Genomic DNA, 57,671 nt, shown 5'->3' on the forward strand with positions numbered 1-57,671 from the left:
CTTTGCAGTAAATGAAAAAGTAGAGCTAAAAAAAGAGCAGGGACCAAATTTAAGTGAAATTATCTCCCCAAATCTTATTCAATTACATGTATTGGCAAAGAATTGGCAAGATGCCATTTCTTTATCTGCCTTACCATTATTACAAGAAAGAAGAATAACAGAAAATTATATTCAAAAAATGATCGAAAATGCTAGGAAAGATGGTCCTTATATGGTCATCATGCCAAATGTCGCGCTTCCCCATGCAAGACCAGCAGATGGCGTAAATCAATTATCCATAAGTATAGCTGTATTGAATGAGCCAGTATACTTTGATAAACATACTAATAAACCGGTTCAATTTGTCTTCTGTTTGGCAGCCATAAATCAGGAATTTCATTTGAATGCACTTTCACAGTTAGTACAATTGCTGGAAAAAGAGGAATTTTATCATATCTTAAAAACAAGTAATACTTCTGAAGAGGTTTTTGATTATATATGCTACCAGGAAGAAAATAATATAAAGCTAGTGCCATAATAAGGGATGAATGCTAGTAAAACAAGGAAGGCAAGGCACCGATGAAGAGAAGGTGCCCTGCCTTATTGAATTTCTGAATGGACCATAAGTACATAGTAGAACGGTATGCCGGATTCTGATTGGGTGATGTGCTCTTATGGCAACAACGATTTCGATGTTGTTTTCTTGGGCATATGAGATTTATCAAGACTTAACCAAAAGTTGATAGTGGAATAGTTAAATACAGTTGATATGAATAACTAATAATTGAGTGTTTTGGGAAATGTATTTGAAAAACTAAAAAATTATATTAATGGAGAATGTGTAGAAAGCAAAACGATTACATATAAAGATGTATATTACCCAGCTATTAAAGACATTATCAAACAAGCTCTACGAAGTCGCACTATCTGCGAACTCATGCACTCGTGGATTTGTTTGCCTATATCGATGTTATACTAATAATGTTTTATCGAGATAAATTCACCTACTATTTATCCATCTTTTTGAGAGTAGGAAGATTTTGAAAATTCTATTACTGCTCTTGAAAATAGTTATTTTGTAAGGAATAACCAATAAAATTAAATATAATTTTGTAATTTTAAAAGGTGACTATCATAAGAATAGAGAATAAATAAGAGTAAAATTTTCAGTAAAGATATTAGTTGGGGATGGTGGCAAGTTTATTTTTAAATGAATTGAAAACGCTTTAAATAGGAGGGTTAAGGATGACGGAAAAAATAATCGCACTCTATCGTTTAATGGATAAGGTGGAAACTTATGAAGATTTTAGTTACCACTCTCATGATAGATATGAAATATACTACTTTCATGGGGGAGAATGTAAATATTTAATTGGTGATCGTATTTATCGTTTGCAGGAGGATGACTTAATTATTATGAATGGCCTAACATTACATCGAGCCTATCCTGAGCCTGGGGCTTATTATGAGCGCAGTGTGATTGAATTTTCTTCCGAATGGCTGCGGCCACTTTTAAACAATTTAAATGTCCCGGAACTGCTATCGCCATTTAATCAATTGAGCAATACTTTATTTCATATAAAAGATAAAGAACAGTCTGCTGAAGTAAAAGCATTAATAAAGAAATTGGCAGAGAAAGTGAAAAGATCCAAGGAAGAAAACGCAGGCGACGTTCGCTTCCAAGTGGGAGAGTTAACAGCGATGCTGATGCAGCTTTTATTTAAGGTTTATGAGTTAAGTAAGCAGCAGCTTGAACATAATATTCATGCTGAATCTGATAAAAATCTTCATGTCAAAAAAATGATTGAATGGATTGATACGCATTTCTGTGAACCAATCACGTTAGATGATATTGCCCATCATTTAAATATTAGCAAGTATTATATGTCGAGAATTTTTAAAGATGTAACAGGATATACAATTATGCAATATATCATGAGCTGTCGAATAAACCGCGCCAAATATTTACTGGAGATCCATCCAGACAAATCGATTCTTGAAGTATCTCTTGAATCAGGATTTGAAGATTCCTCTCATTTCAGTCGTTTTTTTCGAAAACAAATGAAACTAACTCCTACAGAATACCGTAATAGCAAAGCAATTCGTATGAAAAACACGAATTAAGCTAAATTCTCCCACCATGTCTCTACAGCAACGATTTTTAAATATGATTATTTAAAAGAGCAATAAAAAACAATTTCTTCATCAGATTACACAATTCTATCCACGTTAAAAATAGATAACTTTCATACAATGGAATCAGAAGGGAACATAAACACGTAACCTCGATAAAAGTAATAGTATTGTTTATAGAAATGAGCATGCGAGATATAGTTAGTATCTCGTGTTTATTTCTACAAAATTGAAAGCGTTGTCATATTGTGGTAAAAGTAAAATCGATTCATTAAGGAAAGGAGATTTTATGGAAGACAATCATGTTACGGCTACGGAAACCAGTATGTACATGGAGGCTGCGAAGAAGAAAAAGAAAAGAAGAACGACACAATGGACATGGTATATTTTCTTAATTCCTAGTTTTTTAGGGATTTTGCTGTTTATGGTTTATCCAGTTATCGAATCATTTAGATTAAGTTTTTTTAAATCAAATGGGACAATAGAAAGCTTTACTGGTTTAGATAATTTCCGCACAGTCTTAACATCAGGACCATTTTGGAATGCTGTATGGAACACTTTTTTTATCGGAATATTTCAAGTCCTAATCACCATTCCCTTAGGCTTCATTTTTGCTACCTTAATTAACTCTGTTGGAAAGGGAAAGAATTTCTTTAAAGTCATCTACTTCTTGCCCAATGTTACTTCAATTGTTGCTGCGGCCATGATCTTTCAATTTGTTTTACATCCAGAAATGGGAATTGTTAATTTTGCGTTAGACTCTATGGGACTGCCGACTCCAGGGTGGTTTTCTGAACCTAGTACTTCTAAATGGGGCGTTATACTGCTAGCTGTTTGGCATTGGATTGGCTTTGTTATCATTATATGTCTTGCTAATCTTCAAGCAATTCCATCAGAAATGTATGAAGCTGCAAAAATTGATGGAGCAAGTGGGGTGCAGCAGTGGCTATTCATTACGATTCCTAATATGACGGGGACATTTGCATTCTTATTAATAACGGGCTGGATTGGAGCTCTGCAACGTTTTAATGAGGTGTATGTAATCGGTGGACCAAATGGAAGCCCTGCTCGTTCCATTCAAACAATGGGAGCCTTTATTTACGAGCGTGGGTTTACCGGTTTTGAATTCGGGATCGCCTCAGCTGCCACATATATTATGTTCATTATTATTTTAATTTTTACGTTTATCAACTTAAAAATATCGAAAATGAAAATCTAATTTAATGGGGAGGGAGACGATGAAAAATACAATCTCCATGAAAAAGCTGGAAAGAATGACATCCATTATAAAGTATATTGTTCTGTTCGTGTTTGGCATTGTTTTGATGGCGCCATTTGTTTGGATGATCAGCGTAGGGTTTGATCGAACAGCTAATATTGTTATGCCTTTTCCACCGAGGCTAATACCAGAAGCTATTTCATCCTTCAATTATGGGATCGTTTTTGAGAATGGAAGACTTATCCAGGCATATGTTAATTCCGCTATTGTAACTGTAAGTTCTGTCTTTTTAAGTGTATCTGCTTCTTTATTAGCGGGGTATGCATTCTCGAAAGGGAAATTCAAAGGAAAAAGAGTCTTGTTTATCATTGTCCTTTGTACATTAATGATCCCAATGGAACCACGGTTAATCCCTTTATATACTTTTTTTAATCAACTTGGCTTATTAAATACTTTTTGGCCCTTAATTCTTCCATCTGTTATTAGTGGAATGCTTATTTTTCTATGTAAACAGTTTTTCGATCAACTGCCAGATACATTAAGAGAAGCGGCACAAATTGACGGGGCGGGAGAATTTAAAATTTTCTTTCGTGTCTACTTGCCGCTGGCAGGTCCGATAGCAGCAACAATGGTCATTTTATCGTTCATTTGGAGCTGGAATGATTTTATGTGGCCATTAGTTGTTATTAATGATTTGAATTTGCAGACGATTCCGCTTTATTTAGCGAGTTTCTCGCTGGAAAATGGGTCTAGTCTCGGCGGGTTAACGATGGCTCTAGCAACAGTAAGTGTATTACCAATTGTCATTGTGTATTTATTTTTACAAAAATATATTATCCAGAGTATTGCCTTAAGTGGTGTCAAAGGGGAATAGAAGATTCAAAAAAATGGGGGTTGGAAAATGAAAAAGAGGTTATTTTCTAAGACGGCAGCATTTGCTTTGGCATGGATGATGGTAATAAGTGCTGTGCTTGCTGGGTGTAGTTCTAAATCAGGAGGTTCCTCAGGCTCCGATAAGGATGGAGAATGGGCGGGACAGCAAATAACTGTTATGATGATTGGTGATTTTGCGATGGAAGACAAGACAGATCCGATTACGGGTGATTCAGTCAAAGGGGTAAAAGTGCTGAAAGAAGAATTTGAAAAGCAACATCCTGGTGCTACTGTGAAATTTGTTCTGATGCCTTGGGAAGGATACACGGAGAAAACCCAAGCAATGATTACGTCGGGGGAAGCAGATGTGTATCAAATGCCAGGTGTTGCTGATTTTGCTCCACAAGGTGTGTTAGAACCATTGCAGCCATGGATTGATAAAGATCCAGAATTTGATTTAGATATTTTTATCGATAATCAAGTAGAAGGTTGGAAAGCTTTAGGTCCAGATAGTAAGGAGTTAGATATTTTCGGGCTTCCATTTTTAGGAGATGCACGTTTTATCAGCTATGATAAACAGTTATTTGATGAATGGGGAGTAGAATATTTGTCTGAGTATCCAACAATGGAGGAAGTCGCGGAAAAGGCGAAACAAATGACTGGGAAAAATCCGAAAACAGGGGAGCAAAACTATGGGATTTGGTTCCGGGGTGACTGGTCATCAGCCTTCACTTTAGTCGATCTGGCGGAAGGACAAAACGGACAGTGGGGAACTGGATTTGCCTGGGATGAGGTTGAATTTACTTTTAATTCAAAAGAAATGCTGAATGGCTTAAATTGGCTACTAGATATGCAAAATTATGCTCCTAAGGGCATTGTGAGTAACCAAGGCAATGAAAAATGGTTAACAAAAGAAAATAATATTGCGATTATGCTAAACCAGGGACCTGGCGATACGGTAAAATCAGCCTATGCCCAAGGACTTGGGGATCGAATTGCCATTTCGCAAGAGTTCAAGAATGATGATGGGCAAGGCGGATTATTTGCAGGAAGTCCAATCACTATTGCCAAAGACAGCAAGAACAAAGAATTAGCTTGGGAGTGGCTTAAATTTGCCACAAGTGATTTTGTTCAAAAATATGTCTATGAAGAACTTGGTTTAGTACCATCTGTGAAATCAGCAACAGAATGGGATAGTGTGAAAGATCAACCTTTGATGCTCCCTGTGTTTGAAGCAATGTCTACTCCAATGACACCAAGATATCCTTGGGGCTCTTCACAGCCACGCTATATTCTAACATCTGAAATTGAAGCCGCTTTAACAGGAAAAAGAAGTGCAGAAGATGCGCTGGAAAAAGCGCAAAAGGAAAGTACGGAGTGGGTCAAGAACCGCTAGAAGATAGACGCTAATTTGCAGGAATGAGGCAGATGGGATACTAGAAACTAAAAAAAAGAAAAAAAGTGTATCCAGTCTGCCTGTTTTTTATAAAAGGAGGAGCATGTCTAATGTTAAAAATAGCTGTGATTGGTCTCGGCGATATATCAAGTATTCACCTCTCTGCTATTCAAGCAAACCCAACAGCTGAGTTAGTAGCAGTAAGTGATATCGATGAAACACGAAGGGAGAGTGTGCAGGGGGTAAATTTTTATACAGATTACCAAGAAATGCTGGAGAAGGAAACGTTAGATTGTGTACACATTTGTTTACCACATTATCTTCATTATCCAGTGACAAAAGCTTGTGTGGATAAAGGTGTTCATGTCTTGCAAGAAAAGCCACTGGCTTTACACACAGAAGAAGGTCTTGAACTACTAAAACTAGAAGAGGACAACAAACAAGTGAAAATCGCTATTTGTTTTCAAAATCGCTTGAATGAAACGGTTGAAAGACTACGGCAGATTATCGCAGAAAATAAGTATGGAAAAATTGTAGGGATCAAAGGGATCGTCACTTGGGCAAGGTCAAAATCCTATTATGACAATAAGCCGTGGCGCGGGAAATTAGACTTAGCAGGTGGGGGAGTCATGATTAATCAAGCGATTCACACTTTAGATTTAATGCAGCTTTTGGGAGGGGAAATAGCGACAATAAGAGGAACTGTTGACCAACTTCTTGATTATGGCATTGAAACAGAAGATACGGCAGCAGCCAGAATAATTTTCAAAAATGGGATTAACGGGTTCTTTTTTGCTACAAACGCGAATGGAAATAACTCAAGTGTAGAGCTTCAAATCGTCTGCGAAAATCAAAAGTTGACCATTAAGGACAATATGTTAACGATTCTAGATGAAAATGGCAAAAAGATAGTGATAGAAGAAGATACTAAGCTTTATGGCTCTAAGTTCTATTATGGAGCAAGTCATAAAAAACTGATCGATGGCTTTTATGCTTCTATTTTAGAGAATAGACAGGACTATATACATGTCAAAGATGCCTTGCCTTCCTTACAAATGATTGATGCGATCATCCAATCATCCAAGCTGAGGAGGGAAATCAGAATCGATGAAGTCCTTGTTTCCAATCGATGTTTAGGAGATATGTAGTCTTTAGGAGATTATATTTACTTAAGAATGATACCTTCTTTATTTTTGTGCACGATTGAGCAAATCGTCTGCGTTAAGACATTGAAAAAGCAATAGGGGTAAAATAATTGCCAATAATGAACAAGATTAGCTGATGCGTTTCTCATTTTAGCGATTAAGATAGAGGTATCGACTTTTTATTTTACAAAAAAAGGAGCGAGTTCGATGCATAATCAGTTTGCTGCCCAATTGTTTACAGTAAGAGAAGAATTAAAGAGAGGAATTACCCCTGTATTTAAAGAGTTGAAAGAGATGGGGTGGGACGGGGTTCAGCTATCTGCATTACCTGCTGGCTATGATCCGCATGAAGTAGCAAAGTCCTTACAGGAAAATAATCTAGGCACAGCTGGAATACATATCCCGCTTGATCGGTTAGAAAACGATTTAGACCAAGTAGTGGAGGAAGTAAAGCTATATAACACAAAAGACATTGTCTGCCCATTTTTACCAGAGGATGTAAGAAATCAAGACGGGTATGAGCGGGTAAAGGCGGTTTTGAATGAAGTGGCGGAAAAGGCACCAGAATTTCGCATCAGCTATCATAATCATGCCTTTGAATTTGATACAGACATGGATGGGAAATCAGCGCTGGAATATTTATTGGAGCCTACTTCCGATAATAAGATCTTTGCAGAAATTGATGTTTTTTGGGTGAAAAAGGCTGGAAAAGATCCGCTGCAATTTCTTAAACCCTATGCAAATAGAATGCCAATCATTCATTTAAAAGATATGACAAATGATGAAAGACAAACTTTTGCAGAGGTTGGTACAGGGCTGATCGACTTTCCCCCTATTTTAAATTGGTGTAAAAAAGCTGGAGTCGAGTGGTATGCAGTCGAACAAGATATTTGTCCAGGAGATCCGCTGGATAGTCTCCGAATAAGTTTAGAAAATCTTAAACGTTTAACAAGACTTTTGCAGTAAAGCTTTAGAAATGAAAAAGCGAGGTTAGGAAGGAGACGGAGAAGATTGGCTAAAGTCAAAATAGGCATTATCGGTATTGGTAATATGGGAAGTTCGCACGCCATGTATTTAAATAATGGTGAAATTGCGGGAGCGGAATTAGTTGCTGTATGTGACAGCAATCCAGAAAGATTGAAATGGGCAAAGGAAACATTAGGAGAGCATATTCAGCAATTCGATCATGTTGACCGCTTTTTTGAATATGCGGATATGGATGGAGTTATTATTGCAACGCCTCATTATGATCATCCGCCATTGGCAATTCAATCACTAGAACAAGGGTTTCATGTTTTAGTTGAAAAGCCTGTAGGTGTATATACAAAAAAAGTAAGGGAATTAAACGAGGCTGCAAGCAAAAGCGATAAGGTATTTGGGATTATGTTTAATCAGCGAACCAATCCCTTATATCAAAAGCTGAGAGAGCTTGTGCAAAGTGGCGAAGTGGGAGAAATTAAACGAACAAACTGGATTATCACCGATTGGTATCGTTCACAAAGTTATTATGATTCAGGTGGCTGGAGAGCGACATGGGCGGGGGAAGGAGGCGGAGTTCTTCTAAATCAAGATCCGCATCAGCTGGATTTATGGCAATGGACAAGTGGATTAATGCCTAAACGAGTCCGCGCATTTTGTGGATTTGGGAAGTTTCATGATATTGAAGTAGAAGATGATGTGACCGCATATGTGGAATATGAGAATGGAGCAACAGGCGTCTTTGTAACATCTACAGGTGATTCTCCTGGCACGAATCGCTATGAAATATCGGGTGATCGCGGAAAAGTAGTGATAGAGGATGGAAAGTTAACCTTCTGGCGACTAAGACAATCGGAAAGGGAATTCAATAAAGAATATAAAGGGGGGTTCGGCGAACCGGAATGCTGGAAAATTGATATTCCTATTAAAGGAGAAGCTACACAGCATAAGGGGATCACAGCAAATTGGGTAAATGCTATCCGCAATGGGACAGAGCTGCTTGGACCTGGTGTAGAAGGCATAAAGGGATTGGAAATCTCGAATGCCATGCATTTATCGGCATGGATCGATGATTGGGTTGAACTCCCTATTAACGAAGATCTTTTTTATGCTAAATTACAAGAAAGAATAAAGACATCTACTTTTAAAAAGAACAAGCATGCATCGATTACATTAGATGTGAAAGGTTCTCATTAAAGACAGGGGCAGATTAGTCTGTCCTTTTTTTCAAGAATAAGAAAAATGTGGGAGGTACAGAAGATGAAATTAGCTTTTACTACTCTTGGATGTCCTCATTGGAATTTAGAAACAATTATCCAACATGCAGTGGAAAATGGCTATTCAGGCGTTGATTTTCGTGGGCTGCTAGGAGAACTTGATCTATATAAGCTTCGTGAATTTTCAGCAAATGTAAAAGAAACGGTACGTCTCTTTAAGGAAGCTTCTTTAGAAATTCCGTGTTTTTCCAGTTCAGTCAAATTGGTAACTCAATCGCAAGAAGAATATGAGAAGTATGTAGAGGAATTAAGAGAGTACACATTGCTCTGTAAGGAATTCAACACTCCATATATTCGTGTATTTGGTGGGGCAATCGGAAAGTGGAAGAGAGAAGAAGCAATGGAAATCGCTGAGAAAAATATCCATGATTATTTGGCGATTGTAGAGGATATCAATGTCAAACTTCTCCTAGAAACACATGATGATTGGACAGATAGCAGATATGTGAAAGAGCTGGTTCAGCGAGTTTCCTCTGATTATTTGCAAGTATTATGGGATATCCATCATCCCTTTCGAACAATTGGCGAAAAGCCTGATGTTACTTGGGAGAATCTTGGGGAATGGGTTGCCTACACCCATTGGAAGGATTCTTATCTAAAAAAGGAAGCAGAAAGAGGCTATCAGCTTTGTCTTTTAGGAGATGGGGATATACCATTACAAGACATATACACTTTATTAAAAAGGAACGGGTATGATGGCTACTATACATTTGAATGGGAAAAAAAGTGGTATCCTGAATTGGAGGAGCCGGAAATAGCCTTTAAGCAGTTTAGTAAGTATATGAAAAATATTCTTGTGTAGGGGGGAAATCCTATGAGGTTCGGATGCTGCGCTGCTATTGATCAGGCAGAGGCATTGGATAAAGCGGGGTATGATTTTATCGAATGTACGGTTATTTCCTTAATGCCAGAAGAAAAGGAAGAGGTATTTAAAACAATATTAGAAAAATATCAAGCTTCGCCTTTACCTATTGAAGCTTTTAATATTCTTTTGCCAAGTGACTTAAAAATAGTGGGCGATAAGGTAGATAATCAGCGAGTGAAAGATTATTTAAAATCTGCATTAGAGCGTGTTTGCCGAATAGGTGCGGATACAATTGTATTTGGTAGTGGTGGTGCAAGAAGTTTTCCGAAAGGACTGTCGAAAGAAAAGGGCAGAGAACAAATGGCAGCCTTTTTATCGACAGTATCGGATATGGCGGACCAATTAAGCTTAACGATTGTAATAGAACCGCTCAACAAAAAAGAATCGAATATTATTAATAGTATTTCAGAAGCTGTTGCATGGTCAAAGGAATTTAATCAAAAATCGTTAAAAACATTGGCTGATTTCTATCATATGGAAGAAGAAAAGGAACCACTTACGAATCTCTATGAATATAAAGATTTTATCCAACATATCCATGTTGCTGATACGAATAGGCTGGCTCCTGGTACAGGAATGTATCCCTATCCTGAGTTTGTGCGAAACATTCATAAAGCAAACTATGATGGCAGAATCTCCATTGAATGTAATTGGAGGAATTTTGCAGAAGAAATTGGACCAGCACTTGATTTCTTAAAAAAGCAGTTTTCTTGTCATTAAATGAGTCTTTAAATTTTTTTAGTACCTTTTTATTTTTGGTTACAGATAAAAATGGTTTGTAACAATCCTTCCTAAAATTTCCTGAAATTAGATGTTATTTGCTAACTAACTCGATTGGTTAATACTTCCACCATGTTGTAAATCCCTTTTTTAGTAAGCTATCAACCTAGCAATCTTTCGTTTACCACTTTTTGGACGATGAATCGAAATATTACATCTGCTAGCCTAATAGAAGACATCAGAAATAACGACTACTAGGAGGTAAGATTTTTGAAAAAATTAATAGTAGCCGCTGGATTAGTGCTATCTATTTCAGCATTTATGTTAATCGATAAAGCAGATGCAGCAACGAATCGAACGATTCAATCTGGGGATACTTATTGGAAAGTGGCCAAGGGCTTTGGGATTCCAATCGGTGATTTAATGAAGGCAAATAATAGCAAAGCCTTAATTACAGGTCAAAATATTATTCTACCAAATGCCACTGTTTCACCAGCCGATAAAGATTTAATGGCGAGATTAGTTCGCGCTGAGGCTGTTGGTGAACCATATGCAGGAAAAGTTGCAGTAGCAGTGGTTGTTTTGAATAGAGTAAAAAGTAATCAATTTCCGAATACTATTCGTGATGTCATCTATGAAAAATCGAATGGATATTATGCTTTTACCCCTGTTCAAAATGGGGAAATTAATAAGGCAGCTGATGCGGAGTCAAAAAGAGCCGTTAATGAAGCAATTGCATTAGATGGAAAAGGAAATGGTTCTCTGTATTTCTTTAATCCAAAAACAGCTACAAGTGACTGGGTTTTCTCACGAGAAGCAACGGTTACTATTGGAAACCATCGTTTTGCTAGATAAATAGTAAATATTTCCTTTTAAAAAACAAAATAACTAAAAGAGCTATCTAAAATCCATACTCTCGGTTTTTAGACTAGCTCTTTTTTAATTCTAAATTTCTTTATGGTTGATGTATATTAGCTCTTTTTAAGTATTAGTATTTAATTTATACTAAATTATTGTTTTATTGGTTAATGGTACCAGATCCTTTAACTCTACTACCATATCCTGTATTATCCGATTTGTTAATATTGATAGTATAGCTACCTTTACTAACTTTTCCAAATGATTTTGTATAACTGTACCCATCAGCTGGCATACTTACAGAATAGTCTGTTAGCAAACTTTTATATAAACTTACTCTATAATTTGATTTATTTGACTGCACATTACCAGCTGAATTATATGTATTAGCTTTGGCTGTTGTTTTTGTAGTTTTGTTAGATAATGAATATTTTTTAGTTCCTTCAAGACTATAACCGACATCAAAGGAATATGAACTACTGTATGCGCTTGCTACTGCTGGGAAAGATAAACCTAGTATTAAAGCTCCTGATAAAACTAATTTACTTTTTTTCTTTTCCATTGTAAATTCCTCCAATTAATAATAGTTTTCTATAAATATAGTAAAGGATAATATTGGAAATTTTAAGATGTGAATTGGGATTTTTTTGCCAATTTATTAGATTTATTTTAGTATATTTATAGAAAATATTGGAGGTGAACTTTATGGTGGGAATTTTAAAAGTAGTTAATATGACAAAGAAATATTCAGATGATAGGGAAATTATCAAAATAAAGAATTTTACTGTAGAAAAGGGAACCATTCATGTCATCGAAGGAAAAAGTGGTTCTGGGAAATCGACTTTTTTAAGTATTATAGGTGGATTGGAATTTCCCACAAATGGAAAGGTTTATTATAATAATGAATCATTTTATGATTTGCCCGAGCAAAGACAAGCTGAAATAAGGGGGCATAAATTTGGCTTTGTATTTCAATCCTTTCATTTAATACCAGAATTGACAGTTCGAGAGAATATTGAACTTCCATTGAAACTATTAAAAAAAAGGGAGAAACAATTGAAATATAGTATTGATGAGCTTTCGCAAGAATTAGGAATTCACTTTTATTTAAACAAGCTTCCAACTTTTCTATCAGGTGGGGAGCAGCAAAGAGTGGCTATTGCCAGGGCTTTAATAACTGAACCAGATATATTATTTGCGGATGAACCAACAGGTAATTTAGATCAAATTACAACTAAAAGTATTACTAGCTTATTAACTAAATTTAATAAGGAAAGAGAACTTTCTTTAATTATAGTCACACATGAGAAGAATTTAATTCAAGTTCCTCACTTTTTATATTCCATGAAAAACGGTGTATTAGAGGAGATGAGTTAAGTGTTTACGTTAGGATTTAAATTTCTATGTTCTAGAAGAAAGTGGACTATATTGATAGTCCTTGCATTGTGTCTCATTATTTCTTCTGTTCTCTCTATATTTACAGCATCTGAGGCTATTAGAGCTGCCCTAATGGAAAAATCTTATTTGCAATACGGGAAAAATAGTGGAGTTCTGGTTGGTATTGAAAAGTCTAAATCTGAAATAAATAAGGAAGTAAAAAATATAGGCGAATTCCAATTGATTGATTGGATTCCTTTAGAGAATTCCAATTCCGCTACAATTGGATGGATGGATAAGGGAGCTGTAGACTTATCGAAAATTAAAGTAATGGAGGGACGTTTGCCAATTGGAAAAAATGAAGTAGCCATTGAATCCGCATACTTAAAATTATTTAATAGTAGCTGGGCTATTGGAGACATGATAACACTAGATGGTGAAGAAAAGCAATGGAAAGTAAAAATTGTTGGGATTATTTCCAATTATTCCTCGAAAAGGTATATACCTTTTCAATTTCAAAAAGAATTAGCTTTCCCCAATATTTTTATTAGCGAGCAATATAAAGACAAGTCTAGTAAAAGGAATTATCTAATTAACTATGAAGACGGCAAAAACACTACTCTCAAAAAAACAGAAAATTTACTAGCTGAGTATGATGATAAGGGTTTTGTAAATGAAAAGCTATTTTTGGAAGGCCTAAGAGATTATGATACTATTCGTAATATTTCAATCTTTTATCAAACGGTTATTCTTTTCATTTCGATATTTTCTATAAGCAGTTTATTTGCTTATTTTAATAAATCGCAACGGAGAAAAATTGGGGTATTAAAGGCACTTGGAATAAAAAGAATGCAGCTGTATTTTTTTTACTTTTCTCAAACATTTATTCTTTTCTTTTCTGGTTTGATTTTAGCAGTCCCCCTAAATTATGTTTTTAAATTCCTAATAATAAATAAGAGTTTTAAAGAAGGTATAAGTACATATCAAAATCAGACTTATACTTTTAGTATATGTTGGATTCTCTTTCTTTTTTTCATGGTTTTATTTCTATCTTTTTGGGAGATATTTCGTTCTAGAAATCTATCTATAAAAATGTTAATTAATGGAGTAGAAAAAATACCGATTGTGAATATACTAATTAATAAAAATATAAAAAGATTTGAGATAAAACAGTTAACAAGACAATTATTTTTGTTTCCTAAACAATTTATTTTAACTGTAGCAATGATAAGTTTGTCTATACTTATTTTATTGTTTTCTGTCATTTTTCAAAAAGAGACGGAAGGTATATGGGATATAGATGAATATTATTATTTAAATTCCCAGGAGGTTTACGGATTTGACACGCAAGATAATCTGCCTATCCTTTTAAGGAAGGGGTTAACTTTTTCAGAACAACAAGTTACGAATCTAAAGATTCTGCCGGGTGTTCAATATGTTGAGAAGAATCCTTTTATGGTAGATGTAATTCCATTAATCACATCACAGCAAAAAACAAAAGATATTACTCAATGGTTGGATAATCAGGGAGAAATAATCACTTATAATCAAAAATGGATTGTGCCAAATGTTAAATATGAAATTATTGATAAAGAGGAATTTTCACAACTTTTCCCAGAGGATGATTATAAAGCATTTCGAGGCAAAATCATGATCTTTGTTCCTAATAAGGATGGTAGAAAAGATGCAAATTTAAATAATCTGAAAGGAGAAACAATCGAATTCATTAAACAGGAAAAGCATGAAGGGAAATTGCAGAAAATAAAAGAACAGTTCGAAGTATATAGTGTTAACAATGAAACATATGTAAAACAAATTAATAACAAAAACAAAATAAGTTATGATGGTTTTACTATTATTTTTGATAAAGATACAATGCAGAATTCTAAACTCTTCAACGGTTATATGGAACTCGGAATATTTCTTGATACTAATATTACAGAAAATGAATTAAAGAAGATTGATGATTATGTTAATCAGATGATTGCTACTGTACCTGGTAGTTTGTTACAGAACATACCAGAATTTATCCAAAATGATACAAAGATAACTTCGTTGTTAGGTTTCCTTGCAAAATTTTCTTTCATAATTACTTTTCTTCTTACAGTTACTAGTATGTTTATAATCGTATTTAGTAAATACCAACTCCAAAAAAAGGAGTGGGGGATTTATCTGTCTTTAGGAATGTCAAAAAGAAAATTATATTATTTTCTGACATCAGAAATGGTAGTTTATTGTTTAATTGCTGCTTTAATGAGTTTTATTATTATATTTTTGTATTTAATGGGCGCAGTTTTAACCTTTCCTCTCTCTTACTATTTATATTATTATCTTCTCGTTATTATATATATGTCGCTTCTATTAATAGTTGGAAGTTTTATTATTTATAAAATAGTCATAAATCAAACAGTGTATAATATGTTAAGGGAAGTAGAATAAGTAAATTTTTAGTTGCTTTTAATCAGTCCATACAATTATAAACAAAAATCTAGTCGTATATTATAATAAGAGAATGTAGACAGAATCTGTATTTTAGTGGAAAGAGGGGGGAAGAGTGAATAAGAATTTATGGGCTGGATTTATTCTGGGGATTGCAGTGACCATTGGCATCGGATTAGCAATTATCTTTATTGGGGATTATTCTGTTCAAAAGGAAACGAAAACAGGATCTCAATCAATTACAGAAGAGGGGAATAGTAAAGAGGAAAAGTCTAGCAAAATAGACGGAAATAACGAGAGTGAAGGAATATCCTACAGTATCGAACCATATGCTTTGCTATTAAAAAAGGAGGATGGATCTATAGAATCATTTAATCATGATAGTGCATCAAGCGAAATGAAGCCTGTTGATTATTCACCTACTCGAAAAAAAGTTTTGTTAACTCCACAATATGGGTGGGAGGCAGGTGGAGCGCTCTATGTTTATTCGAAAGAAGATGGATTAAAAGAAATAATCAATGTGAACGCTACCTCTGGTGAACAAGAATATCCAAGTGGAGCTGTTTGGCTAGATGAGCGATATATACTTTATATGAATAGTAATTTGTATGGAACGATTCCTAGTGGAGAATTAAAAATCTATGATACGGAAACTAAACGGCAGCTGCCACTTGACCTATTTAAAGGTGATGCGGCAACGCACCTTGCTCGATTAACTAGTATGGGAAAAACGTATATAGTTATTGGAGGAATACAGTTCACAGATGATATGCTAAACGATACGAAAGCATTTGTGGAGCAGCATGATTTAGAAGAAATTCTTAAATTGGCAGAATGATAGATAGTTTGAATTGAAAGACCACGAAGGGGTTATAGAAAATCTATAACCCCAACATATCAACCTTATAAACTAATCAATAAGCCCTTCTTCTTTCAAAAATTCGACCGCAACATCTTCATATTGCTCTTTATCAATATCTACTTTTGCATTTAATTCTTGCATTTTTTCATTATCAATTTTTCCGACAAGCATGCTTAATACTTCTTCTAATTCTGGATATTTCTCTAATGTTTCCGCTCTAATTACTGGTGTTGCATAGTATGGTGGGAAGAAGTTTTGATCATCTTCTAGAACTTGTAAATCAAATGCTGGGATACGGCCGTCTGTTGAAAAGGCGTCAATAACATCGACATCACCGTTTTTAATCGCACTGTACATAATACCAGAGTCCATTGCTTGCGTATTTTTAAATTGTATTCCATAGGTATCGATAAGACCTGGATAGCCATCTTCTCTTTCTAAGAATTCCGGTTCAGATCCTAAGGTTAGGTCCGGTGCGATCTTTTTTAAGTCTGAAATAGTCTTTATTTGGTACTTTTCCGCATCTTCTTTGCGCATGGTTAATGTGTATGTGTTGTTAAATCCAAATGGCTCTAGCCAAACTAAATTATAGTCTTCTTTAAATCTTTTTTTCACTATTTCATAGGCTTCGTCAGGATCACTAACCATATCTTCCTTTAAGATACTTAATAATCCAGTACCTGTATATTCCATATACATATCATAATTTCCGGTATTAACCCCCTCAAAGGCTGGGGCGGTTCCGCCAAGAAAAGATTCATAATTTACTTTTAAGTCTGTGTGCTCTTCAATGAGATGCCCCATGATGTAAACCATAATTTCTTGTTCTGTGAAATTTTTTCCAGTAATAGTGATGCTATCCTTTCCGCTTTTTCCATTGCTGAAATTGGCAATGACAGTCGAAAGTGGAAGGAGTACGATTAAACCTGCAACAATCCAGATTCGTATTTTGCTTTTTTTCACTTTTTTATTTTGAAGACCTTGAGGGGTCACATCTGTTTCTAATAGTTTTAATAAGTAATCAAATATAATCGCCAAAAGGGCAGATGGGATGGCTCCAGCAAGGATAAGGCCAGTATTATAGGTTTGTAAACCACGGAAGATCAAATCTCCCAGTCCGCCTGCGCCGATTAATCCAGCGATTGTTGCCACCCCGATTATTAATACTGTTGCAGTCCGAATTCCTCCCATAATAACGCTTAAGGATAGTGGCAATTCAACCATCCTTAACACTTGGCGATTGGTCATACCCATCCCTACGCCAGCTTCGATTGCAGATTTTTCTACTCCAACAATTCCTAGATATGTATTGCGCAAAATAGGTAATAGACCATAAACAGTTAAAGCAATAATGGCTGGAAGTTTCCCAGTACCGATGAAGGGTACTAGAAATACTAGTAATGCCAAACTTGGTATGGTTTGAAATACGCCGGCTACTCCAATGATGGAGTCTGCGATTTTCCTGTGGCGAGTTAAATAGATTCCTAGTGGAACGGAAATCACGATTGCAATGGCGATAGAGATAAGAGAAAGATACATATGCTCTAAAATTAAATTCCATATTGTCGGCCAACGGTTGATGAAGACATCTATTGTGTCTGTGATTATATTAGGAATGGCTCATCCCTCCTTTTTATTCTCCAATTTGGTCAGCAATATATTCCACAAGACCTGCACGGTTGACAATACCAATAATTTTAGAATGCTGGTCAATTACTGGAATAAAGCCATATTGGGATTCACTAACAAGTTGAAAAGCTTTTTCCGTTGTTTCTTCAAGATGAAGCGTTTTTATATTCGTATCCATTATATCTTTCAAGGTTAATTCTTCTTCTCTATATCGTTTTTGTACCTCCCACACATTCGCTATTCCGAGAAAGGTATTAGATTTGTCGACGACCACTAGACTATCCACACGCTTTCTTCTCATTAATTTCAATGATTCTGCAAGACCGCGAGACTCACCGGCTGTTACAGGAGGGACCATTAATTTTGCTAATTTAGGTAAAGAAATATTTTCTTGCAAACGATCTTCTCCAATAAAATTGCGGACAAATTCATTTGCTGGGTGACGTAATATATTTTCTGGCCGATCTAATTGCACAATTTCTCCGTCTTGCATAATACAAATTCGATCCGCTATTTTAAGAGCTTCATCCATATCATGTGTAACAAAGACAATTGTTTTTTTGATATCCTGCTGCAAGCGGACTAATTCATCTTGCAATTGTTCGCGGCTGAGAGGATCCAAGGCACTAAACGGTTCATCCATCAAAATTATTTTCGGATCTGCCGCAAGTGCTCTAATAACCCCGATTCTTTGCTGCTGTCCACCGCTTAATTCAGAAGGGTAACGATCACCAAATGTATCAGGATCTAACCCGACCATTTTCATTAAATCATTAATTTTGTCTACATATTGTTCTTTTTTCCATTTTTGGAGTCTAGGAACGAGCGATACGTTTTCTTTAATCGTCATATGGGGTAATAAACCTATTTGCTGAATGACGTAGCCAATAGTTCTGCGGAGTTTTACAGGATCCTCTGTGGAAATATCCTTTCCTTCGATTGTAATGGAACCACTAGATGGTTCTATAAGTCGATTGATCATTCTCATCGTAGTTGTCTTGCCAGAACCACTTGGACCAATTAGAACAAGTAATTCTCCTTCCTTTACCTCGAATGTAATATTCTTCAGCGCTTTAAATCCATCTTGAAACGTTTTGGTTACTTCTTTAAAATGAATCAATTTCTACGAACACCTCCAGACCTTTCTTTAAAACTAATTACCCGTTTTTGCTAACTAACTAACCGCCTTTTTTAAACTATTTATGAAAGACATTTACTATTATATCATTATTTTTAGAAAAATAAGACCAAAAAGGAATATTTAAGGGAATTATAATTAGAATTTTCAATGAAAAGATAAAGGAGAATAATAATGTAATTATATTTTGGAGAATCCTAGAACGAATTATCTGACTAGCTATTTGTTACCAAATATGTATTTATAAGAAATATTTAATACGGACAGGGGTTATCCTAACACAAGTAAATAACTATTGGATAAGCCCTAATTCTATTCTCTATAAAAAATTAACCGTATTCTTTCTAAATTGTTTAGGAGTAATTCCGGTATACTTTTTAAATACTTTCGTGAAATAGCTTTGATCGGTAAAATGTAAAAGGGCATGAATATCAGATAAGGAATGTTCTGCAAAAGTCATCAGTTTTTTTGCTTCCTCAATTTTCATTTGCTGTATGTATTCACTAATAGGAATTCCCACTTCTTTTTTAAATAAGTTGGATAGGTATTTGGGGCTGATAGATAAATGCTCTGCAATGGACTGTAAGGTTAATGGTTCATAGATATGCTTGTAAATATAGTTTCTGCACTGAAAAATCGGTCGCGAATAATTTTCCCTATTTGTTTTAGCTACTTTATCTGCAAATTCATACAAGATATTTTCTGTGAAGAAATGAATGTCCTTTATATCTTGTAATTCCTCTAAGTCTTGAATGTAGCGGTCTCCTAAAGAATAGGCGATTTCAGGATGAAGACCGCCTGTAATGGCCGCACGGGTTGCAAGGGTAATGGTTGCAATAGTTAAATTTTTTTGATTTCTTACTTCATTTTTTTTAGAAAGTTTTCCAAAATGAAAGGAAGTATTTTCTTTAAAGGCTTTCCAATATGCAAGCAGATGTTCTTTTTGTCCATCTATAATAAATTGATAGAGTTTTTTCTCAGCGATAGGATCATGGTGAAAGGAGGAATTTTGGTGTGTTTCTAATATGTATTTATTTGCAGTCTTGTCATCGGTTAAATGATTGGGCGATTGCATTTTTGGAATGATAATGTCTTTGTCATAAATCTTGTTATTGTATAAAAAATAGATAAGTTTGCAGATTTGTCCTAATTTCGCATTGCTTATGACGGGAAGAGAATAATAATAGTCGCTTAAGGCTTCTTCCAAACCTTTTTTCCGATAGGCAGTAATCAAGTTATCTATCAGCAGTCTACTTGGTCGTTTAGATAAAACGGGGCCTAAAATAATGGTACCTAAGTTGGCAATCGGAATGATGGATACGTTTTCAAAAAAAGGTGTACCTATTATGGCGGGAGACAGAGAATTCTTTCCATTTCTAGGAATGACCTGTCTATAAAAGGATTGTTTAGAAGGATAAAGAGGATTAATTAGTTCGTTCGCTGTTTTTTCTGCCATTATAGTTCCTTCATTATTAAGTAAAGTAATAGAGATATTTAATATATCTGTCATTAAATTACATATATACTCCAAATTCTTCATATTTAGACGATTTCCCACTAGATTCTCCTCCATTAAATTGAATGTTGTCAAAATTTAGAGAGTGATAAGGTAGTTGAAATACCAAAATAATAGAAATTATACCATAACCATCTTTGATAACAGTATATACTTGGACTACTCAGGTAAGCGTTTTCTATTCATTTTGTTTTCTTTTTAGATTTATAGAAAGCAGAAAAAATCTCTTTTAAAAGGAGTGGAACTTTATGAGGAAAATCTATGGTTTTGTTTTATTATTTCTATTTATGATTGTGTTAGGGGCATGTAGCAATAGCTCCTCAACGAGTACAGAAGATCTAACCATTCCAGATAATCCAGAGGATATAAAAGGGGATGTCACCGTCTGGGCCTGGGCATTAGAAGCAAATTATTTAGAAAAGGATGTACTTCCTGCTTTTAATAAGAAATATCCTAATGTAAACGTGAAGGTTGAGCATATTGGTGTTGATCAAGTATACCAAAAGGTTAGTGCGGGTCTTTCATCAGGGGGAAGCGGATTACCAGATGTAGTACAGGTAGAAAATAATCGTATTCATTCATTTACAGATGATTTTCCTGATGCATTTACGAATTTAAGTTCACTTGGCTTTGACAAACATGAAAATGAATTTTCTAAGTCGAAAATAGATGGGTTAAAGGATAAGGATGGAAATATTATTGCAGCACCAAGAGATTTAGGACCAGTGGGTGTTATCTATCGGACAGATATTTTTGAGGAGGCAGGAGTTGACCCAGCGACTATCAAAACATGGGATGACTATATCAAAGCGGGGAAAAAGGTTGTTGAACATACGGGGAAGGCATTTCTAGGAACAGATGGAGATGGATTGCTTAGAATTATGCTGCAGCAGCAAGGAAGCTATTATTTTACAGAGGATAATAAATTAGATCTTACTTCAGACGCAGCCAAAAAGGCCATTGATATTTTGCAAAAAATGAAGGATGCAGAATTAATTATCTACACAAATAACTGGGATGGGCAAGTAGCAGCAATGAAAAATGGAGAGGTCGCAACACAGCCTGGTGCTGTCTGGTGGAGTGGAACGATGATTGAACAAATGCCTGAGCTGTCAGGTAAATGGGGCATGTTCCAACTGCCTGCTTTTGAAGAAGGGGGAGGGAGAGCTTCTAATGATGGAGGATCTGCCTTAGCGATTCCAAGTAAATCGGATAATAAAGTAGCAGCATATGTGTTTGCTGAATTTGCATCAACAGATGTAGAATCACAAATTAAGGCACTTACGAATAGAGGATTATTCCCAGCGTTATTAGCAGCATATGAAGAGCCGGTTTTCAGTGAAGAACAAGAATATTTTAATAATCAAACATTCTTTAAAGATTTTGCTGATACAGTAACAGATATTCCCTCTGTTAATCACAGCAGTGCAGAGCTAGAACTCAGATCCATTATGACAAGTCAAATGGAAGCGTTTTTACTTGAGGATAAACCAGCAGCACAAATATTGGAGGATGGAAAGAAACAAGCTGAGCAGCAAACTGGATTGGAATCGAGCAAATAAAAACCATTTTTGCTAAAGGATTAGAGGCTGACTTTGAGAATAGCATTTGAACCTATTTTTGAATGCAGCCTCTAAAAAAGGAGGGGGAGAAGGATGTCGGATAATAAAATGCTAGAAACAGGAACAAATTCATTAACTATAAAAAAGAAAAAACAATTTATCACGCCTAAGACCGTTCCTTATCTATTTGTTGGTCCAGCCTTGCTATTGTTTATTGCTTTTACGGTTTATCCTATAATTGCTTCTTTTCTATTAAGCTTTCAAACAAAGGTGGCAGGTGTTTATACTTTCTCTGGGCTTGCGAACTATACACGGCTTTTCAGTGATCCACTCTTTTACAAAGCGCTTGGCAATACATTTATTATTTTGCTAGTGCAGGTTCCGATTATGTTATTCCTAGCCGTCTTATTAGCGAGTGTATTGAATTCTAGTTTATTAAGAATGAAAGGTTTTTACCGGGTCGCTTTTTTTACTCCTGCTGTTACTTCATTAGTCGCAGCTTCCATCATTTTTGTATTGCTGTTAAATACAGACTACGGTTTAATCAATTATTTATTCACTTCAATCGGTCTTGAGAAGGTTCATTGGCTGACAGATCCTTTCTGGGCGAAGGTCTCCCTTATTCTTGTAACAACTTGGAGATGGACTGGCTATAACATGGTTATCTTATTAGCTGGCTTGCAAAATATCCCGAATAGTTTGTATGAAGCAGCTAGTATAGATGGTGCCAGTACAATCAAGAAATTCTTTTATATCACGATTCCACAGCTTAAGCCCGTTCTGTTATTTACTTTTGTAATGTCAACAATTGGCTCCTTTCAATTATTTGATGAGCCGTACAACTTAACAAATGGCGGTCCAAATAATGCGACCATAACGATTACTTACTATCTTTATAATCAGGGCTTCAGTTTCTTTAATTTTGGTTATGCATCGGCCATTGCTTATGTAATTGTGCTCTTTATCGCGGTTCTATCATGGATTCAATTTAAGGTGGTGAGAAATGACTGATGACAAAACAGAAACGCATTCAAAAAATATTTATGCACCTATTTTTACTTATTGGTGTGGTCATTTCGATTGGTCCATTTTATTGGATGCTTGTAGGGGCAACAAATCCTTCAGGCGATGTGCTGGCCTTTCCTCCAAAATTGATTCCTGGTGATTATTTGCTGGAGAACCTACGAAATTTAAGCAATTCTATCGATATTGTCAAAGCGGTAACTAATTCATCAATCATTGCGATTGTTTTTGTCATAGTAAGTTTATTCATTTGTTCCGCAGCAGGCTATGCTTTTGCGAAGTTTAAATTTAAGGGCAGCAATCTGATTTTTGCATCCTTTTTATTGGCGATGATGATCCCATATCAGGCTACGATTATTCCACTATTTCAAATCTTTGGATCGTTAGACTGGATCAATACGTATCAAGCGATTATATTGCCGCAAATATGCTATCCCTTTGCTATCTTTTTGATTAGGCAAAATATGCAGGGAATACCAGATTCCTTAATAGAAGCAGCAAGAATAGATGGGGCTGGAGAGTTCTTTATCTTTTTCAAAATTGCTTTGCCAACAATGAAGCCTGCTTTAGCGGCTGTTGGGATTTTCCTTTTTACTCATCAATGGAATAATTTTATGTGGCCATTAATAGTGATGACAACACAGGAAAATTATACTTTGCCAGTGGCTTTGTCCACTTTAGCTGGTCTTAATTCTATTGATTATGGACAATTGATGTTAGGGACAGCTATTTCGGTAATCCCAGTAATGGCCGTCTTTCTTATCCTGCAAAAGCACTTTATTTCCGGTATTTTAGGTGGTTCGATAAAAGAATAAAGAATATAGATAGGAGTGCAAATAATGACGAAAAAATGGACGGAGGAAAAATTAACACTAGGTGTTTGCTATTATCCAGAACACTGGTCAGAGGAGCTGTGGGAAGATGATTTTCAAAGAATGAAGGAGCTAGGATTTACCTATGTTCGCATGGGGGAATTTTCCTGGACGATATTGGAGCCAGAAGAAGGGGTATATTCTTTTGCTTTATTTGATCGAGCGATTGAAAAAGCCCATAAATTCGGCCTGAAGATAGTGCTCGGAACCCCAACAGCTACACCGCCAGCATGGCTGACCCATAAATATCCTGATGTATTGAATGTATCCCAAACAGGCATACCGTTCCAGCATGGCGCTCGAAGACATTATAACTATAATTCGGAAAACTATCGAAGACTAAGTTCCGCTATCGTGACAGAAATGGCAAAACATTATAGCCATAATCCAGGCGTTGTCGGCTGGCAGATTGATAATGAATTAAATTGTGAAATAGATGTTTTTTATTCGGACGCCGATCATCTAGCTTTTAGAAGATGGGCAATGGAAAAATATCAAACGTTAGATCAATTAAATGAGGCATGGGGAACTGTTTTTTGGAATCAGACATATACCTGCTGGGATCAAGTTTATTTAACTCGCACAACGGTTCCCAATTCTCCCAACCCTCATCATATGTTAGATGAAAAGCGGTTCATTTCTGATAGTGCTATTTCTTATGCAAAAATGCAAGCAGACATTATTCGGAAATATACAAGCAATCAGTGGGTTACCACAAATGGGATGTTTAAGCATCTCGATAATCATAAGCTGACAAATGAAGTGCTAGACTTCTATGCTTATGATTCTTATCCTAATTTCGGCAGAGTATTAGAAGATAAGAGCGATAAGCCTTTGCGAGACCGGAAATGGAGCTGGAACTTAAGTGTAGTCCGCAGCATTTCCCCTAATTTTGCTATTTTTGAACAGCAGTCCGGTCCCGGCGGATGGGTGACACGACTAGAACAGCCGTCGCCTAATCCAGGACAGCTTCGCCTATGGACCTATCAATCGATTGCACATGGTGCAGATTTAGTTATGTATTTCCGCTGGCGAACAGCAACGAAAGGAACAGAAATTTACTGGCATGGCATTAATGACTATCATAATCTGCCTAACCGCCGTATAAAAGAAGTAGAGCAAGTAAGCAAGGAGATTCAACTAATCGGAGAGAAGATAGCAGGAGCGACTTACCAGGCAGAGATAGCAATCGTCACTAATTATGATAATGAGTGGGATGCGGAATTTGATAAGTGGTCAGGACCTTTTGCTTCCCTTAGCAAAGAGGCATGGTTTAAGGTGCTGCAGTACAATCATATACCTGTAGATGCCTATAATCTAAATAGTAACTCTAATCTAGATGAGTTGAAAAAATATAAAGTACTGGTGTATCCTCATGCAGCAATTGTATCAGAACAAACAGCGAATTTGCTGAAAAAGTATGTAGAGCAAGGTGGTAAATTGATACTAGGCTGTCGCACTGGATATAAGGATGAAACAGGTCAAGTCTATATGAAGGCATTCCCAGGTTATCTAGCAGACCTTACGGGAATAACGGTAGAGGATTTTACAAGGGAAGCACCGTTTGAAACTACTCCAATCGTAATCTACAAAGAAAAAACAGAGATTAAGACTAGAGGATTTTATGAGACTTTAAAAATCGAATCAAAAGATACGAAAGTAATAGGGAGGTTTTCTGACTGCTATTTTGAAGAAAAGCCCGGCCTGGTTAAGCACCAATATGGAGAGGGAGCTTGTTATTATTTTGGAGGCGTGTTTACTATCGAGCTTGTTGAAAATTTACTTGAAGAAATACAAATAAATAATAATAACAAATTTGATTTACCTGAAAGTGTAGAGTTGTCCATACGCAAGAAAGAAGGGAAGGAATTTGTTTTCTTATTAAATTATTCCCATGAGACGCAGGAACTGGAAGTCAAGGAGGGAATGACCAATATTTTAACAGGAGAGAAGGTACATCAGAAGATACAATTGAAGGGTTATGATGTACTTGTGTTAGAGTAGAATATCAGAGGGATAAAGAGGCTTAAGGAAGGACGTTGTAAATAAAGCAACGTCCTTTTAAATTTACTAATATCTGCAAAATAAAAATTATTATTTTCATATTGTATGATTGTCCTTTATACTAGGGAAGTATGTTAAAAATAGAGTAGCTAGATCCCTCAAAGAAATGATTCTTTTCAAATAAATTAGCTAGTGAATTTTTGTAAGGAGGAAATGTCGTTTGACCACTATTGAAAAAGAAACAATGATTGTTGATATTAAGAATGTTGATGAAAAAGGTGCTGGACAAGCAGTTGTTTGGCGCGAAAATGAATTAGGCAACAAAAAGAAGCTAAAACTAACAATCCCGCAAACTTTACCAGGTGAAAAGGTAAAGGTAACAGTTGATCAGCCGCATAGAAGACATCGAAAAGCGATGCCAGAAGAAATCATAGATGCACATGCGGAAAGAATTGGACCAGCTTGTCCACATTTTGAAAAATGCGGCGGATGTGTATGGCAGCATTGGGATTATAATGGGCAATTACAACAAAAAACCAATCATGTAAAACGGGTGATTGAAGAACAAGGATTTGATCCTAGCTTAGTAAAAGATACAATCGGCATGGATGAGCCTTGGAGATACCGCAATAAAATGGAATTTACCTTTGCTGCGGATGGTTCTCTTGGTCTACATGAGCAAGGGAATTTTAGAAAAATTATTTCCTTAGAAACTTGCCTGATCGCTGGAAAAGAAATGGTGGAAGCGGCACTTGAAATAGCCAATTGGGTAAAGGAACATGCATTAAAAGGTTATAATAAAGATACACATGAAGGACTTCTTCGTCATTTAATGGTGAGACAGTCTTTTGCTACAGGGGAAATGATGTTGGCGCTATTTGCGACAGAAGCTCCAGACGGTTCTTTGAAAGATGCAGTGGATACAGTAGTTGCTCGTATTACCGAAAAGTTCCCACAAGTTAAAAGCTTTATGTGGTTAGAGAATACCGATTGGGCAGATCGTACGCAATCAGAAAAAAGTCATACATTAGCTGGGAGAGATTTCATTTACGATGAAATGGATGGATATCGATTCCGCGTCTGGTTTGATACTTTCTTCCAAACGAATCCGACACAAGCACAAAAATTAGTCGATTTAGCTGTAGAAATGGCGGAACCAAAGAAATCGGAGAATATGATTGATCTATTCTGTGGTGTCGGTACATTTTCACTTCCATTCGCGAGCAGGGTTGGCAAGCTTGTCGGGATTGAAATTGTCGAAAGTTCGATTGAATCAGCAAAACGAAATGCAGGAGATAATGGTATTGATAATACTACTTTCCTAGCACAAGATGCCCGAACTGGATTAGCACAAGTATTAGAAACATTTGGCAGACCTGAGTTATTGCTGCTAGATCCTCCTCGCTCTGGTGCAGGTGGAAAGGTAATGAGACGTATCGGACGTTCTCAACCAGAAAGAATTGTATATGTATCATGTAATCCAGATACCTTTGCTACTGATATTAAGCAACTGGAGCCATTTGGATATACATTGAAAGTGGTTCAGCCAGTCGACTTATTCCCGCATACCGTTCACGTTGAATGCTGTGCATTATTAGTAAGAAATAATTAATATTTGATAAGCTGATTTCAGATTTTTTCTGCTATCAGCTTTTTTATTGTTATAGATAGAAAATGGAGTTGTATTAGTATTGTAGAATCTCCATTTTAAAAAAAATTATCCCCTATGCAGGGAATATATGAGCAATTGGAGAAAGAGGAATTGTAAATATCTAGTTATTTCTCCCAAATATCCCGGCGAATCTTACAGTTCTTCCAACAATTATGCAATGAGTTTTGCTTGCAAACCTGTTAGCCTTGTATATGGGCCTGTTAAAACAGGAGGTATACAAAAATGAAACAGTTATTATTTATTGCAATTATATTCACTTTTATTAGTGGTTCTTATATATATATACCATCTATTGCAAATGCAGAAACAATTAGTAAGGAAGAAACAACAACTGTAGCAACAAGAAAATTTGCTGTTGATAAAAAGGAAAATGTAAAAGCTTCTGATGAATCAGCAGACATAACGAATAATGAAAAAAAATTACTGGCCCGTCTTGTTCATGCAGAAGCGAAGGGTGAGCCGTTTGCCGGTAAAGTAGCAGTAGCTGATGTAGTACTAAATCGTCTAGATGATAAGCAGTTTCCTGATACAGTAGAGTCTGTCATCTATGAGAAAAATGCTTTTCAGCCTGTTCAGAACGGTTCCATCGATAAAGCACCGGATAAAGAGTCCATGGAAGCAGTAGAAGAAGCATTAAATAATGGAAAAGAGAATAAAGAGCTTCTTTATTTCTATAATCCAGATACAGCAACAAGTGATTGGATTTTTACAAGACAAGTGATTAAGCATATAGGAAATCATGCATTTTCTATTTGAGAAGCATTAATTAGTTAATTATTTTGCCCTTATTTCATATATTAGTAGTAGTTGAGGAGATTTTCGAATAGAATTTCTCCATTTTTTTATTCTTTATTCTTTATTGCTAATACGGGAAAAAGGAAAATATTTGAAACTTTTTCAATGTACTGTTCGTATAGTTTTTATTGAGGAGGCGATGTGTTGAAGAAAAGTAATCATCGTATAATCATAATCGCATTATTTCCTTTTCTTCTTATATTATTAGCTGGATGTACCGAGAAAACAGTTAAAGATACAGATCCATACATACAACCAGTAGAAGCTGTTTTACAAAATGCCTTAAATGGACCCAAGGATGAGTTAATAGAAATATGGAACAAGCAAAAGGAAAGCAAAGCAAATGGAGAAGAAAAGCAGGCTGCTCTAGGAGAATATGAAGAAGCAGTCTTTAAAGATTATTTTTCTAATCAAAAATCCTATAATGATTTCATTACAAGATATGGGACGATCTTAATGATGGAGTCGTATAAAAAGGATTATAGTCTTAAGGTTAAAAATATTGAATTCGAAAGAACTGATTCGAAAGGAAAGATTTATAACTTTTCTATATCATTAGCATATCATAAAAAGGGCATGGATGAGCCAAAAGTAAAACAAGTAACTGGGCAAGCGAATGTAAATGCTGATTATAAAATTGAAAGAATGTTTATCCGTGTAAATGATTTATGGGGATCAATTGATAAGAGAAAGTAAAAGCTGCTATGTTAACGAAGAAGTGGATGAAGATAGCGTTTGAAAAAGAGATGTAATTATTCGGGTGCAGTTCAGAATGCCGAAGCGGCTTAGCGCAAGCTCCACGGAAAGTAACACCCGATTCAAAGTGATTAATAAATATACTTTACTTAAAACTTCTATTTCAAAAAACGGGAGTTTGTCTACAGTCTGAAGAGACAGGCAAAAATGCCTGTCTCTTATTTCATTGTAATTCCATATCGCATTTTTTCCGATAATTCTTTTCCTGTTGTTTTCAATAGCTGTAAATAGTCATTAAGGAGATCATCACTTACGGAAGAAACTAATGTTGAGATACTAAGCGCTGCTAGTATTTGTCCATGTTGATTTAAAATTGGTACCGCGATACAGCGGACACCTAGTTCATTTTCTTGATTATCCACAGCATACTCGTTATAACGCACTTTTTCTAATTCCATAAGGAAATCTTCTTTCTTGGTGATAGTCCGGTTTGTTGCTTGTGTAAACAGATAGTTATCTAGTAGTGAATGAATTATATCTGGAGGTTGATACGATAACAATAATTTTCCGATTGCTGTACAATGGAGGGGAATTCTTCTCCCAATCCGAGAGTACCGTATAACAGAATTAGCCCCTTCTTCCTTGTCAATGTATACACCTGCATTCCCATCAAGAATACCTAGATGGCATGTTTGGCCCGTCTTTAGTGCTAACTCAACGAGATATTTATTAGCTATTTGCCTGATGTTTAAAGTATTGATAACTAAATTCCCTCTTTCAACGAGCTTTAAGCCTAATCGATATTTTCCATTTTCTGAATTTTGATCAATATAGCGAGATTGCTGCAAAGTCTTTAATAAAGAATGTACTGTACTTTTATGAAGCCCCATTTGTTCGCTGATTTCCGTAATCTTTAATTCTACGGTGTGATCGTTAAATAAATCTAATATTTGAAGTGCACGTTCCACAGATTGAATGATTGGCATAATATCTTCTCCATTTTTGTTTTATAATATTTAACTATTTCCTAGGATAACAAATATTATAGTGTACTTTTACATTAATACAGCCATTTCAAAATAGCAATCTATATTTGCAAATTAGAAAATATTCAAAATTAACAAAATGTAAGTGTTTACTTTTAGAGGCTGTATGTTATAATCAATTCACACAGACTAAATAATAGCAATGAGTTTTATAATGTAAAACTAAAAGGAGAGATAAGAAGAAATGACCGAGCTGAATCGCTTTAGAGGTATTATTCCGCCAGTGTCAAGCATTCTTGATAAAGATGGTAATCTGAAAGAAGGCGAAATGGCGTTATTAATTGATAAACTAATTGAGGAAAAAGTAAATGGCTTATTCTTTTTAGGTACTGGTGGAGAATTTTCGCAAATGTTTGTAAAGGAGAGAAAGAGGATTGCTGAATTTGCTGTTAAGTATGTTGCAAAAAGAGTTCCTGTCTTAATTGGAATTGGCAGCACGAATACAAGGGAGGCAATTCTGCTTGGTCAGCATGCGGAACAAATAGGCGCAGATGGAATTGTTGCTATTAATCCCTATTATTGGAATTTAACCAAAGAGAATTTATATACTTACTTTAGTGACATAGCAAAGTCTGTTAAGCTGCCAGTTTTACTCTATAATTTTCCAACTCTTACAGGGCAGGATTTAACACCTGATTTCGTGATAGAGCTTGTTCTAAATCATCAAAATATAGTTGGTATTAAAGAAACGATTGATTCGATCGGACATATTCGTGAAATGAATGATAAGGTAAAAATGATTAACCCTGATTTTTCTGTTTTTTGTGGGTTTGATGACCATTTATTTAATACGCTACTGCTTGGAGGAGATGGCGCAATATCAGCTAGTGCAAATTTTGCACCACAACTATCAGTTGGTCTGTATAACTCCTTCTTAGCAGGAGATATAGAAAAAGCAGTTTCTTTGCAGAAACAATTAGCTATATTGCCACAACTATATAAAATAGATAGTCCGTTTGTAAATGTAGTGAAGGAAGCAACGAAATTATGTGGTTTGAATATTACAACAGAGGTGTTGCCTCCTGCTAAAGCCCTTAATGAAGAGAAGAAGCAGCAAGTTAAGGAAATTTTACAACAGGCAAATTTATTATAAGAGAAGAAGATATATTCCTTTTTTTGAAATGATTATTTGTTTACTAAACAAACAGATATTGGAGGGTGATAGGATGACATTACCATTTATATTTGAAAACGAGAATAAATCTCTTTATGAAGTAAAAACGAATGCAAAGGGGCCAACTGGAACGCTACCACTTACTGCACAAATGCTGGAGGATTCGCCGAGCGGGGATTTATTCGGACTTAGCCAAAATGTAGGGATGGGATGGAAACCGAAAGATTTATTAGGAACAGAAGTCCTGATTCTAGGTACAAAAGGTGGTATAAGAGATCATAATGGTGAACCAATCGCGCTAGGGTACCACACAGGACATTGGGAAGTTGATATCCTCATGGCAGAGGCAGCAGAAGAAATTCGAAACCATAAAGGTGTTCCCTTTGCGGGTTTTGTTAGTGATCCTTGTGACGGTCGTTCGCAAGGAACATTAGGAATGTTTGATTCTTTTCCTTATCGAAATGATGCTGCAATTGTTTATCGGCGTTTAATTCGTTCATTGCCTACTAGAGAAGCAGTAATAGGCGTTGCAACATGTGATAAAGGATTACCTGCCATGATGATTGCGCTTAGTTCTATGCATGATTTGCCAACTATTATTGTGCCTGGTGGTGTTACGCTGCCTCCAGCAATTGGGGAGGATGCAGGGAAAATCCAAACAATTGGCGCACGATTTGCCAATAAAGAGATTAGTTTGAAGGAAGCGGCAGAGCTTGGCTGCGTGGCATGTGCTACACCAGGAGGAGGCTGTCAATTCCTTGGTACTGCTGCAACATCGCAAGTAATTGCGGAAGCACTAGGCATAGCAGTCACTCATTCAGCACTTGCTCCTTCTGGACAAAAGATTTGGGCAGAAATGGCAAGGCAGTCAGCAAGAGCTGTTTTAGAAATGGAAAAGAATCAAATTAAAACAAAGGACATTATTACAGATAAAGCTATCGAGAATGCAATGGTTCTTCATGCGGCTTTTGGTGGTTCAACCAATCTTTTATTACATATTCCAGCTCTTGCACATGCTGCCAAATGTAAAATACCCACAGTAGATGATTGGGCAAGAATAAATCGCAAAACTCCACGTCTAGTAAGTGTTTTACCTAACGGACCAGATCATCATCCAACAGTTCGTGTTTTTCTTGCTGGTGGTGTACCAGAAGTAATGCTTCATTTACGAAAATTAGGGCTTTTACATGAAGATGTCCTAACTGTTACTGGTCATACTTTAGGAGAGAACTTAGATTGGTGGGAAAAATCCGAAAGAAGAACGCAATTAAGGAAACGTTTATTAGAAGCAGATGGTGTCAACCCTGAGCAAGTAATTATGGATCCTGCTACAGCAAAAGCAAGAGGGCTTACTTCCACGATCACCTTTCCAAAAGGGAATATTGCACCAGAAGGATCTGTTATTAAATCAACTTCAATTGATCGCACTGTAGTAGGAGAAGATGGAATCTATAGACATACAGGAACAGCGAAGGTATTTACATCGGAGAAAGCGGCTATTACTGCAATAAAAACTGGGGGAATAAAAGCAGGAGATGTAATGGTTGTAATGGGAGGAGGTCCATCTGGAACCGGAATGGAAGAAACCTATCAATTAACGTCTGCTTTGAAATATTTACCTTTTGGCAAATATGTATCCTTAATTACGGACGCACGTTTTTCAGGTGTCTCAACTGGAGCCTGCATCGGTCATATCGGTCCGGAAGCATTGAGCGATGGACCGATTGGAAGGCTGCGAAATGGAGATTTAATCGATATTATGGTTGATTGTGAAAACTTGATAGGAACAGTTGATTTTATTGGCACAGAAGATCAGCGATTGTCAAAAGAAGAGGCAACATCCGTTTTAAAAGCAAGAGAAGCGCATCCAGACCTTAAACCAGATCCTAATTTGCCAGATGATACAAGGCTTTGGGCGGCACTGCAAGCGGTTAGTGGCGGGACATGGAGAGGCAGTGTGTATGATGTTGACCGAATTATTGAAGTATTGGAAGCAGGGAAGAAGGCGTTAGCGAAAGAAGAAGGTTCTTTCATAAGATAGTGACACAGTATCTTAGTAGAAGATAGCTCTGATTGTCGTTGTAAGTTTGAATTAATTGTAAGCGTAAACAAAGTTATGGATGGAGGATTAAGATGTCGACCAATTTACAAAGGGAAGAGGTTACTCCGGCACAAAGTGCACCAGCTGGTGAAAAGATAAGTTTAATGGAAAGATTAGGGTATGGTTCGGGTGACTTAGCTAGTAATTTTATCTGGCAAGCAATGAGCATTTTTATTGTGTATTATTTTACAGATATCATTGGCATTGCAGCAGGGATTATAGGATCCATCATGTTGTTTTCCCGGATTTTTGATGGGATAACAGATATATTGATGGGTTACGTCATAGATAAGACGAAATCAAAGCATGGTAAGGCAAGACCTTGGCTATTATGGCTTGCGATTCCTTTTGCAATCTCAGCTGTATTACTGTTTACCGTTCCGGATGTAAGCACTGTTTGGCAAGTTGTTTATATTACAATTACCTATAATTTAGTTTGTTTGGTCTATACTGGCTTAAATGTACCATATGGAACCTTAAACTCCTTAATTACACAAAATCAATACCAAAGATCTATTTTAAATGTATTTCGTATGAGTTTTGCGTTAATAGGATCACTTATAGTCAGTAATTTGACCCTTCCACTTGCAAATATCTTTGGAGGAGGCCAATTTGGATGGATTATAACTTTCCTTATTTTTGGATCGATTGGTAGTAGTCTTTTCTACTTTTGTTTCAAATCAACCACTGAAAGAGTTAAGCCTGCTAGCAAGGAACAACAGCAAAATCCCGTAAAGCTAAAAGATAGTATAAGAACGCTTGGGAAAAATAAGTATTGGGCACTTGTGACGACATTTATCTTTATGACCTATATTTTTAATGCCTTAAATTCTGGAGCAGTCATTTATTTTGCTCAGTATATTTTAGATGACACCCTTCTAGTTGGACTTGTAACAACAGCTTATACAGTATTTATCCTTTTAGGAATGGTAATTGTAGCACCAATTACGAAAAGGTTTGGTAAAAGAAATGCCATTATTGTTGGGGAAGTAATTACGTTAATCGGTTATCTAATTATGTTAATTGACATCACTAATATAGCATTAATTGTAGCCGGTACGATAATTCGAGGAATCGGTAAGGCGCCGATCAATGGAAGTATGTTTGCGATGCTAGGTGACACGATCGAGTATGGGGAGTGGAAAACAGGTATTCGAAATGAAGGTATGGTATATAGCGGCGGAAGCATGGGTATCAAAATCGGTAGTGGATTAGGCACTGCTATTATAGGATGGGTATTATTCATTGGTGGATATGTTGGCGGCGGAGGCACGCAATCGAGTGCAGCATTGCTTTCTATTCAATCCTTGTTTATTTACATTCCAATGGCAATTACTGTTTTCTTAATTATCCTCATGCTATTCTATCGTTTAGATAAAATCTATCCTCGTATTATTAGTGATCTAAAAGCTAGAAGCGCAAACTAATTTCTAACAATTTATGTTATAGCAATAGTTGAAGCTAGTGGGAATGTACTAGTTTTGTAGATTCCTTTCCTAAATTACCTTAGAATTTACCAATGTTAAGAAAAGGGGTTATGAAATGAGTAAAATAATCAATCCAGTCTTGCCAGGCTATCATCCTGATCCTTCTATTTTACGAGTTGGAGATGACTATTATATAGCGGTCTCTACTTTTGAATGGTTTCCAGGCGTACAAATATATCATTCTAAAGACATGATTAATTGGAGATTGCTAACATATCCATTAACAAGAGAATCTCAATTAAATATGATTGGAAATGTCAATTCAGGAGGGGTTTGGGCGCCCTGTTTAAGTTATTCAGAAGGGATGTTTTTTTTAATCTATACAGATGTAAAAAGTAGAATGGGAGCTTTTAAGGATACACATAACTATTTAGTGACAGCTGAAAATATTGAAGGGCCTTGGTCTGAGCCGATTTATCTTAATAGTAGTGGATTTGATCCTTCCTTGTTTCATGATGAGGATGGGAGAAAATGGTTAGTCAATATGATTTGGGATTTTCGTAAAGGAACTAATTCTTTTGCAGGAATCGCCCTGCAGGAATATTCTGTAGAAGAAAAAAGGCTAGTGGGACCGGTACAAAATATTTTTAAGGGCTCAGAGATAGGGTTAACAGAGGCACCTCATATATATAAGCGGAATGGCTATTATTATTTAGTAACAGCAGAAGGAGGAACTTGGTATACCCATGCGGTTACAGTAGCAAGGTCAACTTCTTTATTTGGTCCATATGAAATAGATCCAACCAATCCAATCTTGACATCAGATGAGAGCAAAAAAGACCAGCTGCAAAAGGCGGGGCATGGAAGCTTGGTGGAAACTCAAAATGGTGAGTGGTATATGGCACATTTATGTGGAAGACCGGTTGTCGATAAAAAATGTATATTAGGGAGAGAAACTGCTATCCAAAAATGCTATTGGACAGAAGATGATTGGCTGCGTGTTGAAGGAGGACCAAATCCATCAACTATTGTAGAGGGACCGGATTTACAATTACATCCATTTGAACAAGAGAGCAACTTTGATGATTTCCAAGGTCATTCCTTAAAAAAATACTGGAACTCATTAAGAAGAATATTCACGGAGGATTGGATTTCACTAACAGAACGACCAGGTTATTTGACATTAAAGGGTGGAGAATCGATGAGCTCCCTCCATCATCAAAGCCTGTTAGCACGCAGACTAGAAAGTTTCACGGTGGAAGTAGAAACAGCAGTTGAATATACACCCGAAAACTTTCAACAAATGGCGGGATTAATTTTTTATTATGATACAGATGATTATGTGTACCTCCGAATTACAACACATGAAACGTTAGGAAAATGTATCGGAATCATTGAATCCAAGCATGGAGTTTATGATGAATTACTCGATCAAGATATACCTTTAAAATCTAAAGGGGAGGTTAAGGTAAAAGCACAAGTTGATCAGCAATGGCTACAATTTGCTTATGCAGAAGAAGATGAATGGAAGAATATTGGCAGTAAAATCGATATTAGTCATTTATCAGACGATGATGCAGATTATATACGCTTCACTGGGACCTTTGTTGGGATATGTACACAAGATTTAAGCGGGCAAAAGAAACCAAGTTATTTTTCATACTTTAAGTATGATGAGTTGTAAAACAGAATATCACAAGATGGGGCTGAGACAAAACTAAAAAGGCTATGCTTAAAGCTGAATAATCATTTGTTGAATTAGACGAATGATAAAAAGAATCTATTTTTGTTTCTCGCCCCATTTTATAAGATTAGTGAAATGGAGCGGAAGACACTCGACTCCTGCGGGAAATAGAGTAAAGGCTGAGACCCCGCAGCGCTGCAGTGAGGAGGCTCAGCTTCCTCCCCGCGGAAAGCGAGTGACTGGAGCGCAATGGAACGAACTTGTTTTTTAGCTATAAAAAGGATAAATCAGCGAAAAGAAAAACCCAAACTATTACGATGTTTTATTGTATTATAGTTTGGCTTTTTCTTTATGTAAAATTCTTTTGTCCCACCCTCATCTTGATGTGATAGGAAAAGGTATAATTAATTATTTTTCCCCATAGATAGTGATATTTATGAACTTAGTTCACAACTTTGCCATAACTTTGTGAACTAAATGTGAAATACATCACAATATACTTTTCGATAGTGGAAATAGTGTTATTATATAAGTGTAGTAAGAAACAAACAAGATCTTGTAGAAGTAAATGTGAATCAATGAACAAACTAATAATTAATCATTTTAAGGAGATGGAGAAAATGTTAGATTTATTAAGAAATAATAAAGTAGTCGCAGGAATATTGGCTTTCATCCGAATTTATCTTGGTTATCAATTTATCCATGCAGGATATGAAAAATTAACAAGTGGTGCCTTTGACGCAAGTGGATTTTTACAAGGGGCGATCGCAAGCAGCACAGGTGAACACCCAGCGGTACAAGGATGGTGGGCAACATTTCTAGAACATGTAGCACTGCCGAATGCAGATATATTCACTTTCTTAGTTCAATGGGGAGAATTATTAGTAGGAATTGCATTAATTCTCGGTTTATTCACAAGCTTTGCAACTTTAATGGGAATGGTCATGAACTTCGCATTCTTGTTTAGTGGAACAGTAAGCACAAACGGACAAATGATCTTACTAGCCATTTTCGTAATCGTGGCAGGGGCTAACGCTGGTAAATTTGGTCTTGACCGCTATGCAATGCCATATATCAAAAATCAAATAAATAATAGAAAAAATAAACATAAAAAAGAAGCAGCCGTTGCTTAAGAAGTTTAAAAAAGGGAAGCCAGTTACAATTAGTAGCTGGCTTCTTTTACATATGCAGTTCTTTTTTCTTCTTCTTGTTTAAAATAAGCTTTTGCTTCTTCGATAAAATAATGGACGATTGGAGAAACCCATCTGCTTTTATGGTAAAAAAGAAAGGAAGCGACTTGCCCATGTTTCTTATCTAAACGCCGTGCAGATAATCGTCCATCCTTTAATTCATTTTGAATGGTAATTTCCGGCACAAGCGCAAGTCCCAACCCACATTGTACACATTGCTTAATTGCCTCAATGCTCCAAAACTCATGAAAAGAAGTTGGTGTAATATTTTCTTCCGCTATAAATTTATCAAAAATGGTCCGATAGGGGCAGTTGCTTTCCGAATAAAGAATAGAATTAGGCTGCATATGACTAGGGGAAGAAATGATACTCATATTTTCGTCTAACATTTTAATGGTTTCTAAGGACGGATTCTTCTTGAATTCTAGATTAAGAAGTAAGGCGATATCTAAATCGCCAATCTCTACTAAATGCTGCAGTTCCTCACATGTCCCCATTCGAACAGATAAATGAACATCCGGAAATTTCTCTTTATATGCCTGAATGATAGTAGGAAGACGGTAAACAGTTAATGATTCTGAAGCCCCAATCGTTATTTTTCCTTTTTTCATACTTGAAGATTGATGTAGTTCTTTTGCTCCCTTATGCAGGCGCAGCATTTCATTTGCATAAGGAAGAAATGATTTGCCCAGCTCTGTTAACGCAATGGATTTGCCGAGACGATCAAAAAGTGGGCCTTCTAGTTCCATCTCTAATGCTTGTATATGGGAAGTAATCGAGGATTGTGCATAGCCAAGCTGAGTAGCCGCCTTAGCAAAACCACCAGCTTCCACAATGGCTTTAAACGTTTGTAAATGGCGTATTTCCATATAGTATCCTCCTGTTATCGGTATAATCGATATTATTTATCGTATATATCTATTTTACTGAATGATAAAAGGCAAATACAATAGGAAAGGAGAAATAATTAAAAAACATCAGGAATGGGGAAAAAAGAATGAATCAAAGAAAAATTGGTTCCTTGACTTTAAGTGGGTTAATTATTGGACCACTCCTAGGATCAGGAATTATTTTATTGCCAACTATTATTTATGAAAATATCGGAAACTATGCGATCTTTGCATGGTTCATTATGTCCATCATTGGCATATGTTTTGCTTATGTCTGCGGAGAGTTAATGATACAGTTTCCAGGGGAAGAAGGGCTTGGTAATGCCATGGAAAAGGCATTTGGAGCAAGAATAAAAAATCTTTCATCTGTTTTTCTTATGATTGCTGCTTTGATGGGACCAGTTGCAGTGATGATGACAGCAGCTGAATATATTCAAACTTGGCTATTTCCAGGCAAGATCAAAGTAGAATGGATTGCGTTTATTTTACTCATCATGAACGGGTTGATACTGTTATTTCGTCTTAATTTTCTTGGGAAATTGTCTTTTATCATCTCCACATTTGCCGTATTGATATTAGTCAGTGGAAGTGTATTTTCTTTAATAAACCATCCTTCTGATACTTGGGATTTTCCTGTATTTCATTTTTCTTCCTTTGGTTATAGTCTCTTATTGCTTTTTTGGACAATAGTCGGCTGGGAGATTGTTGGGAATTATTCTAGTGAGGTGAAAAATCCAAAAACAACCATTCGGAGAGCGATCTTTTTTAGTGCGGCTGTCATTTTGGTTGTTAATTTAGTCCTTTCTGCTGCTGTTCAGTGGACAACATATACAGGCACGTTTACTATTCGTTTAACGGGGATTATGTATCCATTGTTTGGACAGCTGTCTATTGGCTTATTGGCAATCGTCGCAACAGGACTTTGTATAACAACACATTTAATGGTTGTTGGTGGAGTAGCAAGACTAATAGCATCGTTATCAAAACCTATTTCCTCTCTCCATTTTCTAACTAAAAAGTTCTCTAATGGAGCACCATATAAAGCAATTGGTTTGCTTGTATTTATCCATCTTCTGTTTGCCTTTTTAGTCTTATTAAAATTAGTGACAGTAGAACAACTTGTTAGCCTTGCAAATGCCTTTTTCATTGCTAATGCTCTAATTGGTCTTTGTGCAGCAATTAAGTTATTGAAAAAACCATTGTTAAAAGGAATGGCTATAATGTTAAGTATCTTGTTTGCCATATTGCTTTTACGGTCATCCATTATTGCATTAGTCATTATCCTTGTTTTAACTGGATTATTTAGCGGATGGCACAAGAGAGAACTAACCGGCAAGAAAAGAGTGATGTACGATAAAAAAATGACCAAAATGTAGGCAAGATAAGATAAAATGGCTTATATAGTGAGTGACCGTATGCTATTCATTAAATTTAAGCCAAGGAGAAAAAGAAATTGATTGGAACATTATTTAACTGTTTTATGATTTTAGCAGGGTGCATGATAGGCAGTTTTTTGAAAAAGGGAATTAAAGAGGAGTATCAGGATATTTTAATGCAGGCAATGGGACTTGCTGCAACTGCACTGGGAATCCATTCCATTGTTCAATACATGCCAGACAGTAAATATCCTGTTCTGTTTATAGTCAGTCTAGCTATTGGTGGTTTGATTGGCGAAAGGTTAGATATTGAAAATGCTTTTAAACGAGTTGTAGGCAAATTCTCAAAGGGAAATTTGGCAGAGGGATTATCGACTGCGATTTTACTTTTTTGTGCAGGGACTTTATCCATTTTAGGACCAATTGAGAGTGCATTAAGGGGGAATCATACCTATCTATTTACAAATGCTATTTTAGATGGCGTAACATCGATTGTTCTAGCATCGACCTTTGGATTAGGAATTGCTGTTTCAGCTCTCGTTTTATTTGTGTGGCAAGGCTTTTTTTACGTAACAGCAGGCTTGCTGGCAAACTTTTTAACGCCAGATTTATTAGCAGAAATATCGATTATTGGTGGAATTCTTATCCTAAGTTCAGGACTTAGCATACTAGGAGTTAAAAATTTCAAGACATTAAATCTATTGCCGGCTCTGTTCATACCAGCAATTTGGTTTATAATTCTAAAGCTCTTTTAAACAAGGAACTTATGTCTAATCACTTTTGATTAAAAGTTTTTAATAAGGGTAATATACTTTTAAAACAGTTAAAGAGGTGATTACGATGGATAATACAATGAAACAAGAAGAACTTGAAACGTTAAGAGATCTGATTAAAGATGTCGATACAGCCATGTTGACAACTATTTCAGAAGAAGGGCTAGTCTCCCGTCCAATGAAAACGCAAGAAGTAGAGTTTGATGGTGATTTATGGTTTATAACAAAGAAAGACACCGATAAGTATGAAGAAATTTTACATGAAAATGAAGTGAATATCTCTTATGCAGGTAAATCCTATGTCTCGATAAGAGGTAGAGCGGAAATTGTAGAGGACATCGCCAAGAAAAAAGAATTATGGAGTAAGGCCTACGAAAAAATCATGAAAACGTCTTACGACGATCCGAATGTTGTTTTGATTAAAATAAAGGCAGAAGCAGCAGAATATTGGGATACTAGCTTTACAAAAAACATTGTCTATTTTTATAAAAGACTAGCAGGCAAAGAAGCGGAAAACACAGACATTAACGAAACAATTGAATTATAAGAATTCAAAAAAGCTCAGAGAACTTCTGAGCTTTTTTTATGTGGAGAAAATTAGGGGCCTGTTCTGATGAGAGGTAAATAGAAATCAAGAGTATCTCCAAAGAGTTAATTAGGAGAGAAAATTAAAAAAATATGAAGAGTGTAAAGCGAACTTGAAGTTTGTCAAAGGACTATTAGGTGTTTGTTAATGATTGGTAAATTTGGCTATTTCGTTAAATTTATATGGTTAAATAGGGATGTAATTCAATTGGGGAGGGGTTTGTTAGTGATTGCAGTAGAATTGAAGGACATTTCAAAATCATACGATAGACAAAAATCGGTAATTGATCAGATAAGTCTTTCCATAGAAGAAGGGGAATTTTTTGTGCTAGTTGGTCCATCAGGATCCGGGAAAAGTACATTATTACGAATGATTGCGGGTCTTGAAGAAATTTCTGGGGGCGTATTGAAGATGAATAATAAGATTGTCAATCACCTGCCTCCAAAGGAACGTAATTTATCTATGGTCTTTCAAAATTATGCCTTATACCCACACTTAACGGTTGAACAAAATATTCTCTTTGGTTTACGTGCCAAAAAAATAGACAAGTTAGAACAGCAAAAAAGACTACAGGAAACAGCTGAGATGATGGGATTAACGGATCTATTAAAACGTAAGCCGAAGGAATTATCTGGCGGTCAAAGGCAGCGGGTAGCTCTTGCTAGATCTGTTGTCAGTGAAGCGCCAATTTGTTTAATGGATGAGCCACTTTCAAATTTAGATGCAAAGCTCCGCGCCCACATGAGAATAGAAATCCGCCGTTTACAAAAGAAGCTCGGCTTAACGATGATTTATGTAACCCATGATCAAGTAGAAGCAATGACAATGGGGGATCGAATCATGGTTTTAAATGATGGGAAAATCCAACAGGTAGGCGAACCGATTACTTTATATAATCAACCAGCCAATTTGTTTGTTGCGTCTTTTATTGGTTCTCCGAAGATTAATTTAAGTAAAGGGAATTTAATTGATTATAAATTAGTGTTGGAGAGTGGTTTGCAAATTAGCATGGATAAAGAAGAAATTCTACCACTATTATCCTATCCAAATTTAACGATGGGGATAAGAGCGGAACATATTTTGCCAGCAGCTCCAGAAGAGAAGACGCACACTTTAGAGGTACTCAATGTAGAGCAGCTAGGAAATGAAACACTGTTAACCTTTGAAGTGGGTAATGAGCTTTGGACGGCTAAATGGTTAGGGCAATGGCGGATTCAGGCAGGAGATCATGTACCAGTTCAGTTGTCCTCTAAAAATATTTGCTTTTTTGATTCTGAATCAGGAGCATTGATTAGACCAGCAATTGCAGTCAAAGAACAAGAGGTTGTTGGACTATGAGTGAGGTTGTATATCGGCAGGAAGTGGAACCTTCCATTGATTTTATAAAAGAAAAAAAGAAGCAACATTTACAGTATTGGCTGAAAGGAATGCTATTTCTATTACCTTCTATTCTCTTATTTAGTGTTTTCTTATTTTATCCATTAGGAAGAACTATCTTTTTAAGTTTTTTCTTAACGGATAATCGAGGTGACCCAACAGTCTTTGTAGGGCTGGAAAATTACTTGGAAATTTTCAAATCTGCTATTTTCTTGCAAAGTTTAAAGTCAACCTTGTTTTTTGCTTTATACACAGTTCCAGGAACGATTATCGTCAGCTTATTTCTAGCGATTCTTGCCAATGAAAAGTTACGTGGAATTGGTGTTTTCCGAACCGTGTTTTCCTCTTCCATGGGGATTTCAGTTGCGGCAGCATCTGTATTTTGGATGTTCTTATTTCATCCGACAATTGGGTGGCTGAACCGTATTATAACAACATTTGGAATAGAGCCAATTGGCTGGCTGACCGATCCTAATTGGGCACTTTTTTCTGTATCTGTTTCTACCATTTGGATGAATGTCGGATTTACCTTCTTAATTTTATTAGGTGGACTTCAATCGATTGATTCTTATCTCTATGAAAGTGCTGATATAGACGGAGCCGGCTACTTTTATAAATTAAGACGGATTACGATTCCGATGCTTTCTCCCACTTTATTTTTTGTCCTGACTGTAACATTAATAAATGCCTTTCAAACATTCGGTCAAGTAGATATGTTAACAAGAGGTGGACCGCAAAACGAAACGAATTTAATCGTTTATTCTATCTACCAAGAGGCATTTATGAATTACCAGTATGGAACAGCAAGTGCACAAGCAATTATTCTTTTTGTCATCATTTTGGTTCTTACCATTATTCAATTTAAGCTTGGGGAAAGGAAGGTCCATTATCAGTGACATTGCCAATTCATAAAAAAACTATCTTTTACATTCTCTTAATCGTTTCGGCACTGCTCATTTTTTCGCCAGCTATAATCGCTTTTCTAATGAGCTTTATGTCTTCACAGGATATTATGACGGGAAAAATAATTCCAACCGGATTAACATTGGACAATTACATAAAAGTGTTTGAACGCTTTCCTTTAATGCAATATTTATTAAACAGTTTCATCGTTTCCCTTGTTATCATGCTCGGACAATTAATACTTGCTAGTTTAGCTGCTTATGCATTTGTTTTTTTAGAGTTTAAAGGGAGAGATTTAATCTTCTTTATCTTTATTGCAACCATGATGGTGCCATTTGAAGCATCTATCATCCCAAACTTTCAAACGATAAGAAATCTAAACTGGCTGGATCATTATAATGGTTTAACCATTCCGTTTTTTGCAACAGCCTTTGGTACGTTTCTCTTACGGCAAAATTTTAAACAAATTCCCAAAGAACTTAAGGAAGCAAGTGAAATTGCGGGAATTGGGGATCTTAAATTTTATTTAACGGTTGTTCTGCCAATGGCGAAAACAAGTTTGATTACACTAGGCGTGTATGGGTTTGTTACATCTTGGAATATGTATCTCTGGCCCCTACTGGCGACAACAAATGATAGTGTACGTACTGTTCAAATAGGGTTAAGGCAGCTTCAATCACAGGAACAGTTAAATGAATGGGGCGTTATTATGGCAGGAGCAATAATTGTTGTTCTGCCAACATTAATCCTATTATTTTTAGGGCAGAAAAAGCTTCAGAAGGGATTAACGGAAGGAGCTTTAAAATAATTTTTTCACGGTATTTAACTAACTGATATTTGGGGAGTGAAAGGAAAATGAAGAAAACAAAGCAGTTATTCAGTATATTCATGCTATCAATCGTTTTATTTATGGTAGGCTGCAGCAATAATGCAGAATCATCTACTAGTGGTGAAAAACAGGTGGGGCCAACTACCGTTACATTCTGGCATTCTATGGGCGGAGCAGCTCAAGAAGCATTGAATAGTATTGTAGAGGAATATAACAGTTCACAGGATAAGGTGAAAATCAAGGCAGAATATCAAGGTACATATGATGAAGCATTAACAAAATTCCATACAGTTGCAGGGACAGAAAGTGCGCCAACGATGATGCAGGTTTTTGAAATCGGCACAAAATCGATGATCAATAGTGGTTTTGTGGAACCGATTCAGACACTCATTGATGAAGATGGTTATGATATGAGCGGTTTAGAAGAAAATATCACAAACTACTATAAAATTAATGATACTTTTTATTCGATGCCATTTAACTCTTCTACACCAGTTATGTATTACAACAAGGATGCTTTTAAAGCAGCAGGTTTAGATCCCGAGAAAGCTCCCGCAACATTTGAGGAAGTAGAAGAAGCTGGAAAAGCGATAGCAAAAGCAAATCCAAAAATGAAAGGATTTGCCCTCCAAGCGTATGGTTGGTTATATGAGCAATTATTAGCTAACCAAGGAGCATTATTAATGAATAATGAGAATGGACGAACAGACACACCAACAGAAATTGGCTTTACGGATGAACAAGGAAAGTCGGTTTTTCAATGGGTTAAACGAATGATTGATGACAAAACCTTTGCTAACTATGGCACGAATGGTGACAACATGGTAGCTGGATTCCTTGCAGGAGATGTAGCAATGTTTATGCAATCGTCTGCTAGCGCAAGAGACGTCATTGATAATGCGTCTTTTGATGTAGGTGTGGCTTTTATTCCCCATCCAGAAGCTGTAGAAAGACAAGGTGTAGTTATAGGTGGAGCAAGTCTGTGGATGATGAAAGATAAGAGTGAGGAGGAGAAAAAAGCAGCCTGGGAATTTATGAAGTACTTACAAACAAAAGAAGTTCAGGCAAAATGGCATGTTGGCACAGGATATTTTGCAATTAATCCAGATGCTTATAGTGAACAAGTTGTAACAGAAGCATATGAGAAAATGCCACAATTGAAAGTTACAGTGGAGCAATTGCAATCTACTAAGTCTTCTTATGCTACACAAGGTGCTTTAATGGATATGATTCCAGAAGGACGTCGCATTAGCGAAACAGCACTTGAGACAGTTTATAACGGTGGCGATATCGAGGAGACGTATAGCAATATGGTAAAACAATTTAATGAAGCAATTGAAAAGGCGAATCGGGCTAGAAAATAATAGATCGTTTAGGAAACAGATTAATTTTATACTAGTTAGTCTGTTTCTTTGCCATTAACAAAGGAGAGAGAAAGCATGAATCAAACCAAAGTATACGGACATAGAGGAGCAAAAGGCCGATTTCCTGAAAATACGCTTCTTAGTTTTCAACAAGCGATACTACAAGGAGTAGATGGAATTGAATTAGATATCCACCTGACAAAGGATGGGGAAGTAGTTGTTATTCATGATGAATTTTTAAATCGCACAACCGACGGAACTGGGTTTGTAAAATCCTATACACTAGAAGAGCTTAAACAATTTAGTGCGGGAAGTAAATTTTCCTCCCTTCCTGATTATGAAGAAAGCTGGATCGCAGAAAAAGTGCCTACATTAAAAGAGGTATTACAGTTGCTTGCTCCATACGATATCGAATTAAATATTGAACTTAAAACTTATACATTTGCATATGAAGGAATTGAAGAAAAGACTCTAGCACTTGTGAACGAATTTGGAAATGGGCGGAAGGTTGTTTATTCTTCTTTTCATTTGCCGACTTTATTAAGAATAAAAGGACTGGATCCATCTGCTTCGATTGCGTGGTTATTAAATCAAGTCATTTCCAACCCTCTCGATTATATAAAAAGCTTGGAATTAGAGGCTTTGCATCTCCATAAAGAAATGGTGATTGATAACTTAAAAGATTGGCAGGAATTAAGAAAGCATGTAAGAGTATGGACTGTAAATAAAAAGGAAGAGTTAACTAATCTTATCGAAGCCGAAGTAGAATCTATTATTACTGATTATCCAGAAGTGGCCATAGCGATTAGACAAGAAAGGACTGTTTCTGTTGAGTGAATTTTTAAATAGAAGCATCCTTTTGCTGATTTTAATTGTCTTCCTTTCTGCCTGCGGAAATAATCAGTCAGTACAAACGATGGTCAGTCCATCTGTGACAGAACACGAAGAAACTCCAAGGGTGATCGCACATAGAGGGGCAAATGAATGGTACAACGAGAGTACCATTACTGCCTATCAAATAGCAGCTCAATCTGGTGTGGATTCATTAGAAATGGATTTAAGAATGACAAAGGATGGCGAGTTAGTTGCCATGCATGATGACACAATCGATCGGACTACAAATGGCAAAGGGAAGGTTTCTGATTACACATCAGAAGAACTAAGAGCGTTTCAAACAATCGAATCGGATAATAGGAAAGAGATAAAGGAAAAAATTCCTACATTAAAGGAAATAATCGAAACTTTTCAAGATACACAAAAGTACTATATTGAGACAAGGCTGGTTGATGGAAAACTAGCAATGGAGGAAAAGCTAATTAACCTATTAAAGGAGTATGGGCTTTTAGACAAAAATTTGGTGACGATTCAATCCTTTTCAGAGGAGAGTTTATTGAAAATCAAAGAAATGGCACCAGATACTGAATTAGCGCTTCTTTTTCGCAAAGGCTCTTTTTCCCTAGAAAAAGCTAGTACGGTTGATTTTCCTATCATCGGCATAGAGTCTACAGATATTACAAAAGAGGTGGTAGACGAATTACATAAAAAGGAAAAAGAGGTACATGTCTATTTTACGAATAAGAAAACGCAAAAAGTGGAACAAGAACGAGTTCACGAATTTGGAGTGGATGGCTATTTCACCGACTTTATTCATTTTACGAAAGAGATTTTAGCAATATAAACAGGGAAAAATGGGGGTGAAGAATTAATTCACGCCCATTTTCCCTGTTTATATTGCATAGTTAGCTTAAACAAATGTTTTTATATGTTTCGTTACACAGAGTTTTAAATATAGAGTCAGGCAGCGGTAAATAGCAGTCATAAGCAATTTTTGCATGTTCTCGTGCTTTATCGATATTATTAAGTTCCTTATAACAAAGAGCAATAAATATATCTTTGGTATAATAAATAGCTTGGTCAACAGGATGGTTAATATGTTTAGGTATATAAATTGTTCTTAAAATGTCGAGTGCTTCTTTATATACTTTTACATAGTACATCGCTTTTCCCTTTTGAAGCATATTCCAATTATCACCGCTTCCTTTTTGAGTGTTTTCGTCAAAAGTTAAATATTGATCAATGATAGGCATTGCTTGATGGTATTCTCCCTTTACATGCAGTAAGTATTCCACATAAATTACATCACAGAGTTCTTCAAAAATTTTATCTTCTACAAATTCACCATATTGCTTTAGTTTTTTTAAGTAGTAATGAAATTTTTCTTCATCTCCCACTAGCAAGGCAACCACTGTAGCAAGCTTATAGATATCGTCTATTTTGTAGTAGAGTTTTTCTTTTCTCGAGTATTCCAATGCGCTTTCCACTGCTTCTGAAGTTGCTTTTATGTCTCCGATTGCTGAATATAAGGCAGCGATATGATAATCCATAGTGACTTTAGTCATAGGATCTATCTTTATATGAGTTGTTTCAATATGATGTCGTTCTTCCAAATAACATTGTAAAGCGTCTTGATAGCGGTGTTCCAAATAAAAGTTTATTCCTCTGAAGAATGCAATGTTTGCCCGATTAGCAGTAAGATTAAGCGAATCATAAATTAATGCTGCTTTATCACAATATAATGCCCATTCCTTTTTATTCAGACAAAATAGACTGCGGCTATAAATTTCCAATAAGCGAGCTGATTCATAGCTTTCATTCAAATTAGAGATATAGGGCTCAATTAAGGCGGTCAGTTTGGAGCATTGTTCTATGGTTTCCTCAGAGTGTTTAAAATAAATACGAAATTCTTCATGTATCTTTTCTGCTTCCTCTAATACTTTTCTTAATTCAACAATACTTACCTTTTCTAATAACTCTGATATATCAACGCCTAGTCTTCCCGCAATATATTCCAAACTCTCCATAGAAGGGCGCGCTTTATTATTCTCAATTTGACTAAGCATGCCTTTGGTTAATCTATCGCCAGCTAATGCCTCAAGGGTCATTTTTTTTTGTTTTCGTAATGTGCGAATGCGTTCGCCTAACATAATCGTACAACTCCTTCTTTCGATAGTTTAATTATATTAAACTTTTCCTTGAAAGGAAAGTTTTGGTGTGATATGATTTGTTTAATTTAATTAAACTTTTAAAGGAAGGACGATGTTTTGGTGAAAGAATATTCGTTAGAAAAGAGGGCCACCTACCATTTATGGACATTCGTCAGTAGTAAATTAATTGCCACAGCTGGGTCACAAATTTATACATTTGCAATTAGTTTATATATTTTGCATTTAACTGGCTCGTCGATGAGTTTTGCCGTAAATATGTTATGCAATATTTTGCCGCGGACAGTTGTAGCACCTTTTGCTGGGTCTATTATTGATAGGTATCCTCGTAAACATATTGCGATTACAGCGCAGACAGCCTCTACCGTATCTATTGGTGGATTGCTGCTTTATAGTGTAACGATGGGATTATCTCTACCTGCTATTTATACAACATCTTGTATTTTATCTATAACCTCGATGTTTGCGAGCAATGCTTTTACTTCTTCTTTAACAGGATTAGTGGATGAAAGCCGCATTCAAAAAGCGTCTTCCATGAATCAAATTGCTGTTTCTATTGCGCAAATTGCCAGTCCTGCTATCGGTGGAATATTATTCGGTCTTGTCTCCATGTCTGTTTTTTTAACTATTTTTCTGATTGCCTCGTTGATTGCTGTTGTACTTGATTCCACAATGAATTTTACATTGTTTGAAAAGGAAAAAGAAAAGGCAGAACAACAGGAAACGGTTTGGAGGAGTTTGAAGGCAGGATTAGTTTATGTTAAGAATCAACCGCTATTAGTAGCTATGATTAGTATTAGTCTTATTGTCAATTTTATTTTTACTGCTTTTAATATTGGTTTTCCTTATGTAGTGAATACAAAACTCCATATGCCATCTGTCCAATTTGGAATGGTGGAAGGTGCTTTTGCGGTTGGTACTTTATTGCTTTCTATTTATCTTTCATTAGGAAAGGAATTTAAACAACCCTTCCAAGTAAGTAAATTGGGAATTATAGCGCTAGGAATATTAATGGCAGCTGCAGCTATTCCAATCTTCATTCCGATGTCGGCAGCCTCTATATTTATCTTTTACTTAATGCTAATGTTTTTGTTTGGATCTGTTAATATACTGGTTAATATCCCAATAATGGTATTAATGCAAAAGAAGATTGCGAATGAATATAAAGGAAGGGTTTTTACTATATTAGAGACATTTGCAATGGGAATGATGCCGGTAGGAACACTTATATTTGGTGTGTTATATGATTATGTTCCTGCGCAATGGATTCTCTTAATAGCTGGTGCCTTATTGATTATATCTGTATTCATCCTTGCAAGGCCATCTGTGATGGAAAAGGCAGCAGAATCAGGGGATACAGTTCCGGTAACCAAACATAGAGCAACTTCTGTATAATAATGAAGCAAATTTCTACAGTTTCCGTACTCAAAAATATCTGGGATGAACCATGGTTTTCCGGAGCAGATAAAAAAGCTGCATCTAAAAATCAAAATCTTTATTCTAAAACTCTCCTTCCGTAATAGGAGAGTTTTTTCTATTGATAAATATAAGATTAATAGGAGATAACGAATATTCTAGTTATAATAAAGAGGAAAGCTGATTATATTAGATTAGTTAAATGAACTTTAAGTAAAAGCAGAGGTAATGTTCTTATGGATAAAAAGGTAAAAGATAAAAAAAAGGAGGAATATCGATCGGCAGAGGATAAAGCTGCTCGTTACTTCGAATCCCTTCAAAAGCAGTTAGTGGATAAGGCTTATGTGTCGCGCTTAACGAACGACTTTCAAACATGGAAAATAAACCATATTCATTCTCCATCCATCCTTAGCTATTTTTCCCGAAAAAAAAGAAAACCACGAGTAAAAGGATATCGCCCTTATATAGAGTGGTTAAACTATGCAGGCAAACTAGATAACTATTTGCATAGAAGTGTTTCCTATCTATATATGCGCGATTTAGGAAAGACGCTTTCTTCTCCTTTCACACAAGAAAGAGTTAATGAAGTAGTTGGAAAGGTGAAAAATTATTTATTAAAGAAAGAAACAAAGGAAGATAATTTTAGTGTCTCCCGTATATACAAATTAGCTAAAAAAGATGCTGTTGAACATACAATGATTTGGGTTATGGAAAAACTGAAACGAGTGACTTCACATATTCCTGCTGGGATGAGCGTAGAGCATGCCCAGCGAAAAATCTTGAAGATTCTTGCAGGGGTCTTGATGCACGAATTAGAAGAAAGAAGAACCATGGACCTTTCAGACGAAGAGCGCCAGCTACGACTAGAAAAAGCTATTAAACTAGGCTTCTATTATGGATTGACCTATCCTTTAATTGATGATTTACTTGATGCCCATATTTTATCACCGGAAGAGGAAGAACGTTATTCTGCTCTAATCCGAAGCACCTTAGAAACAGGGATAGTCCCACATTTTGGTGTGTGGCATGGAGAAAATAAAGAGCTTATTTCCTTCATCCATAAGGAGTTAAAAGAAGCATTTGAATATATGAAAAAACAGCATGATAATCAAACATGGGAGCTATTTTTAAATCAATCCTATATCTTTTTTCATTCACAAGAGGTCGACAGAAAAAAGAAATTAACTGTTAGCACATACTCTAATGAAGAAATATATATCCCAGTAATCCTTAAATCTTCTGCTTCGCGACAGATTGTTCGCTCGTTGATGAATGCACCAGAGGATGAAGGGTATAATCAAAGAACATTTTATTATGGAATTTATAATCAGCTGGCCGATGATTTAGCCGATATGTTTGAGGATAAAAGGGATGGGGCTGTAACGCCTTATACGTATTATCTGACTTATTATCAAACGAGAAAGGACTTACTTAATCCTTTTGAAATGTATTGGACCGTCATTTCCTATTTGATTCACGATGTCTACCATTCAGATTCAAAAACCCAAGAAGTCTTATTAGACCGTGCAGTTAACGGATTAAAACGACTAAAGGAAAAATTGGGAAATGAGAAATATGATGATTTAATGGGAATTCTCACAAAAGATTTTCCCGTCTTTAATCGATTATTACAGCAGATGGTGGAAAAATCAGATGATGTCGACTTTTTCGATAAGTTATTACGTGATCATATGATTAGTATTTTAAAGGAAAATCACAGAGAACAAGAAGCGTTTTCTGAAATGATTCAATCAACCCGGGTATCTATCGATAATATGCTGCCAATTACAGAAAATGCACAATTGAAAAAAGATATCGTGACAGACGCAGCAAATTATAGTCTTACTGGAAATGGAAAAAGATTACGACCGGTTATTACTAGTTTTATTGGGGAAAAAGAATGGGGATTAGATAATACCCAAATTGCCCCCCTATTACGATCAGTGGAATATATGCACACAGCTTCTCTAATATTTGACGATTTGCCATCGCAGGATAATGCCGCAATAAGGAGAGGACGACCAACGCTGCATGAAGTGTATGATACTGCAACAGCAGAATTAACTGGATTATTTCTGACACAAAAGGCAATAGAAGAACAAGCTAATTTACGTGATTTTGATGAATCCAGGGTATTACAGCTGATTCAATATACAACGAAAGCCACCGCTGATATGTGCAAAGGCCAGATAATGGATTTAGAATCACGCGAAAAACAACTATCTCTTCAAGAACTGAATACTCTATGTTTTTATAAGACGGGCCTTGGATTTGAAGCAGCACTTGTTATGCCAGCCATTTTAGCAGGAGTTCCAGAAAAGGTTAAGGATTTGCTGAAGAAATATGCTTATCATGCTGGAATTGCATTTCAAATAAAGGATGATTTACTCGATGAAGAGGGAAGTAAAGAAATATTAGGAAAAGAGTCTGGAATGGACAAAGACAATAATACATCCACTTTTGTAAGTGTGCTAGGTGTAGAAGGTGCCAAAAAGGAAATGTGGGAGCATTATTGCATAGCGTTAGATGTAGTCGATGCTATACCGAAGAAGACTAATTTTTTAAGGTACTTAGTAGATTATATGGTTAATCGAAATCGGTAATAATAAATAGATATAGATTGTTTAAAGGAGAATAATGTGATGAAAATTACCTTTTTAGGAAAATATGGAGGTTATCCTGGGAAAGAAAGTCCGACCTCTTCCTTCTTATTGGAGTCCGCTGGATTTCATTTATTGGTTGATTGTGGGAGCGGCGTGCTAGCGAAGGTGCAATCCTATGTGGATTTAAAAGATTTAGATGCGTGCATTCTTTCCCATTATCATCATGATCATATCGCAGATATAGGCGTGCTGCAATATGCTATGTTAGTGGAATCTATACTTGGAAATCGCGCAGCAGCTTTCCCAATTTATGGACATAAACAGGATAGCAAGTTTGAGGAATTAACCAACAATATTTATACAGAAGGGCGAGAAATTTCTGTAGGAAAAACATCTAATATTGGACCGTTTACTATTTCTTTTTGTGAAACGATTCATCCTGCCTACTGTTTGGCAATGAAGATCCAAGCAAATGGCAAAACCATTCTTTACACTGCAGATACAGAGTGGAAGGATGAGTTAGTAGTTTTTGCGGAAAATGCGGATCTCTTAATAAGTGAAGCAAGTATATATAAAGAACAGTTCGGCTTAGTAAAAGGACATTTAACTGGTGAAGAAGCTGGGAAGTTAGCGGAACTTGCCGGTGTAAAGCAGCTTTTATTAACCCATCTTCCCCATTATGGAGAACAGGAAAAACTGGTGGAAGAAGCAAAAGAAATTTATAGTGGTCCCGTTCAGTTGGTATATCCAGGCATGGAAATAGATTTTAAATAGCAGTAAAAAAAGTGTTGGTTTCATTTAATTGAAATCAACACTTTTTTTGCAGGGATAAATCATTTTGACAAATTCATATTCTCCACCATTAGTATACTGAAGAAATGTAGCTGCCTCTTTAAAGCCGGCTTTTTTGTATACTTTTATAGCTCGATCATTAAAGACAGCAACAGCCAAGGTGATAAAAGCTGGCGAAAAGCGTTCCTTTATATAATCGATCCCAGTGGCTAAAAAGGTATAGCCAAGTCCTTGTCCTGTTAAGTCTGGCCTTAAACCAAGACCAATATCAATTGTGTCGTTTTCTTCATGATGAATACTAAAAAAGCCAGTGAGTCGATTGTTTTCTGTAACAGCATAAACAGAGTCAGCTCTTTTTTCCCTATCAAGAAAATCTGTTAAATCCTCTTCATCCGCTTCCATATTATAAAACGCATACTTTCCATCATAATGCCAGTTAAAAGCAATTTCCTCTGCTTGCTCTTGGGTAATAAGTTGAAATGAATACATAAAAACCTCTCTTTTTTTAAATCATAACATATAGAAATATTTTGATAAATGAGAAATTACTCTTCTCTCGTCTAGTTGAACAGGCTATACTTAAGAAAATAAGAAGGGGGCATCAGACAAATGGAAAAAGAAAATCAAATTCTATTTCATATAGAAGAAACAACTATATTAGAAGTACAAAAGGCACTGGATTCGGGTCAAATTACTTCATGGGAGCTAACAAAACAATATATAGAACGAATCAAGACATTTGATTCGACGTTATGCTCCATTAGAGAAATTAATCCAGATGCATTAGCAATTGCTGCTGAACTGGATAAAAAAAGACAAGAAATGGATCAAATTGGCCCCCTTTACGGTATTCCAGTCATCATTAAGGATAATATTGATACACAGGATGCGATGGCCACAACGGCTGGCTCGATTGCCTTAGCAAATAATTTTGCCAAAGAGGATGCCTTTATTGTAAAAAAGCTGCGCGAAGCAGGAGCGATTATTATTGGCAAGGCAAATTTATCCGAGTTTGCCAATTTCATTACGGAATTAAATATGCCAAATGGTTATAGCTCATTAGGCGGCCAGGTAATGAATCCGTATGGGCCAGGAGTATGGGATGTTGGTGGTTCAAGCTCTGGCACTGGAGCAAGCATTGCTGCCAATTTTGCTGTGGTAGGAATAGGGACAGAAACATCTGGTTCGATTCTTAGTCCTGCTAGCAATAATTCCCTTGTTGGTATTAAACCAACGTTAGGTCTCATTAGCCGGACCGGAATTATTCCGCTGGCGCATAGCCAGGATACGGCAGGGCCGATGACTAGAACGGTTCAAGATGCCGCTATCTTACTGGGAATAATGGCAGGAGTGGATGAAAGAGACGAGGTGACATTAACAAGTATTGGTCAGCCTAGGGATTATACTGCATTTTTAAAAGCAGATGGTCTGAAAGGAAAAAGAATTGGAGTTGATCGTTCCTTCTTACCGGAAGAGGAAGAAGAAGTTGCATTATTTAATAAAGGCTTAGAAGAATTAACGCAGCAAGGTGCTATTTTAATAGATATGACGATCCACCGTGAAAAATTTGACTCCATTGTTCTTTATCATGAGTTTAAATATGGGATAGATAATTACCTGCGTAAATGTGCAGAAGAAGTTCCTGTCCATTCATTAAAGGAAGTAATTGAGTTTAATAAAAATCATTTAGATGTTGTAAAATATGGCCAGACTATTTTGGAATACTGTGAAACGTTAAATGGAGATTTAGCAGACCCTACCTATAAGGAACATCGGGATAAAGATATTCGATTATCCGCTTTGGAGGGCATAGATGCAGCGATAGAAAAATATGAATTAGATGGTTTAGTATTCGCGAAATATGTAGGCTGTGAGCTGCCAGCAAAAGCAGGCTATCCATCAATTACTGTACCAGCTGGTTATACCCCGAAAGGGAAGCCGATGGGATTAACCTTCACTGGAGTAGCTTATAGTGAACCGAGTCTGATTGAAATGGCCTATAGCTACGAACAAGCAATAAAGCATCGTGTCCCGCCAGCTTTAGCATGGAAAGGGCTGAAATAAGATAAATAGAGAAAGGGATGCCATTAAACTCCGTCTATTCATTCTTTTGAGAATTCCTTATTAAAAATCAAAGTAGAAGAAACAGGTTTTCACTAAAAAGCTATATTAAACTAGCCTTCTTCATCTTATTCATTAGTTAAGCTCCATTCAGGCATAAGCTAACTGGCAGGATAATATATTAATAGAAAGGGTTATTGTTTACTAGCTATCTAAATAGTTTGTCCTAGATTGATTTACGTATATAAGCTATAATAAAAACAAAAAGAAAGCTCTTACATTTAAATCGTATAACCAAAAAGAAGAGAGAAAAAACGGCTGTTAGTAGAAGATGAGTACTAACAAACGGTTAACAAAATAAGAGGATTTCATGTTTTTAAGGAGGAAAAGCAATTGACTTTATCACGTGTACTAGTTGGTGTTTTTAAAAGTTTTGAAGAAACAAAGGAACAGCCTAAGGTTCCTGAATTGAAGACTCGTTATTATAAAAAAAGCCGGGATCGCTTAATGGAAACGATTAAGAATGTAGTCGAAAGAAAACTGACAAATTGGGATCTGAAAAAAGTAGATATGGAGAGAGGAGAAATCGTACTCAGCAAAGGCTCAAGCTTAATGATTGTGACTGTTTACAAATTAGCAGGAATGCAATCAGCTGTGGATGTTTATTGCTCAAAGGAAGGGACTTTGGGTGATTTCGGCTCAAGCTATAAACATATTCAACATTTTTTTAAAGCACTTCATACAGAGATACAGCCAGAAAAAGGGTAAATGTCAATAATACTACATTCATTTGGAATGGAAGTGGATAAAAAGTGAAAATATTAATTACCGGGGCAAATCGAGGCTTGGGAATTCATCTAACTAAAACTGCTTTGAAAAGGGGACATACTGTGCTTGCAGGAGTTCGAACGGTTCAGGAAACTTCTCCTATTAATCTTTTGAAAGAACAATATCCAGATCAACTACATACATATTACCTTGATGTTACTCAGGAAGAATCAATTATCAAAGCGGCTGAACTTGCTGCCAAGGATGTTGGAGCCATTGATGGGATTATTAATAATGCAGGAGTGTTAACAGAACGAGGGAAAAAGATCGAAGAATTAGATTTCGAGCATGTCCAATTTACGATGGACGTCAATGTATTAGGACCAATGAGAGTAGTGAAGCATTTTCTTCCGCTTATACATAAAGGCGAGGATAAAGCTATTATTAATATTTCTTCCGAAGCAGGAAGTATCCAAAACGCCTATGGAGGAGATTTCCCGTACGGTATTTCCAAAGCGGCACTGAATATGTTTAGTGTTCAATTATCAAGATATGTAAAAGAAAAGAATATTACGGTATATGCTATTCATCCTGGCTGGATCAAAACGGATATGGGTGGGGAAGATGCAACAGGCTATCCAGACGATTCGGCAAAGGGGATATTAGATATTTTAGAAGGAAAAATCGTCGGAACGAGTGAATTAGGTTTTATTGATTTTAGAGGACGGGAAATGAAAATCTAAGTAATATATAGATAGTATCAGAAATGGGCGGCGCGATGCAAAGCTATTTCTGATTTTTTTATGTATGGAAACTCTTTTAAACGAAATGATAAAAGAAAAATCCCCACTTTTTGTAGATTCCCATTATAATAGAAATATTATTTATAATATTCTGTTGATTTGTTTTGGAAGTTAAACGAAATGATAAAAGAAAAATCCCCACTTTTTGTAGATTCCCATTATAATAGAAATATTATTTATAATATTCTGTTGATTTGTTTTGGAAGGAGAATCTGATGAACAAGGAAAAAATCGTAACAATGCAGCTTTTAAATCAAAAACATATGGAAGAACTGCTTTCTCTAGCGACTATTGTCGGCTGGGATTATGATAAGCAAGAAATCCGCACTTTACTTGCTTCGGGGACGGTCTTTGGGCATGTTAATGATAAACATACGGTGGTATCCTGTGCCGCAATTATTCCATATGGAAGCAATTTGGCATCTATCGGTATGGTTATTGTTCATCCAGATTATCGTGGAATTGGTTTAGCCAAGGAGTTATTAGTTACATGTATGAATCAGGTTTCAAAAGATTCTGCCCTTATGTTAATTGCCAC

General features: G+C 36.1%; 50 protein-coding genes and 1 pseudogene (2 of these 51 only partly in view). 43 read left to right on the forward strand and 8 right to left on the reverse strand.

Going from position 1 to position 57,671, the window contains the following annotated elements; all coding sequences use genetic code 11:
• The 12 genes and pseudogenes from NX902_RS07895 to NX902_RS07950 form a co-directional block, all read left to right on the forward strand.
• A protein-coding gene (locus tag NX902_RS07895) for a BglG family transcription antiterminator (protein WP_095332283.1) crosses the window boundary here: on the forward strand, window positions 1-517 show its final stretch. Its footprint begins 1,565 nt before the window's first position; the window shows 517 of its 2,082 coding nt (coding positions 1,566-2,082); its start codon lies beyond the left edge, outside the window; it ends in the stop codon at window positions 515-517.
• A 255-nt stretch (window positions 518-772) separates the two neighbouring features.
• Window positions 773-886 (forward strand): annotated as a pseudogene (locus NX902_RS07900) (hypothetical protein); the annotation flags it as partial.
• Window positions 887-1,224: 338 nt separating this feature from the next.
• Entirely contained in the window at window positions 1,225-2,103 is an 879-nt protein-coding gene (locus NX902_RS07905) for an AraC family transcriptional regulator (RefSeq protein ID WP_235850320.1), read from the forward strand.
• Between the two features lie 298 nt (window positions 2,104-2,401).
• Entirely contained in the window at window positions 2,402-3,331 is a 930-nt protein-coding gene (locus NX902_RS07910; RefSeq protein WP_217279861.1) for a carbohydrate ABC transporter permease, read from the forward strand.
• Between the two features lie 19 nt (window positions 3,332-3,350).
• Window positions 3,351-4,205 carry a carbohydrate ABC transporter permease gene (locus NX902_RS07915; protein ID WP_163186699.1) on the forward strand — a complete coding sequence of 285 codons (855 nt, stop codon included), beginning with the start codon at window positions 3,351-3,353 and terminating at the stop codon, window positions 4,203-4,205.
• A gap of 27 nt (window positions 4,206-4,232) precedes the next feature.
• Window positions 4,233-5,600: an extracellular solute-binding protein gene (locus NX902_RS07920; protein ID WP_163186697.1), complete on the forward strand. Its 1,368-nt coding sequence runs from the start codon at window positions 4,233-4,235 to the stop codon at window positions 5,598-5,600.
• 110 nt (window positions 5,601-5,710) lie between these two features.
• Entirely contained in the window at window positions 5,711-6,748 is a 1,038-nt protein-coding gene (locus tag NX902_RS07925; protein ID WP_123257341.1) for a Gfo/Idh/MocA family protein, read from the forward strand.
• A gap of 204 nt (window positions 6,749-6,952) precedes the next feature.
• Complete coding sequence (locus NX902_RS07930) at window positions 6,953-7,711, forward strand: TIM barrel protein (protein WP_163186693.1); 759 nt, start codon at window positions 6,953-6,955, stop codon at window positions 7,709-7,711.
• A 45-nt stretch (window positions 7,712-7,756) separates the two neighbouring features.
• Window positions 7,757-8,920 (forward strand): Gfo/Idh/MocA family protein, encoded by a 1,164-nt coding sequence (locus tag NX902_RS07935; protein WP_095332293.1) that lies wholly within the window; start codon window positions 7,757-7,759, stop codon window positions 8,918-8,920.
• 63 nt (window positions 8,921-8,983) lie between these two features.
• Window positions 8,984-9,802 (forward strand): sugar phosphate isomerase/epimerase family protein, encoded by an 819-nt coding sequence (locus NX902_RS07940; protein WP_172860187.1) that lies wholly within the window; start codon window positions 8,984-8,986, stop codon window positions 9,800-9,802.
• Between the two features lie 12 nt (window positions 9,803-9,814).
• Window positions 9,815-10,585: a sugar phosphate isomerase/epimerase family protein gene (locus tag NX902_RS07945; protein WP_095332297.1), complete on the forward strand. Its 771-nt coding sequence runs from the start codon at window positions 9,815-9,817 to the stop codon at window positions 10,583-10,585.
• A gap of 321 nt (window positions 10,586-10,906) precedes the next feature.
• Window positions 10,907-11,440 (forward strand): cell wall hydrolase, encoded by a 534-nt coding sequence (locus NX902_RS07950; RefSeq protein WP_047941620.1) that lies wholly within the window; start codon window positions 10,907-10,909, stop codon window positions 11,438-11,440.
• 163 nt (window positions 11,441-11,603) lie between these two features.
• Here NX902_RS07950 and NX902_RS07955 read toward each other — a convergent pair whose 3' ends face one another.
• A complete protein-coding gene (locus NX902_RS07955) occupies window positions 11,604-12,005 on the reverse strand; it encodes a hypothetical protein (RefSeq protein WP_341160679.1) in 402 nt (133 codons plus the stop codon).
• Window positions 12,006-12,148: 143 nt separating this feature from the next.
• Here NX902_RS07955 and NX902_RS07960 point away from each other — a divergent pair, with 143 nt between their 5' ends.
• The 3 genes from NX902_RS07960 (at window position 12,149) to NX902_RS07970 (ending at window position 16,097) form a co-directional block, all read left to right on the forward strand.
• A complete protein-coding gene (locus NX902_RS07960; protein ID WP_163186689.1) occupies window positions 12,149-12,820 on the forward strand; it encodes an ATP-binding cassette domain-containing protein in 672 nt (223 codons plus the stop codon).
• Window positions 12,821-15,259 (forward strand): FtsX-like permease family protein, encoded by a 2,439-nt coding sequence (locus tag NX902_RS07965; RefSeq protein WP_163186687.1) that lies wholly within the window; start codon window positions 12,821-12,823, stop codon window positions 15,257-15,259.
• A 115-nt stretch (window positions 15,260-15,374) separates the two neighbouring features.
• Window positions 15,375-16,097 (forward strand): hypothetical protein, encoded by a 723-nt coding sequence (locus tag NX902_RS07970; RefSeq protein ID WP_163186685.1) that lies wholly within the window; start codon window positions 15,375-15,377, stop codon window positions 16,095-16,097.
• 72 nt (window positions 16,098-16,169) lie between these two features.
• Here the strand turns inward: NX902_RS07970 and NX902_RS07975 are convergent, their stop codons facing one another.
• The 3 genes from NX902_RS07975 to NX902_RS07985 all read right to left on the reverse strand — a co-directional run bounded on the left by NX902_RS07975 (window position 16,170) and on the right by NX902_RS07985 (window position 20,446).
• Complete coding sequence (locus NX902_RS07975; protein ID WP_217279798.1) at window positions 16,170-17,660, reverse strand: glycine betaine ABC transporter substrate-binding protein; 1,491 nt, start codon at window positions 17,658-17,660, stop codon at window positions 16,170-16,172.
• Between the two features lie 94 nt (window positions 17,661-17,754).
• Window positions 17,755-18,870 (reverse strand): ABC transporter ATP-binding protein, encoded by a 1,116-nt coding sequence (locus NX902_RS07980; protein WP_095332303.1) that lies wholly within the window; start codon window positions 18,868-18,870, stop codon window positions 17,755-17,757.
• Window positions 18,871-19,207: 337 nt separating this feature from the next.
• Entirely contained in the window at window positions 19,208-20,446 is a 1,239-nt protein-coding gene (locus NX902_RS07985; protein ID WP_163186681.1) for a helix-turn-helix domain-containing protein, read from the reverse strand.
• Window positions 20,447-20,652: 206 nt separating this feature from the next.
• Here NX902_RS07985 and NX902_RS07990 point away from each other — a divergent pair, with 206 nt between their 5' ends.
• The 7 genes from NX902_RS07990 to NX902_RS08020 all read left to right on the forward strand — a co-directional run bounded on the left by NX902_RS07990 (window position 20,653) and on the right by NX902_RS08020 (window position 29,028).
• Entirely contained in the window at window positions 20,653-21,966 is a 1,314-nt protein-coding gene (locus NX902_RS07990; protein WP_095332307.1) for an ABC transporter substrate-binding protein, read from the forward strand.
• 93 nt (window positions 21,967-22,059) lie between these two features.
• Window positions 22,060-22,977, forward strand: coding sequence for a carbohydrate ABC transporter permease (locus NX902_RS07995; protein ID WP_082138282.1), 918 nt, complete (start codon window positions 22,060-22,062; stop codon window positions 22,975-22,977).
• Window positions 22,977-23,804, forward strand: coding sequence for a carbohydrate ABC transporter permease (locus NX902_RS08000; protein ID WP_171509483.1), 828 nt, complete (start codon window positions 22,977-22,979; stop codon window positions 23,802-23,804). Before NX902_RS07995 ends, NX902_RS08000 begins: the two co-directional genes overlap by 1 nt.
• A gap of 24 nt (window positions 23,805-23,828) precedes the next feature.
• On the forward strand, window positions 23,829-25,865 hold the full coding sequence (locus NX902_RS08005) for a beta-galactosidase (protein ID WP_163186680.1): 2,037 nt from the start codon (window positions 23,829-23,831) through the stop codon (window positions 25,863-25,865).
• A 244-nt stretch (window positions 25,866-26,109) separates the two neighbouring features.
• A complete protein-coding gene (gene rlmD / locus NX902_RS08010; RefSeq protein ID WP_370999917.1) occupies window positions 26,110-27,477 on the forward strand; it encodes a 23S rRNA (uracil(1939)-C(5))-methyltransferase RlmD in 1,368 nt (455 codons plus the stop codon).
• Between the two features lie 282 nt (window positions 27,478-27,759).
• Window positions 27,760-28,293 (forward strand): cell wall hydrolase, encoded by a 534-nt coding sequence (locus NX902_RS08015; protein ID WP_123259695.1) that lies wholly within the window; start codon window positions 27,760-27,762, stop codon window positions 28,291-28,293.
• Window positions 28,294-28,476: 183 nt separating this feature from the next.
• Window positions 28,477-29,028, forward strand: coding sequence for a hypothetical protein (locus NX902_RS08020; RefSeq protein ID WP_095332315.1), 552 nt, complete (start codon window positions 28,477-28,479; stop codon window positions 29,026-29,028).
• A gap of 218 nt (window positions 29,029-29,246) precedes the next feature.
• Here the strand turns inward: NX902_RS08020 and NX902_RS08025 are convergent, their stop codons facing one another.
• Window positions 29,247-30,014 carry an IclR family transcriptional regulator gene (locus NX902_RS08025; protein ID WP_095332317.1) on the reverse strand — a complete coding sequence of 256 codons (768 nt, stop codon included), beginning with the start codon at window positions 30,012-30,014 and terminating at the stop codon, window positions 29,247-29,249.
• A 244-nt stretch (window positions 30,015-30,258) separates the two neighbouring features.
• Between NX902_RS08025 and NX902_RS08030 the strand changes: the two genes are divergently transcribed.
• From NX902_RS08030 to NX902_RS08050, 5 genes are all read left to right on the forward strand, one after another.
• Window positions 30,259-31,167 (forward strand): dihydrodipicolinate synthase family protein, encoded by a 909-nt coding sequence (locus NX902_RS08030; RefSeq protein WP_095332319.1) that lies wholly within the window; start codon window positions 30,259-30,261, stop codon window positions 31,165-31,167.
• A 73-nt stretch (window positions 31,168-31,240) separates the two neighbouring features.
• Entirely contained in the window at window positions 31,241-33,229 is a 1,989-nt protein-coding gene (locus NX902_RS08035; protein ID WP_095332321.1) for a YjhG/YagF family D-xylonate dehydratase, read from the forward strand.
• Between the two features lie 92 nt (window positions 33,230-33,321).
• Window positions 33,322-34,716 (forward strand): MFS transporter, encoded by a 1,395-nt coding sequence (locus NX902_RS08040; RefSeq protein WP_123257349.1) that lies wholly within the window; start codon window positions 33,322-33,324, stop codon window positions 34,714-34,716.
• A 115-nt stretch (window positions 34,717-34,831) separates the two neighbouring features.
• Complete coding sequence (locus tag NX902_RS08045; protein WP_095332325.1) at window positions 34,832-36,400, forward strand: glycoside hydrolase family 43 protein; 1,569 nt, start codon at window positions 34,832-34,834, stop codon at window positions 36,398-36,400.
• A 620-nt stretch (window positions 36,401-37,020) separates the two neighbouring features.
• On the forward strand, window positions 37,021-37,533 hold the full coding sequence (locus NX902_RS08050) for a DoxX family protein (protein ID WP_095334082.1): 513 nt from the start codon (window positions 37,021-37,023) through the stop codon (window positions 37,531-37,533).
• 29 nt (window positions 37,534-37,562) lie between these two features.
• Here the strand turns inward: NX902_RS08050 and NX902_RS08055 are convergent, their stop codons facing one another.
• Window positions 37,563-38,459, reverse strand: a complete 897-nt coding sequence (locus tag NX902_RS08055; RefSeq protein ID WP_095334080.1) for a LysR family transcriptional regulator — start codon at window positions 38,457-38,459, stop codon at window positions 37,563-37,565.
• 128 nt (window positions 38,460-38,587) lie between these two features.
• Here NX902_RS08055 and NX902_RS08060 point away from each other — a divergent pair, with 128 nt between their 5' ends.
• From NX902_RS08060 to NX902_RS08100, 9 genes are all read left to right on the forward strand, one after another.
• Window positions 38,588-39,856, forward strand: a complete 1,269-nt coding sequence (locus tag NX902_RS08060) for an APC family permease (RefSeq protein ID WP_095334078.1) — start codon at window positions 38,588-38,590, stop codon at window positions 39,854-39,856.
• A gap of 77 nt (window positions 39,857-39,933) precedes the next feature.
• Entirely contained in the window at window positions 39,934-40,611 is a 678-nt protein-coding gene (locus tag NX902_RS08065; RefSeq protein ID WP_123257351.1) for a DUF554 domain-containing protein, read from the forward strand.
• An 85-nt stretch (window positions 40,612-40,696) separates the two neighbouring features.
• Window positions 40,697-41,176 carry a pyridoxamine 5'-phosphate oxidase family protein gene (locus tag NX902_RS08070; protein ID WP_095334074.1) on the forward strand — a complete coding sequence of 160 codons (480 nt, stop codon included), beginning with the start codon at window positions 40,697-40,699 and terminating at the stop codon, window positions 41,174-41,176.
• Between the two features lie 264 nt (window positions 41,177-41,440).
• Entirely contained in the window at window positions 41,441-42,553 is a 1,113-nt protein-coding gene (locus NX902_RS08075; RefSeq protein ID WP_095334085.1) for an ABC transporter ATP-binding protein, read from the forward strand.
• Complete coding sequence (locus tag NX902_RS08080) at window positions 42,550-43,488, forward strand: carbohydrate ABC transporter permease (RefSeq protein ID WP_095334072.1); 939 nt, start codon at window positions 42,550-42,552, stop codon at window positions 43,486-43,488. Before NX902_RS08075 ends, NX902_RS08080 begins: the two co-directional genes overlap by 4 nt.
• Entirely contained in the window at window positions 43,485-44,303 is an 819-nt protein-coding gene (locus tag NX902_RS08085; protein WP_095334070.1) for a carbohydrate ABC transporter permease, read from the forward strand. The genes NX902_RS08080 and NX902_RS08085 overlap by 4 nt, the downstream gene beginning before the upstream one ends.
• 47 nt (window positions 44,304-44,350) lie before the next feature.
• Entirely contained in the window at window positions 44,351-45,688 is a 1,338-nt protein-coding gene (locus tag NX902_RS08090) for an ABC transporter substrate-binding protein (protein WP_123257352.1), read from the forward strand.
• A gap of 75 nt (window positions 45,689-45,763) precedes the next feature.
• Entirely contained in the window at window positions 45,764-46,525 is a 762-nt protein-coding gene (locus NX902_RS08095; protein ID WP_341122748.1) for a glycerophosphodiester phosphodiesterase, read from the forward strand.
• Window positions 46,518-47,366 carry a glycerophosphodiester phosphodiesterase gene (locus tag NX902_RS08100; RefSeq protein WP_341122749.1) on the forward strand — a complete coding sequence of 283 codons (849 nt, stop codon included), beginning with the start codon at window positions 46,518-46,520 and terminating at the stop codon, window positions 47,364-47,366. Before NX902_RS08095 ends, NX902_RS08100 begins: the two co-directional genes overlap by 8 nt.
• Before the next feature lie 61 nt (window positions 47,367-47,427).
• On the opposite strand, the gene NX902_RS08105 is transcribed toward NX902_RS08100, so the two are convergent.
• The gene (locus tag NX902_RS08105; RefSeq protein ID WP_095334062.1) at window positions 47,428-48,672 is read right to left on the reverse strand and encodes a helix-turn-helix domain-containing protein; all 1,245 of its coding nucleotides are present in this window, start codon (window positions 48,670-48,672) and stop codon (window positions 47,428-47,430) included.
• A gap of 120 nt (window positions 48,673-48,792) precedes the next feature.
• Between NX902_RS08105 and NX902_RS08110 the strand changes: the two genes are divergently transcribed.
• From NX902_RS08110 to NX902_RS08120, 3 genes are all read left to right on the forward strand, one after another.
• The gene (locus NX902_RS08110; protein WP_249879517.1) at window positions 48,793-50,085 is read left to right on the forward strand and encodes an MFS transporter; all 1,293 of its coding nucleotides are present in this window, start codon (window positions 48,793-48,795) and stop codon (window positions 50,083-50,085) included.
• A gap of 257 nt (window positions 50,086-50,342) precedes the next feature.
• Window positions 50,343-52,709, forward strand: coding sequence for a polyprenyl synthetase family protein (locus tag NX902_RS08115; RefSeq protein WP_341160680.1), 2,367 nt, complete (start codon window positions 50,343-50,345; stop codon window positions 52,707-52,709).
• Between the two features lie 39 nt (window positions 52,710-52,748).
• Window positions 52,749-53,483: an MBL fold metallo-hydrolase gene (locus NX902_RS08120; RefSeq protein ID WP_171509486.1), complete on the forward strand. Its 735-nt coding sequence runs from the start codon at window positions 52,749-52,751 to the stop codon at window positions 53,481-53,483.
• A 24-nt stretch (window positions 53,484-53,507) separates the two neighbouring features.
• On the opposite strand, the gene NX902_RS08125 is transcribed toward NX902_RS08120, so the two are convergent.
• Window positions 53,508-53,990, reverse strand: a complete 483-nt coding sequence (locus NX902_RS08125) for a GNAT family N-acetyltransferase (protein ID WP_123257356.1) — start codon at window positions 53,988-53,990, stop codon at window positions 53,508-53,510.
• 120 nt (window positions 53,991-54,110) lie between these two features.
• Between NX902_RS08125 and NX902_RS08130 the strand changes: the two genes are divergently transcribed.
• From NX902_RS08130 to NX902_RS08145, 4 genes are all read left to right on the forward strand, one after another.
• Entirely contained in the window at window positions 54,111-55,565 is a 1,455-nt protein-coding gene (locus tag NX902_RS08130) for an amidase family protein (RefSeq protein WP_163186664.1), read from the forward strand.
• Window positions 55,566-55,955: 390 nt separating this feature from the next.
• Window positions 55,956-56,330 (forward strand): hypothetical protein, encoded by a 375-nt coding sequence (locus NX902_RS08135; RefSeq protein WP_163186662.1) that lies wholly within the window; start codon window positions 55,956-55,958, stop codon window positions 56,328-56,330.
• A gap of 44 nt (window positions 56,331-56,374) precedes the next feature.
• The gene (locus NX902_RS08140) at window positions 56,375-57,073 is read left to right on the forward strand and encodes an SDR family oxidoreductase (RefSeq protein WP_163186660.1); all 699 of its coding nucleotides are present in this window, start codon (window positions 56,375-56,377) and stop codon (window positions 57,071-57,073) included.
• A 275-nt stretch (window positions 57,074-57,348) separates the two neighbouring features.
• Window positions 57,349-57,671, forward strand: partial view of a GNAT family N-acetyltransferase gene (locus tag NX902_RS08145; protein ID WP_095334048.1) — the 5' end (the start) only. It continues 532 nt past the right edge of the window; only the first 323 of its 855 coding nucleotides appear in the window; its start codon is at window positions 57,349-57,351; its stop codon lies off the right edge, out of view.

Source organism: Niallia sp. FSL W8-0954, from assembly GCF_038005605.1.
Classification (GTDB): domain Bacteria; phylum Bacillota; class Bacilli; order Bacillales; family Cytobacillaceae; genus Niallia; species Niallia circulans_A.

Bases quoted from the DNA above. Each gene is read 5' to 3' on its own strand.
- NX902_RS07995 (WP_082138282.1), top strand. From the start codon at position 22,060: ATGTCGGATAATAAAATGCTAGAAACAGGAACAAATTCATTAACTATA.
- NX902_RS08005 (WP_163186680.1), top strand. From the start codon at position 23,829: ATGACGAAAAAATGGACGGAGGAAAAATTAACACTAGGTGTTTGCTAT.
- NX902_RS08120 (WP_171509486.1), top strand. From the start codon at position 52,749: ATGAAAATTACCTTTTTAGGAAAATATGGAGGTTATCCTGGGAAAGAA.
- NX902_RS08000 (WP_171509483.1), top strand. From the start codon at position 22,977: ATGACAAAACAGAAACGCATTCAAAAAATATTTATGCACCTATTTTTA.
- NX902_RS08125 (WP_123257356.1), bottom strand. From the start codon at position 53,990: ATGTATTCATTTCAACTTATTACCCAAGAGCAAGCAGAGGAAATTGCT.
- NX902_RS08060 (WP_095334078.1), top strand. From the start codon at position 38,588: ATGAATCAAAGAAAAATTGGTTCCTTGACTTTAAGTGGGTTAATTATT.
- NX902_RS07960 (WP_163186689.1), top strand. From the start codon at position 12,149: ATGGTGGGAATTTTAAAAGTAGTTAATATGACAAAGAAATATTCAGAT.
- NX902_RS07955 (WP_341160679.1), bottom strand. From the start codon at position 12,005: ATGGAAAAGAAAAAAAGTAAATTAGTTTTATCAGGAGCTTTAATACTA.
- NX902_RS08070 (WP_095334074.1), top strand. From the start codon at position 40,697: ATGGATAATACAATGAAACAAGAAGAACTTGAAACGTTAAGAGATCTG.
- NX902_RS08055 (WP_095334080.1), bottom strand. From the start codon at position 38,459: ATGGAAATACGCCATTTACAAACGTTTAAAGCCATTGTGGAAGCTGGT.
- NX902_RS08130 (WP_163186664.1), top strand. From the start codon at position 54,111: ATGGAAAAAGAAAATCAAATTCTATTTCATATAGAAGAAACAACTATA.
- NX902_RS08105 (WP_095334062.1), bottom strand. From the start codon at position 48,672: ATGTTAGGCGAACGCATTCGCACATTACGAAAACAAAAAAAAATGACC.
- NX902_RS08025 (WP_095332317.1), bottom strand. From the start codon at position 30,014: ATGCCAATCATTCAATCTGTGGAACGTGCACTTCAAATATTAGATTTA.
- NX902_RS08035 (WP_095332321.1), top strand. From the start codon at position 31,241: ATGACATTACCATTTATATTTGAAAACGAGAATAAATCTCTTTATGAA.
- NX902_RS08045 (WP_095332325.1), top strand. From the start codon at position 34,832: ATGAGTAAAATAATCAATCCAGTCTTGCCAGGCTATCATCCTGATCCT.
- NX902_RS07940 (WP_172860187.1), top strand. From the start codon at position 8,984: ATGAAATTAGCTTTTACTACTCTTGGATGTCCTCATTGGAATTTAGAA.
- NX902_RS07910 (WP_217279861.1), top strand. From the start codon at position 2,402: ATGGAAGACAATCATGTTACGGCTACGGAAACCAGTATGTACATGGAG.
- NX902_RS07975 (WP_217279798.1), bottom strand. From the start codon at position 17,660: ATGTATCTTTCTCTTATCTCTATCGCCATTGCAATCGTGATTTCCGTT.
- NX902_RS07920 (WP_163186697.1), top strand. From the start codon at position 4,233: ATGAAAAAGAGGTTATTTTCTAAGACGGCAGCATTTGCTTTGGCATGG.
- NX902_RS08015 (WP_123259695.1), top strand. From the start codon at position 27,760: ATGAAACAGTTATTATTTATTGCAATTATATTCACTTTTATTAGTGGT.
- NX902_RS08090 (WP_123257352.1), top strand. From the start codon at position 44,351: ATGAAGAAAACAAAGCAGTTATTCAGTATATTCATGCTATCAATCGTT.
- NX902_RS07945 (WP_095332297.1), top strand. From the start codon at position 9,815: ATGAGGTTCGGATGCTGCGCTGCTATTGATCAGGCAGAGGCATTGGAT.
- NX902_RS07930 (WP_163186693.1), top strand. From the start codon at position 6,953: ATGCATAATCAGTTTGCTGCCCAATTGTTTACAGTAAGAGAAGAATTA.
- NX902_RS07905 (WP_235850320.1), top strand. From the start codon at position 1,225: ATGACGGAAAAAATAATCGCACTCTATCGTTTAATGGATAAGGTGGAA.
- NX902_RS08095 (WP_341122748.1), top strand. From the start codon at position 45,764: ATGAATCAAACCAAAGTATACGGACATAGAGGAGCAAAAGGCCGATTT.
- NX902_RS07950 (WP_047941620.1), top strand. From the start codon at position 10,907: ATGTTAATCGATAAAGCAGATGCAGCAACGAATCGAACGATTCAATCT.
- NX902_RS08050 (WP_095334082.1), top strand. From the start codon at position 37,021: ATGTTAGATTTATTAAGAAATAATAAAGTAGTCGCAGGAATATTGGCT.
- NX902_RS07990 (WP_095332307.1), top strand. From the start codon at position 20,653: ATGAGGAAAATCTATGGTTTTGTTTTATTATTTCTATTTATGATTGTG.
- NX902_RS08040 (WP_123257349.1), top strand. From the start codon at position 33,322: ATGTCGACCAATTTACAAAGGGAAGAGGTTACTCCGGCACAAAGTGCA.
- NX902_RS07925 (WP_123257341.1), top strand. From the start codon at position 5,711: ATGTTAAAAATAGCTGTGATTGGTCTCGGCGATATATCAAGTATTCAC.
- rlmD (WP_370999917.1), top strand. From the start codon at position 26,110: ATGATTGTTGATATTAAGAATGTTGATGAAAAAGGTGCTGGACAAGCA.
- NX902_RS08030 (WP_095332319.1), top strand. From the start codon at position 30,259: ATGACCGAGCTGAATCGCTTTAGAGGTATTATTCCGCCAGTGTCAAGC.
- NX902_RS08115 (WP_341160680.1), top strand. From the start codon at position 50,343: ATGGATAAAAAGGTAAAAGATAAAAAAAAGGAGGAATATCGATCGGCA.
- NX902_RS08080 (WP_095334072.1), top strand. From the start codon at position 42,550: ATGAGTGAGGTTGTATATCGGCAGGAAGTGGAACCTTCCATTGATTTT.
- NX902_RS07915 (WP_163186699.1), top strand. From the start codon at position 3,351: ATGAAAAATACAATCTCCATGAAAAAGCTGGAAAGAATGACATCCATT.